Source organism: Hyphomicrobium sp. DMF-1 (genome assembly GCF_027886585.1).
Taxonomy (GTDB): domain Bacteria; phylum Pseudomonadota; class Alphaproteobacteria; order Rhizobiales; family Hyphomicrobiaceae; genus Hyphomicrobium_C; species Hyphomicrobium_C zavarzinii.
The window spans coordinates 4669525-4725775 of the sequence record NZ_CP115706.1; the positions used below are offsets into that span (position 1 = coordinate 4669525).

At 63.2% G+C, this 56251-nt stretch carries 53 protein-coding genes and 1 tRNA gene (2 of these 54 running past the window's edge); 32 read left to right on the plus strand and 22 right to left on the minus strand.

Going from position 1 to position 56251, the window contains the following annotated elements; all coding sequences use genetic code 11:
* The 4 genes from PE058_RS21665 to PE058_RS21680 all read left to right on the plus strand — a co-directional run.
* Window positions 1-138, plus strand: the 3' portion of a protein-coding gene (locus PE058_RS21665; protein WP_271029495.1) for an Rrf2 family transcriptional regulator. The gene continues 321 nt to the left of window position 1, outside the view; only the last 138 of its 459 coding nucleotides appear in the window; its start codon lies beyond the left edge, outside the window; it ends in the stop codon at window positions 136-138.
* Entirely contained in the window at window positions 131-1051 is a 921-nt protein-coding gene (locus PE058_RS21670) for an NAD(P)/FAD-dependent oxidoreductase (RefSeq protein WP_271029496.1), read from the plus strand. Before PE058_RS21665 ends, PE058_RS21670 begins: the two co-directional genes overlap by 8 nt.
* 110 nt (window positions 1052-1161) lie before the next feature.
* Complete coding sequence (locus PE058_RS21675) at window positions 1162-2112, plus strand: HAD family hydrolase (protein WP_271029497.1); 951 nt, start codon at window positions 1162-1164, stop codon at window positions 2110-2112.
* 24 nt (window positions 2113-2136) lie between these two features.
* On the plus strand, window positions 2137-3258 hold the full coding sequence (locus tag PE058_RS21680) for an FRG domain-containing protein (protein WP_271029498.1): 1122 nt from the start codon (window positions 2137-2139) through the stop codon (window positions 3256-3258).
* Window positions 3259-3297: 39 nt separating this feature from the next.
* On the opposite strand, the gene PE058_RS21685 is transcribed toward PE058_RS21680, so the two are convergent.
* Together PE058_RS21685 and PE058_RS21690 are read right to left on the minus strand one after the other, a co-directional pair.
* Window positions 3298-4188, minus strand: a complete 891-nt coding sequence (locus tag PE058_RS21685) for a hypothetical protein (protein ID WP_271029499.1) — start codon at window positions 4186-4188, stop codon at window positions 3298-3300.
* Between the two features lie 232 nt (window positions 4189-4420).
* On the minus strand, window positions 4421-4789 hold the full coding sequence (locus PE058_RS21690; RefSeq protein WP_271029500.1) for an SH3 domain-containing protein: 369 nt from the start codon (window positions 4787-4789) through the stop codon (window positions 4421-4423).
* A gap of 213 nt (window positions 4790-5002) precedes the next feature.
* Between PE058_RS21690 and PE058_RS21695 the strand changes: the two genes are divergently transcribed.
* From PE058_RS21695 to PE058_RS21720, 6 genes are all read left to right on the plus strand, one after another.
* Window positions 5003-5209 carry a hypothetical protein gene (locus PE058_RS21695; protein WP_020087991.1) on the plus strand — a complete coding sequence of 69 codons (207 nt, stop codon included), beginning with the start codon at window positions 5003-5005 and terminating at the stop codon, window positions 5207-5209.
* Window positions 5210-5355: 146 nt separating this feature from the next.
* Entirely contained in the window at window positions 5356-5652 is a 297-nt protein-coding gene (locus tag PE058_RS21700; protein WP_020087992.1) for a hypothetical protein, read from the plus strand.
* A 215-nt stretch (window positions 5653-5867) separates the two neighbouring features.
* Window positions 5868-5957 carry a pyrroloquinoline quinone precursor peptide PqqA gene (pqqA, locus tag PE058_RS21705; protein ID WP_020087993.1) on the plus strand — a complete coding sequence of 30 codons (90 nt, stop codon included), beginning with the start codon at window positions 5868-5870 and terminating at the stop codon, window positions 5955-5957.
* Between the two features lie 567 nt (window positions 5958-6524).
* On the plus strand, window positions 6525-6614 hold the full coding sequence (gene pqqA / locus PE058_RS21710; protein ID WP_020087993.1) for a pyrroloquinoline quinone precursor peptide PqqA: 90 nt from the start codon (window positions 6525-6527) through the stop codon (window positions 6612-6614).
* Between the two features lie 191 nt (window positions 6615-6805).
* Entirely contained in the window at window positions 6806-7243 is a 438-nt protein-coding gene (locus PE058_RS21715) for a GNAT family N-acetyltransferase (RefSeq protein WP_020087994.1), read from the plus strand.
* A 108-nt stretch (window positions 7244-7351) separates the two neighbouring features.
* Window positions 7352-8407: an acyltransferase family protein gene (locus PE058_RS21720; protein ID WP_271029501.1), complete on the plus strand. Its 1056-nt coding sequence runs from the start codon at window positions 7352-7354 to the stop codon at window positions 8405-8407.
* 21 nt (window positions 8408-8428) lie between these two features.
* Here PE058_RS21720 and PE058_RS21725 read toward each other — a convergent pair whose 3' ends face one another.
* Window positions 8429-8944, minus strand: coding sequence for a hypothetical protein (locus PE058_RS21725; RefSeq protein WP_271029502.1), 516 nt, complete (start codon window positions 8942-8944; stop codon window positions 8429-8431).
* A gap of 345 nt (window positions 8945-9289) precedes the next feature.
* Between PE058_RS21725 and PE058_RS21730 the strand changes: the two genes are divergently transcribed.
* From PE058_RS21730 to PE058_RS21740, 3 genes are all read left to right on the plus strand, one after another.
* A complete protein-coding gene (locus PE058_RS21730; protein WP_271029503.1) occupies window positions 9290-12034 on the plus strand; it encodes a tetratricopeptide repeat protein in 2745 nt (914 codons plus the stop codon).
* Between the two features lie 228 nt (window positions 12035-12262).
* Window positions 12263-13189, plus strand: coding sequence for a sulfite exporter TauE/SafE family protein (locus PE058_RS21735; RefSeq protein ID WP_271029504.1), 927 nt, complete (start codon window positions 12263-12265; stop codon window positions 13187-13189).
* Window positions 13189-14124, plus strand: coding sequence for a TIGR02186 family protein (locus PE058_RS21740; protein WP_271029505.1), 936 nt, complete (start codon window positions 13189-13191; stop codon window positions 14122-14124). The genes PE058_RS21735 and PE058_RS21740 overlap by 1 nt, the downstream gene beginning before the upstream one ends.
* A 158-nt stretch (window positions 14125-14282) precedes the next feature.
* Here the strand turns inward: PE058_RS21740 and pdeM are convergent, their stop codons facing one another.
* On the minus strand, window positions 14283-15050 hold the full coding sequence (pdeM, locus tag PE058_RS21745) for a ligase-associated DNA damage response endonuclease PdeM (RefSeq protein ID WP_020088000.1): 768 nt from the start codon (window positions 15048-15050) through the stop codon (window positions 14283-14285).
* Window positions 15025-17556: a ligase-associated DNA damage response DEXH box helicase gene (locus PE058_RS21750; RefSeq protein ID WP_271030638.1), complete on the minus strand. Its 2532-nt coding sequence runs from the start codon at window positions 17554-17556 to the stop codon at window positions 15025-15027. The genes pdeM and PE058_RS21750 overlap by 26 nt, the downstream gene beginning before the upstream one ends.
* Before the next feature lie 162 nt (window positions 17557-17718).
* On the opposite strand from PE058_RS21750, the gene PE058_RS21755 reads away from it, so the two are divergent.
* Entirely contained in the window at window positions 17719-17991 is a 273-nt protein-coding gene (locus PE058_RS21755) for a DUF6460 domain-containing protein (protein WP_020088002.1), read from the plus strand.
* Window positions 17992-17997: 6 nt separating this feature from the next.
* Here the strand turns inward: PE058_RS21755 and PE058_RS21760 are convergent, their stop codons facing one another.
* Both PE058_RS21760 and PE058_RS21765 read right to left on the minus strand, forming a co-directional pair.
* The gene (locus tag PE058_RS21760) at window positions 17998-19083 is read right to left on the minus strand and encodes a quinone-dependent dihydroorotate dehydrogenase (protein ID WP_271029506.1); all 1086 of its coding nucleotides are present in this window, start codon (window positions 19081-19083) and stop codon (window positions 17998-18000) included.
* The gene (locus PE058_RS21765; protein ID WP_271029507.1) at window positions 19080-19421 is read right to left on the minus strand and encodes a DUF952 domain-containing protein; all 342 of its coding nucleotides are present in this window, start codon (window positions 19419-19421) and stop codon (window positions 19080-19082) included. The genes PE058_RS21760 and PE058_RS21765 overlap by 4 nt, the downstream gene beginning before the upstream one ends.
* A 336-nt stretch (window positions 19422-19757) precedes the next feature.
* On the opposite strand from PE058_RS21765, the gene PE058_RS21770 reads away from it, so the two are divergent.
* On the plus strand, window positions 19758-21395 hold the full coding sequence (locus PE058_RS21770; RefSeq protein ID WP_020088005.1) for a DUF262 domain-containing protein: 1638 nt from the start codon (window positions 19758-19760) through the stop codon (window positions 21393-21395).
* A gap of 10 nt (window positions 21396-21405) precedes the next feature.
* On the opposite strand, the gene PE058_RS21775 is transcribed toward PE058_RS21770, so the two are convergent.
* A complete protein-coding gene (locus tag PE058_RS21775; RefSeq protein ID WP_271029508.1) occupies window positions 21406-23070 on the minus strand; it encodes a lysine--tRNA ligase in 1665 nt (554 codons plus the stop codon).
* Window positions 23071-23171: 101 nt separating this feature from the next.
* Window positions 23172-24887, minus strand: a complete 1716-nt coding sequence (locus PE058_RS21780) for a hypothetical protein (RefSeq protein ID WP_271029509.1) — start codon at window positions 24885-24887, stop codon at window positions 23172-23174.
* A 969-nt stretch (window positions 24888-25856) separates the two neighbouring features.
* Between PE058_RS21780 and PE058_RS21785 the strand changes: the two genes are divergently transcribed.
* Window positions 25857-26735, plus strand: coding sequence for an alpha/beta hydrolase (locus tag PE058_RS21785; protein WP_020088008.1), 879 nt, complete (start codon window positions 25857-25859; stop codon window positions 26733-26735).
* 156 nt (window positions 26736-26891) lie between these two features.
* On the opposite strand, the gene PE058_RS21790 is transcribed toward PE058_RS21785, so the two are convergent.
* Complete coding sequence (locus tag PE058_RS21790; protein ID WP_020088009.1) at window positions 26892-27410, minus strand: DUF2147 domain-containing protein; 519 nt, start codon at window positions 27408-27410, stop codon at window positions 26892-26894.
* A gap of 386 nt (window positions 27411-27796) precedes the next feature.
* On the opposite strand from PE058_RS21790, the gene PE058_RS21795 reads away from it, so the two are divergent.
* The 3 genes from PE058_RS21795 to PE058_RS21805 are packed head-to-tail and all read left to right on the plus strand — an operon-like array spanning window position 27797 to window position 30760.
* Complete coding sequence (locus PE058_RS21795) at window positions 27797-28927, plus strand: ABC transporter permease (protein WP_020088011.1); 1131 nt, start codon at window positions 27797-27799, stop codon at window positions 28925-28927.
* A complete protein-coding gene (locus PE058_RS21800) occupies window positions 28924-29673 on the plus strand; it encodes an ABC transporter ATP-binding protein (protein WP_020088012.1) in 750 nt (249 codons plus the stop codon). The genes PE058_RS21795 and PE058_RS21800 overlap by 4 nt, the downstream gene beginning before the upstream one ends.
* The gene (locus PE058_RS21805) at window positions 29666-30760 is read left to right on the plus strand and encodes an HlyD family secretion protein (protein ID WP_020088013.1); all 1095 of its coding nucleotides are present in this window, start codon (window positions 29666-29668) and stop codon (window positions 30758-30760) included. The genes PE058_RS21800 and PE058_RS21805 overlap by 8 nt, the downstream gene beginning before the upstream one ends.
* Before the next feature lie 94 nt (window positions 30761-30854).
* Here PE058_RS21805 and PE058_RS21810 read toward each other — a convergent pair whose 3' ends face one another.
* From PE058_RS21810 to bcsS, 4 genes are all read right to left on the minus strand, one after another.
* Window positions 30855-33959 (minus strand): efflux RND transporter permease subunit, encoded by a 3105-nt coding sequence (locus tag PE058_RS21810; RefSeq protein ID WP_271029510.1) that lies wholly within the window; start codon window positions 33957-33959, stop codon window positions 30855-30857.
* Window positions 33956-35203 carry an efflux RND transporter periplasmic adaptor subunit gene (locus PE058_RS21815; RefSeq protein ID WP_271029511.1) on the minus strand — a complete coding sequence of 416 codons (1248 nt, stop codon included), beginning with the start codon at window positions 35201-35203 and terminating at the stop codon, window positions 33956-33958. The genes PE058_RS21810 and PE058_RS21815 overlap by 4 nt, the downstream gene beginning before the upstream one ends.
* Window positions 35200-35844, minus strand: a complete 645-nt coding sequence (locus PE058_RS21820; RefSeq protein WP_271029512.1) for a TetR/AcrR family transcriptional regulator — start codon at window positions 35842-35844, stop codon at window positions 35200-35202. The genes PE058_RS21815 and PE058_RS21820 overlap by 4 nt, the downstream gene beginning before the upstream one ends.
* 248 nt (window positions 35845-36092) lie before the next feature.
* Window positions 36093-36914: a cellulose biosynthesis protein BcsS gene (gene bcsS, locus PE058_RS21825; RefSeq protein ID WP_271029513.1), complete on the minus strand. Its 822-nt coding sequence runs from the start codon at window positions 36912-36914 to the stop codon at window positions 36093-36095.
* 290 nt (window positions 36915-37204) lie between these two features.
* On the opposite strand from bcsS, the gene PE058_RS21830 reads away from it, so the two are divergent.
* Window positions 37205-37396 (plus strand): hypothetical protein, encoded by a 192-nt coding sequence (locus tag PE058_RS21830; RefSeq protein ID WP_020088018.1) that lies wholly within the window; start codon window positions 37205-37207, stop codon window positions 37394-37396.
* A gap of 178 nt (window positions 37397-37574) precedes the next feature.
* Window positions 37575-38867, plus strand: a complete 1293-nt coding sequence (gene murA, locus PE058_RS21835; protein ID WP_020088019.1) for a UDP-N-acetylglucosamine 1-carboxyvinyltransferase — start codon at window positions 37575-37577, stop codon at window positions 38865-38867.
* Window positions 38868-38876: 9 nt separating this feature from the next.
* On the opposite strand, the gene PE058_RS21840 is transcribed toward murA, so the two are convergent.
* Window positions 38877-39248, minus strand: coding sequence for a Crp/Fnr family transcriptional regulator (locus PE058_RS21840; protein WP_020088020.1), 372 nt, complete (start codon window positions 39246-39248; stop codon window positions 38877-38879).
* 303 nt (window positions 39249-39551) lie between these two features.
* Here PE058_RS21840 and PE058_RS21845 point away from each other — a divergent pair, with 303 nt between their 5' ends.
* The 5 genes from PE058_RS21845 (at window position 39552) to PE058_RS21865 (ending at window position 42987) form a co-directional block, all read left to right on the plus strand.
* Complete coding sequence (locus PE058_RS21845; protein WP_271029514.1) at window positions 39552-40022, plus strand: DUF992 domain-containing protein; 471 nt, start codon at window positions 39552-39554, stop codon at window positions 40020-40022.
* A 116-nt stretch (window positions 40023-40138) separates the two neighbouring features.
* Window positions 40139-40582, plus strand: coding sequence for a DUF2948 family protein (locus tag PE058_RS21850; RefSeq protein WP_271029515.1), 444 nt, complete (start codon window positions 40139-40141; stop codon window positions 40580-40582).
* 129 nt (window positions 40583-40711) lie between these two features.
* The gene (gene hisD / locus PE058_RS21855; RefSeq protein WP_020088023.1) at window positions 40712-42010 is read left to right on the plus strand and encodes a histidinol dehydrogenase; all 1299 of its coding nucleotides are present in this window, start codon (window positions 40712-40714) and stop codon (window positions 42008-42010) included.
* Between the two features lie 3 nt (window positions 42011-42013).
* Window positions 42014-42520: a UPF0262 family protein gene (locus PE058_RS21860; RefSeq protein WP_271029516.1), complete on the plus strand. Its 507-nt coding sequence runs from the start codon at window positions 42014-42016 to the stop codon at window positions 42518-42520.
* Window positions 42521-42525: 5 nt separating this feature from the next.
* A complete protein-coding gene (locus PE058_RS21865; protein WP_020088025.1) occupies window positions 42526-42987 on the plus strand; it encodes an arsenate-mycothiol transferase ArsC in 462 nt (153 codons plus the stop codon).
* A gap of 201 nt (window positions 42988-43188) precedes the next feature.
* Here the strand turns inward: PE058_RS21865 and PE058_RS21870 are convergent, their stop codons facing one another.
* From PE058_RS21870 to PE058_RS21890, 5 genes are all read right to left on the minus strand, one after another.
* Window positions 43189-44478, minus strand: coding sequence for an adenylate/guanylate cyclase domain-containing protein (locus tag PE058_RS21870; protein WP_271029517.1), 1290 nt, complete (start codon window positions 44476-44478; stop codon window positions 43189-43191).
* Window positions 44479-44612: 134 nt separating this feature from the next.
* Window positions 44613-45308 carry a Crp/Fnr family transcriptional regulator gene (locus tag PE058_RS21875; RefSeq protein WP_020088027.1) on the minus strand — a complete coding sequence of 232 codons (696 nt, stop codon included), beginning with the start codon at window positions 45306-45308 and terminating at the stop codon, window positions 44613-44615.
* A gap of 1731 nt (window positions 45309-47039) precedes the next feature.
* Entirely contained in the window at window positions 47040-47939 is a 900-nt protein-coding gene (locus tag PE058_RS21880) for a plasmid partitioning protein RepB C-terminal domain-containing protein (protein ID WP_271029518.1), read from the minus strand.
* Window positions 47936-48829 carry a plasmid partitioning protein RepB C-terminal domain-containing protein gene (locus PE058_RS21885; RefSeq protein ID WP_271029519.1) on the minus strand — a complete coding sequence of 298 codons (894 nt, stop codon included), beginning with the start codon at window positions 48827-48829 and terminating at the stop codon, window positions 47936-47938. The genes PE058_RS21880 and PE058_RS21885 overlap by 4 nt, the downstream gene beginning before the upstream one ends.
* A complete protein-coding gene (locus PE058_RS21890) occupies window positions 48826-50370 on the minus strand; it encodes a recombinase family protein (RefSeq protein WP_271029520.1) in 1545 nt (514 codons plus the stop codon). Before PE058_RS21890 ends, PE058_RS21885 begins: the two co-directional genes overlap by 4 nt.
* Before the next feature lie 101 nt (window positions 50371-50471).
* On the opposite strand from PE058_RS21890, the gene PE058_RS21895 reads away from it, so the two are divergent.
* Entirely contained in the window at window positions 50472-50864 is a 393-nt protein-coding gene (locus PE058_RS21895) for a hypothetical protein (RefSeq protein ID WP_271029521.1), read from the plus strand.
* A gap of 827 nt (window positions 50865-51691) precedes the next feature.
* On the opposite strand, the gene PE058_RS21900 is transcribed toward PE058_RS21895, so the two are convergent.
* Window positions 51692-51949 carry a helix-turn-helix domain-containing protein gene (locus PE058_RS21900; protein ID WP_271029522.1) on the minus strand — a complete coding sequence of 86 codons (258 nt, stop codon included), beginning with the start codon at window positions 51947-51949 and terminating at the stop codon, window positions 51692-51694.
* A 285-nt stretch (window positions 51950-52234) separates the two neighbouring features.
* Here PE058_RS21900 and PE058_RS21905 point away from each other — a divergent pair, with 285 nt between their 5' ends.
* The 5 genes from PE058_RS21905 (at window position 52235) to PE058_RS21925 (ending at window position 56239) form a co-directional block, all read left to right on the plus strand.
* Entirely contained in the window at window positions 52235-53344 is a 1110-nt protein-coding gene (locus PE058_RS21905) for a hypothetical protein (RefSeq protein ID WP_271029523.1), read from the plus strand.
* Window positions 53345-53794: 450 nt separating this feature from the next.
* Window positions 53795-54307, plus strand: a complete 513-nt coding sequence (locus PE058_RS21910; protein WP_271029524.1) for a hypothetical protein — start codon at window positions 53795-53797, stop codon at window positions 54305-54307.
* 697 nt (window positions 54308-55004) lie between these two features.
* Entirely contained in the window at window positions 55005-55751 is a 747-nt protein-coding gene (locus PE058_RS21915) for a Maf family nucleotide pyrophosphatase (protein ID WP_020085447.1), read from the plus strand.
* Window positions 55748-55993 (plus strand): DNA gyrase inhibitor YacG, encoded by a 246-nt coding sequence (yacG, locus tag PE058_RS21920; protein WP_271029525.1) that lies wholly within the window; start codon window positions 55748-55750, stop codon window positions 55991-55993. The genes PE058_RS21915 and yacG overlap by 4 nt, the downstream gene beginning before the upstream one ends.
* Before the next feature lie 170 nt (window positions 55994-56163).
* Window positions 56164-56239 (plus strand) — tRNA-Phe (locus PE058_RS21925).
* Here the strand turns inward: PE058_RS21925 and modC are convergent.
* On the minus strand, window positions 56223-56251 hold the 3' end of the coding sequence (modC, locus tag PE058_RS21930) for a molybdenum ABC transporter ATP-binding protein (protein WP_271029526.1). 1126 nt of this gene lie beyond the right edge of the window; 29 of the gene's 1155 nt are visible here — the last part of the coding sequence; its start codon lies beyond the right edge, outside the window; the stop codon is at window positions 56223-56225. The genes PE058_RS21925 and modC overlap by 17 nt on opposite strands.

A 56251-nucleotide genomic window follows, 5' to 3' on the forward strand; every position in this document is an offset into this window, starting at 1 on the left:
CTCGACACCACGTTCCGCGAGGTGGAGGCGCTGTTCCAGGCCAAGCTTGCCTCGGTGACGCTGGCCGATCTTTCCAAGGACTTCAACCGCCGCCTCCGCAAACACGGCCGGACTCACAAGGAGCATGCTCATGGATAAGAACCGCTGCGACGCGATCATCGTCGGCGGCAGCTTCGCGGGGCTTTCCGCCGCGATGCAGCTTGCGCGCGCGAACCGGGCTGTGTGCGTGATCGACACCGGCACGCCGCGCAACCGCTTCGCCGCTGCCTCGCACGGCTTCTTCGGGCAGGACGGAATGGCACCCGCCGAGATGCTGGCGACAGCGCGGGCCAAGGTCGCTGCCTATCCGAGCGTGCGCTTCGTCGACGGCGCAGCGGTGACTGCCGCAGCCGAAGAGACCGGCTTCGCGGTGACGCTGGCCGACGGGCGGCGGCTGCATTCGCGCAGGCTCGTGCTCGCGTTCGGGCTCGCCGACACGTTGCCGGACATACCGGGTGTCCAGGACCGCTGGGGTAAGACGGTGATCCATTGCCCCTACTGTCATGGCTTCGAATTCCTGGGCCAGCCGCTCGGCGTGCTGAGCGTGATGCCGCTTTCGACGCATCAGGCCCAACTCATTCCCGAATGGGGGCCGACGACGTTCTTTCTCAATGGCGGGGCGATGCCGGACAGCGAGACGCTCGCGAGCCTCGCTCAACGACGCGTCACCATCGAGCCTGCGCCCGTCACCGCGCTCGAAGGGGAGGCGCCACGTCTCGACGGCGTCCGGCTCGCGGATGGGCGGCTGGTGCCGGTTTCCGCGCTCTACGTGGCGCCTCGCACCAGCTTCCAGAGCGACATCGCGCATCGACTGGGATGCGCCATCGAGGACGGCCCGTTCGGCCCGATCCTCACCACCGATGCCACCAAACGCACGAGCGTTCCGGGCGTCTTCGCGGCCGGAGACATCACGCGCGCCATGCACAATGCGACGCTGGCCTCGGCGGACGGCGTGATGGCCGGTGCCAGCGTACATCAGTCGCTCGTGTTCCCGACGGCCACCGCAGCCTGAGCGGCTGCTTCAAGTTGTGCATCAACCCCGTTCTCGGGAGCTTGCCGCCTTCAGCCCGCCACCCGAATCGGCGGAAAGTCTCCGTCACTAGATTGGGATAGGAGCCGGCGATGACCGAGCGCGCGACGGGGCGGCAGAGAGAGCGAGACGAGGATGTTCCCGCGCGCGAGAGCGCACCCTCCGGCAAGGCCAAGAAAAAGCCGAAAGCTGCGGGCTTCGACAAGAAGACCATCGCCCTCGTCTATGATTTCGACGGCACGCTCTCTCCGCGCCCGATGCAGGAGTATTCGTTCCTGCCGCAGCTCGGCGTCGATCCCGCCGAGTTCTGGGCAGAGTGCGGACGTGTGGCGCGCGAGCAGGGCGCCGATCCGCTCATCACCTACATGCACCTGATGTACAAAAAGGCGAAGGAGAAGGGCATCCGCATCGATCGCTCCGATCTCGTCAAGCAGGGGCGCGACGTGGAGCTCTTTCCCGGGGTGGAGGCGTGGTTCGATGCCATCGCCGAGTACATCAAGATCCGCGCGGAGAGCCACGGCGTGAAGCTGCGCCACTATCTCGTCTCCTCCGGCCTCACCGAGATCGTCGAGGGCACGAAGATCCGCAAGCACTTCCACAACGTGTTCGCGTCCGAATACTGGTTCGACGCCTATGAGCTGCCGTATCCGAAGCGCGTGATCACGGACACCGGCAAGACGCAGTATCTCTTCCGCATCAACAAGGGTATCGAGGACCTGGGCGAGAGCATCAATTCGCACATGCCCGAGGACCAGCGGCCGATCCCGTTCCGCAACATGATCTATTTCGGCGACGGCGACACGGACGTTCCCTCCATGGCGCTCATGAGGAAGAGCGGCGGACACGCGATCGCGGTGCATCCGGATGGCAAGGCGCCCGAGAAGTGCGTGGAGCTGTTCCGCGCGGGCCGCGTGGACTTCTATGCCGCCGCCGACTACCGCCGCGGGTCCGATCTCTTCAAGCGCACGTGCCTGCTCCTCGACCGCATCCTCGCCGACATCCGCGTGCAGGAGGAGGTTTGGGAAGTGGGCCGGAGTGCATAAGACAGTGGAAAGCCCAATTGCATTATGAAGGGTCAATGGCGAGGACAATACGAAAGTAATGGCCAGGGAGACATCATTGTCGAACTGGACGAGTTCGATGACTGCTACCGTGGATGTGCATACTTGTACGGGCCGGACCGCAATTTTCCAGGCACGTTAGCAGAAATTGCTACACCGACCAAAGAGACAAGGGGAACTTTTCGGTCGCCGTTACATCCGCTCCATCCCGATACTCTGCAACCGGTCCCGTGGCAGGCTATTTCCGACCGTTTCCCAGGCGCCGTTTTTCCTGGTCGTGCTAATGTAGACTTCGATGCAACGGACACGCGTTTGGAACTGGCGTGGCTGACCGAGCATGGGGTTGAGGGAAGGGCGATAATCGAGCGCCAGGACCCATCAAGGGCATCAGAATTGGTGCCGCGGGCAGATGTGACCACTTGGGAAGCCTTCAAGGAATTCTCTGTCAGGCTGGACCCTCGGCGCTTTATTTTCCGTGGCCAAGCGAAACCGTGGAGATTGCGAACATCTTTCCACCGCACAGGGCGTTCCGACCTTCATAGATACAGCGCGAAGGATGACATCCCGCATCTGCATAGGAATCTAAGCGCTCGAACTCGCCACTTCTTTGATCTGAACAATTCTCTTCAGACTGGGGCGTTCTACAATCTGATACAGCATCACGGATATCCCACACCTTTGATGGATTGGTCGCTCTCACCATTTGTTGCCGCGTTCTTCGCTTACAAAAACATAACCAACGCCGAGGCAACTCGGGCCGCTGATGAAATGAAAGTGCGCGTCTTCGTCTTTGATGAGCAGAAGTGGTGTATCGACTACGGTCAGGTCCAGAACCTTGTGACGCGCCACCCTCATTTTTCGATACTGAAGGCGTTGGCGATTGGCAATGAGCGCATGGTACCGCAACAAGCCCTCTCGACATTGACCAACGTGGACGATGTTGAAGCGTATATCCGCACGCGGGAGATGGAGCGAGGGGTGACCTATCTCGAAGCTATTGACTTACCGATATCTGTCCGCAGCCGCGTCATGCAAGAGTTGAGTCTTATGGGGATTACTGCGGGCTCAATGTTCCCTGGCCTTGATGGAGCTTGCGAGGAACTGCGGGAACGCCTTTTCACCCTGTGATTGGACCGCTATTGCTGGTGTTGTTTGTGGCAAGCCCACTCAAAACAGCTTGTTGAGGCTGCGTTGAATTTGGCGGAAGCCTTTGGACACGGAGCGCGCGAGCGAGGGTTGCTTCTTGTATCGGCGGGACGTGCGGCGGCGCTCGGGCGGTGAGGCTTTGTAATGCGTCGCTGCGGCGGCCGTTCCTGCAGCGGCCAGTGCTGCCGCCTCGCCTGTGCCGAGCGTGTCGCTCCCAGGCTCGGGCTCAACGGCCGCGGTCTCGACGGAGGTTGCGTCGGACGGCTGCCTCTCCTCCACCGAATAGCGACGATCCTCGCTCCGGAACTTCGGAATGGAGGCTTCGGTCTCGACCGGAGCGCGCGTCACATCGCGCTGCTCGTCAGAACGGCGTTGCTCGATGCTCGCGGTTTCCGTTCTGCGCTCGCGTCCGCGTCTTTTTTCCTCCGCTCCGGCGGACGCACCGTCCGAGCATGATGTGGTGTTGTGCGTTTCGAGAAGAACGAGGAGCACGCTGTCCGGGCGGTCGACCGGGAGGCGCGCGTTCACCAGGGTCGTGAACTCGGCCATCGCCTTGCGCGTCGGCACGCTCCAGACGCCGTTGACAGGCCCCTGATAGCATCCGGCGCGCTTCAACTCGGTCTGCACGGCGCGCGTCACCGATACGGCATCATCGAAGCGCATGGCGGACGCGCTGCCCGGCGACGACGGGCGCATGGCGGGCTCGGGAGCAGGCGGTGTCAGCGCGACGGGTGTAAAGACGGGGCCGTTCACGACAACCGCATCGGCGGGGACATCATCGGCTCCGCGCATCACGCCATAGAGCACCGCGAGCATGGCCAGCGCCACGCCTCCGGCTGCCACCAATGCGGGCACGCTCAACGCGGCTTTTGCCGCAACGTGCTGCCGAAGAGCCTCGAAATCAAAACGCATCACCACCCCACCACGCGATCAGCCTGCCGCTCAGGCATCGCCTATGCTCTCACTCCATCCCCGTTCGTCCCGCACGGCGAAGAGGATAGCACACGTGGAGGACAACGCGGGACTGCGCGTATCGTTTCTCCTCCGCGCAGTTGCAGGCGTGCGGCGCTTGTTTCGCGCATTCGTGGGCTTGTGCTCAGAAGGGCGCAAGCTCGCGAGCCGAGATGACGCGCGCAGCGTGGGGTTATTTGTCTGGACGCAGGAAGCGCGAAGCGACCCAGCCCTGCCGGCCCTTGTAGTCAACGCGGCACCATTCGAGCTTGGCGTTGGCGCGCTCGTCGGCCGTCATCGTCATCCAGCGGTCGAGGCTCGGCTCGGGCTTCAGGCATCCGAGCCCTTTCAATCCGCGCGCCTTCGGCGGGATATCGGCCAGGATCCGGCTGTCGCCGTGCGGCACGTCGCGCATGTGCAGCGTGTCGTTGTCGGCAACGCCCGTCACCGCCCAGTACTGAGGCGGATCATCGGCGGATGCCGGCAGCGGGTGGCAGAGCGCGATCAGAAGAGCGGACGCGGTGAGAATGCCGGCTCCGCGGCGGATGTTTGGAGTGTCCATTGTTCCCCCAATGGTTCCTTTGTTCCGCACGCGGGCAGATGGGCCGAAAAATTGGACCTCGCTGTGGCGGCGGACGGCGCGGGAAGGCCCCTCGCCTCTTGCGGCGGCATGGGGGACATCCCTATCTCCGGATAAGCACTTGGAGACGCTCTGGTTCCACGTGAGCGCGCCTGGTGCGGTTCGGGATGTCGCGCTTCTTCTCGGGAGACCCCCATGGCCTTTGAAGACGTCAAAGCGGAGATCGGGCTTCTGCTCACACAGATGCAAAACGAGCCGGAGGACAGCCACGAGCTTTACCTTCAGCTCAAGGAGCGGCTCAACGAGCTCAAGGCCTACGGTCTGCCGATCCCGGAAGACCTGAAGGATCTCGCGGCCTCGCTGGAATCGGATTTCGAGGAGGACCGCGGCAGCGCCGCCTGAGACGCCGCGCCGTCTTTCGCAGGGCCCGCCAAGCGGCCAATCTGGTGATCCTCGACTTCGCGCCGTGTGCGCTGGAGCCCCAAGGGCTTCAGCTCTGCGAAGGCGTGCCCGCCAATTGACCCCGCCCACCGAACGGACAGCCAGTAATGACCGACGATATCGATCGTGAGGACGTATTGCGGGGCGGAGAGGTGCTTCGCCTGGCGACGCTGGCCGTCGGCAGCATCCAGATCATTGGCTTTCTGCTGTTCGCGCACTTGAAGCTGCAATCGCTCGATCCGCTCGGCTCGTCAGCTGACGAGAGCATGGGCATCGCAATCGCGCTTCCGCTGCTCCTCTTCACGATTCCGGGCCTGCTGCTGGCCTGGCTCGGCCGTGCACCGAGGATCGCCCATGCCCTCGTATGGCTGGCGCTTCCCGTGGCAGGCGTGCTGTGGGCTTGAAGGCTCCGCTTTTCTGATCAACATTCAGTCAGTTGATATCACTTCTATTTTTTGCCTATTTTCGCGATAAGAATATCTTTTCTATCCGATAAAATTACCTGATGTACAGATCACGAACTTGCGATTTGTCGTTATCAGGGGGTGCGACTATATACGCCCTAGATCTAGACGGGCTGGCGGCCCGCTGGTCATTGGATCCCTAAGGAGGAATTGCCATGAAGACCTGGATGAAGCCCTCGGTTCGCGAGCAGGAAGTCGGCCTCGAGGTTACCTCGTATCTGCCGGCTGAGATCGACATCATCTAAGTCGATCGGCTTTTTGTCGAATTAGACGGCGGTCGCCAAAGCGGCCGCCGTTTTTATTTTGTGTCATTACTTTGTGTCATTGCGTTCATACGCTGACGGGTTTTTTAATCGGATCTTCATATCCGCCCGCTCCGGTTTTCGGCGAACCTCCCGCTTCTGTTTTTCGGACTGCTTTGCGCGGAAATTAGATCGCGCCTTCTCTTCTCGCATGAGGGGCATCACACGGGCACCGCTTCCCTTCACATGTGCGTGTTCCCGCGCGTGGCGGCTGCCGACAACCCCGCGATTTTAGGCGCTTCGCACGCCCTCTTTCCTCTGCCGCGCTCCCCCCGTATCGCGGACTTCACTCGCTCCCAGACAGCCTTTTTCCGCGTTTTTCTCGCCTGCTGCGGAGGTTTCACGCGTGTTTCGTGACACGCATTCGAGGCCGAAACTGGTACACAGTAGCATCAGCCTGCCTGATAGAACGCGAATGAAAATACGATTGGAAATCAGGCGGTCACCTGCCTATTTAATACCCGTGCGCAGACGCATCTCGTCTCGCATGTTTTTAAGGAGGAACTACCCATGAAGACTTGGATGAAGCCGTCGGTTCGCGAGCAGGAAGTTGGCCTCGAGGTCACTTCGTACCTGCCGGCCGAGATCGATATCATCTAATATCGATCGTCTTTCGGTCTTTAGCGCGGCGGCCGCTGTTCAGCGGCCGTCGCGCTTCTTTTTTGGGCACGCGATCGCATAAGCCTGCACACTGACCTTTAGAGGTGTAGACCATAATTCATCTCTTCGGCTGGTCAGGAGGGGAGCAGACCGGTAACTATGTGGCGTTCACAAAAAGGACCCCTCCGCCCGTGCTAATCCGAGACGCTGTTCCGAGCGACGAACCCTCTTGGCGCCAGCTTTGGGCCGGCTACCTGGCCTTCTACGAGTCCGAGCTGCCAGACGAGGTGACAGCCAAGACCTGGGAGCGGCTGATCCGCCGCCAGGACGGGCTGTTCTGCCGGGTTGCCGAGACATCGGGCGAGGTGTGCGGCTTCAGCCTTTCGGTGCTCCATGCGGGCACCTGGACGACCGACCCCGTCTGCTATCTCGAAGATCTCTTCGTCGCGCCCGAGCGGCGGGGGCGCGGTATCGGCGAAGCGCTGATCCGCGATCTCGTCACAACGGCCAAGGCCAAGGGCTGGTCGCGCCTCTACTGGCACACGCGGACTTCGAACGCGGCGGCGCGCAGCGTTTACGATCGCTTTACGCTCGCGGACGATTTCGTCCGCTACAGGCTCATTTTCTAACTCTCCCGGCGCTAGGGTCCGGCGACCCGGAACGCGTCTTGCTTTGCTCCTCAGCATCAGCCGTCGTGTGCCGCACTGGTACGGGCCGCTCCCCAATCGAGGCGCAAAATGACACGTTCAGAGAAGAGTTCCGAAGCCCGTCTGGCTTGGGTCGATGTGGCGAAAGGCCTTTGCATCATCCTCGTCGTGATGATGCACGCCACGCTCGGCGTCGAAAAAGCCATCGGCTCGGAAACGAGCCTTCATGCCTTCATCGACTGGGCGCGGCCGTTCCGGATGCCGGACTTCTTTCTGATCTCGGGCCTGTTCCTCGCTGCCCGCATCGATCGTCCGTGGCGCAGCTACCTCGACACCAAGGTCGTGCATTTCGCCTATTTCTACGTGCTGTGGCTCACCATCCAGTTCGCGCTCAAGGCGCCGGGCATGGTGCAGGAGAGCGGCGCGACGGCGACGCTTCAGGACTACCTCGCGAGCTACCTCATCCCCTTCGGCACGCTTTGGTTCATCTATCTCCTGATGGTCTACTTCGTGGTCGCAAAGCTCCTGCGCCCCGTGCCCAAGTGGATCGTGCTGGCGGTCGCGGCGCTGTTGCACGTGGCAGCGCCCGAGAGCGGCGTGTTCATCGTCGACGAGTTCTCGAACCGCTTCGTGTTCTTCTATTCGGGCTACGCGCTCGCGCCCTTTATCCTGTCGTTCGCAGACAGGCTGCGCGCAGTTCCGGCGGCCACAATGGCGCTTGGCCTCGTCGTGTGGGCCGCGTTCAACGCTGTGGGCGTCACCTCAGGCGTCGCGCTCGTGCACGGTCCGGATCTCGTGTTCTCCTACATCGGCATCGGTGCGGTGATCGCGTTCAGCGTGCTCGTCACGCAGCGTACGGCCGGCGACGTTCTGGCCTACTGCGGGCGCAATTCGATTGCCGTCTACCTCGCCTTCACCGTGTTCATGGGACCGGTGCGGATCGTGCTTCTGAAGCTCACCGGCGGCGAAGCGGCTGCGGCCATCGCACTTCTCTCGGCGCTTGCCGGAATCGTGGGGGCGCTGGCGCTGCAGTGGGCCGTCAAGGGCACGTGGGCGGGCTTCCTGTTCACGCGGCCGGACGCGTTCCGCCTCACGCCGCGCCGCGAGCCACTGCGTGAGCCGCAGGCCCAGCCGACCGCAGCCTAAGGATCGGACCGGGGTGCCGCTTCAGAGCGGCATCTCCGGCTCCTTCTTGGCCTCGCGCTCCAGGCGGTCGATGCGCTCCTTGAACTTCTTGACCATGCCTTCGACGTAGTCGAACAGCTTGTCCACGTCGCGCTCGTTCGGGACAGGCAAATCGCCCGGAGGGGCCGGCACCGCTTCCGCGTGAGGCTCGCCCGCCTCCGGCTCTTTTACGGAAGGGCCGCCGAGGGCGCCGTCGCGCAGGCGTTTTTCCGCTTCGAGCGCCCGCTTCTCACCCTCCAATTCCTCCACGCGCTTCTTCAAGGCGCTCTCGGTCTCGGGCATCTCCTTGCAGGACCACTCGCCCTCCTTGCCGGCGCAGAACGACATGGCGCCGGTCTCGCGATCGAGGCGAATGACGCCGCCTTCGGTGGGAGACATCGTGTAGCGGCCGGACTCGTTTCCGGCCGCCCAGGCGGGCGCGGCAAGGACGACGGCGAGCGAGCCCAGAAGCCACGGGCGGCGGCCATGGTTCCAGCCGCGACGAGACATATTGCTCACGGAAATTCTCCATTCGTTACATGGCAGGCTTTGGCTCAAGCATAGCAGCCGTTTGTGACCGCGTCCGCGCCGTCGCCCCCTAAGGCCAACGAATCACTTCGCACGCCACGGGGGCGCTCGCCCTGCCAACACCCTCATTTAATGGCCGATTTCCTGGCTCCAAGAGGGACTTAACTGAACATTTACTGACGGCTGAGACCTTCACACTGTTCGGGTTTCTGCTTGTGCCTCGTCTGACCCTTCTCGCACGCTTCAGCCCGGCAAGACGGGGCGGTTTTTGATCCGCCTTCGACTCCCTCAAGGGAACGGCCGGCCGTGGGCGCCGCATTCACCGTGGGGATCGTGATGTTGCATACAGAACAACAGAAATGGCCAGCCTCTCAGGGGGCCTACGGCTATTCTGGAATGCCAGGCGGCCCCAACCGGCTCGTGCATGAGCTTGCGCGCGAGATCGAGGAGACACAGCGGCGCCAGGGCGAGACCATCGCCAGCATCGTCGAGCGGCTTCGCGCGCTGGATCTGCGCCGCCCCGACCAGACGCATCCGGCCGGCGAAGAGCCCTGGGATGCGGCCAGCGCCGAAGCGCTGATGCGGACCTACGAGACCGACGCAGCATCTCAGCACGCTGCCGCGACAGAGGCCCAGGACCGCCAGGATTGGCTCGGCCACCGCTTCTACGACATCGCCGATCGCATCAAGCGCACGCTGGCCGACCTCAAGCCCGGCAGCACCATGATGCTGCTGGAAGAGCGCCTCGATCAGTTCCAGAAGCACATCAGCTCGGCGCTGGAAGACGTGGTGCGCCGCTCGGATCTCGACGGACTGCGGCTCATCGAGACCCATATCAGCTTTCTCGGCGACAAGCTCGATGAGCTGGATCGCCACGTGGCACGCATCGACGGCATCGAAGCCGATGTGCGCAGCGTGATGGAGCAGGTGTCGGACGAGCGCATCGCGAAGCTGCTCGACTACGACACGCGCTTTGCCGCCGACATCGAAGCGGTGGCCGTGCGCGCCGCCGAGGAAGTGCACGCGCGTCTTGGCCAGGATGGCGAGCGCGCAAGCGCGGAGGCCGCGCGCCATCAGGAGCTGCGCGACCTGATCGAGGCTTCGATCCAGGACCGGCGCCAGGCGGAAGCCGCGGCGACGTCTCTGGTGACCGGCCTTTCGGGACGCGTCAACGCGCAGGCGGACCGCTACGACGAGCTCAAGGTGCTTCTGGAACAGGCGATCCAGGAGCAGCGCCAGAACGAGCAGACCGCGTTCGGTATGCTCGACACGCTGCAGCAGGCGATGGTGCGCATCCTCGACCGGATGGATTCGCTCGAGCAGCAGGGCCATCCCGCGACCACCGCGCCGTGGCCCGTGGCCGAGCCTGCCGCCGAGACGCAGATGTTCGCCTCGTTCAACGACGAGCCCGCCCGGCGGTATGCGGCGGCTCCGGCCCCTGCCGACATTGCGCCTGCCGACTTTTCCGCCAGCCGCTTCCAGGATCGCTTCCACGATCAAGGTGAGGCGGCCGATCCCATGCTGGTCGCGCCCGTCGAAGTGCCTTCGGTCTTCGCCGCTCCTGCCGACGCCGACGTGTCCGCATCCACCGACGAGGCCGCATCGCCCGTCGATCGCCTACGCCGCGACTTCATCGCGGACGCACGCCGCGCCAAGCTCAAGGCGGCGGCCAACCGGGCCGAGGCGATCGCCGAGAAGACTGAGGTTTCGCGCCGCCCGGCCGCCGAGCCCGCCCGCGCAGCTCTCGCCCAGGCCGCCCGCCTGCCGTTCGCCGCAGGCGCGGGCCGCTTGTTCGGCGCTTCTCCCAAGCTCCTCGCGGCCGCGCTGGCCTTCGTCGTCGCCATCAACGGCGGCATCCTTCTGCTCAACCGGAAGAGCAGCCCGCCGCCTGCGCCGCAGATCACGATCCAGCCCGAGGGTATCGGCGCCGAGCCGGAGGCCCCGGCGGCCAGCGGCTCCGAGGCAGCGCCTCAGCAGACGCCGGAGCCCGCTCCGAATACGGCCCCGCGCTCCGATCTCACGGACGACGAGACCGGCTTTGCGCAGTTCGTGCCGCCGGCCGCGACGGCTGAACCACAGCAGGCCGACCCCACCGGCAGCTCGGCGCTTACGCCCTACGGCTTCATGGACGACGTGCTCGATCCGCCCGCGCTCGAAACCAGCGGCGCGCCGGCCTCGCCTCCGCGCGGCATGACGATTGCCGGTGCCAACGGCGCCGTGCCGGATGCCATGGTGGCGGACGTCTATCAGCAGCAGGTGCTGGCGAGCCTTTCCGGCAAGCTCGGCACGATCGCTGCGGCACAGTCGCCGGACGCGCTGCTTCCGGAGCAGAGCGGCCGCGTCGAGACGGCCTACACCGAGCCCGCAAGCACGCCGGATACGGTGGATGGCGCACAGCGCTCGAGCGCGCTCGACCTGCCGCCTGCAACGGTTGGGCCGCTTTCGCTTCGTCTCGCGGCTGCAAACGGCGATGCTTCGGCGGAATTCGAAGTTGCCGCACGCCTTGCCGAGGGCAAGGGAACCTCGCAGGACTTTGCAGAAGCGCTGCGCTGGTATCAGCGCTCGGCCACGAAAGGCTTCGCGCAGGCTCAGTATCGCCTGGGAACGCTCTATGAGCGCGGCCTCGGCGTGACGAAGGACATCGGACGCGCGCGCATCTGGTACAGCCGCGCCGCCGAGCAGGGCAACGTCAAGTCGATGCACAATCTCGCTGTGCTTGCTGCAGGCGGCGAGCAGGGCGAGCCCGACTACGCCACTGCCACGCAGTGGTTCACAAAGGCTGCCTCACACGGCCTCTCCGACAGCCAGTACAATCTCGGCGTTCTGCTCGAGAACGGTCTCGGCGTGAAGGCCGACCGGGTCGAAGCCTACAAGTGGTATGCGCTCGCGGCGAAGAACGGCGATACGGATGCGAAAGCCCGCCGTGACGAGCTCAAGGGCACGCTGAGCGCGAGCGACCTCGCCATCGCCGAGAGCCTCGTCTCGTCGTTCAAGGCACAGACACCCGTTCCGCTGGCCAACGATGCCCGCGCGGCCGGTGAAGACTGGAAGAAGCGCGTGAACAACGACGCGAACGGTTAAGATTTCCGGCGGGGCGCGTTGCCCCGCCCGAAATCCGTCAATCGCCGGCGCATCTTGCGGGCCACTGCGCACTGGCACTCGCGGCAAAGGTTCAATACGATGATGCGGCGGGGCCGCACATGTCCTCGCGCCGTTCCAGGGCGGGCGGACGGTGCCATGCCGTTCTCCATCCCTCCGGGATGGCTGTGAAGCCTCATCGCGCGATACCGGCGTAACAGCTCCCCACGCATGCACATCTATCTGCCGATCGCCGAGATGTCCGCCAACGTGCTGCTATTCGTTGGCATGGGCGCAGCGGTGGGCTTTCTCTCCGGCCTGTTCGGCGTTGGCGGCGGGTTTCTGATGACGCCGCTTCTGATCTTCTCCGGCATTCCTTCCGCGGTGGCGGTCGGCACCGGTGCCGCGCAGGTGGTGGCTTCCTCCGTCTCGGGCGCGATGGCGCAATATCAGCGCAACAACGTCGACATCAAGCTCGGCGTGGTGCTGCTCGCGGGCGGCGTCGCGGGCTCGGTCATCGGCGTCAAGATGGTGCGCATCCTGAGCCTTGCGGGCCAGTTCGATCTCTTCGTCGCGCTCGCCTACGTGACGTTCCTCGGCGTGATCGGCATCCTGATGCTGATCGAGAGCATAAATGCCTTGCAGAGCGCGCGCCGCGGTCGGCCTTACTCCATGCGCCGGCCCGGGCAGCACAACTGGATCCATGGTCTGCCGCTCAAGATGCGGTTCCATCGCTCCAAGCTCTACATCAGCGCCATTCCGCCGCTGATGATCGGCGCGTTTGTCGGGTTTCTCGGCGCAATCATGGGCGCAGGCGGCGGCTTCATCATGGTTCCCGCCATGATCTACCTGCTGCGCGTGCCGACCAACGTGGTGGTGGGAACGTCGCTGTTCCAGACGGTGTTCGTCTCGGCCGTGACGACCATCATGCAGGCGAGCGAGAATTACAGCGTGGACGTGGTCCTCGCGCTGTTGCTGATCGTGAGCGGCGTGATCGGTGCGCAATATGGCGCGGCTGCCGGAGCCCGGCTCAGAGGCGAGCAATTGCGGTTGCTGCTCGCGGCTCTGGTGCTGCTCGTCTGCTTCCGCATCGGCTGGGATCTCGTGGTGACGCCGCGGGAATTGTTCAGCATCACCGCAACGCTCGGGGGGATGTGATGACGCCCGTCCGCCCCATCCCACGAGGCTGGCTACGGCTTATTCCGCTGATGGGCGTGATGGTGGCCGGGCTCGGGCTCGCGTCTGTGCCCGCGAGTGACGCTATCGCGCAGGAGCCGGGGGCGACGGACAAACGGGTGCCTCCGGTCAAGACGCCACGCAACCGCAAGACGGAGCGCACCGCAGCGAAGACCGATCAGGCGCCTCCCCGGGAGGCTGTCGAAGCCGATGTTTCGACGCGGACGATTGCCGTCACCTCGGCCTTCACGGGCACCGAGATCGTCGTGTTCGGCTCGGTGGTCAACAGCCGCCAGCCGAGCGCGGAAGCCGGATACTACGACGTGATCGTCGTCCTCGAAGGGATGCCGACCCCGCTGCTCGCACGCCGCAAATCCAACGTGGCGGGGCTATGGGTCAATACTGAGTCGGTGGCTTACGAGAGCGCGCCGAGCTACTACGCCATCGTCTCGACACGGCCCATTGAGGAAATCGCCGACGAGCCGCTGCTCGAGCGGAATGCGATCGGGCTCGATTTCGTGCGCCTCGCGCCGGCCGCGAAGTCGGCCATCGAGACCGACCCAGAAGAGCTCAAGGCCTTCAAGGATGCCGTCATCCGGCTGAAGCAGAAGGAAGGGCTCTATCTCAAGGAAGACTATGCGGTGATCTTCATGGGCAAGAGCCTGTTCCGCAGTTCCATCTCGCTGCCGGCGAACGTTCCCGTGGGGCCGCTCACGGCGCGCGTGTATCTGTTCCGGGAAGGGGAATTGCTCAGTGCGTTCCAGTCTCGTGTGCGGCTCGAACGGTCTGGCATCGAGCTGTGGCTCTACCGCTTTGCCATGCGCCAGCCTGCGCTCTACGGCCTGTTTGCGGTGGCGGTGGCGGTGGGTGCGGGGCTTCTTGCCTCGGCCGCATTCCGGCGGCGGGACGCAGCTTAGAGCGCGATCAATTTTTATTGGATCAGAATCGCGCTCCCGGCGCTTTAACGGGAGCGATGATTCACGCTTCGGACTGATAGGGTCCGAAGCGATCATGGTCTCTTTTGTTAGACCGATGATTCACGCTTCGGACTGATAGGGTCCGAAGCGATCATGGTCTAGTCTTCCTTCAGAAGACGTGCGGCGATCGGGTAGAGGCCTTCCTGGCCCATGACGAGCACGGACAAGCCGTCGTTGCCGAAGAGGGGCGCGAACGCGTCGTCGAGCACGTTCAATCCGCCCGCGTAGGTGCCGAAGGCCGGCAGCACGAGGCGATTGCCGTTTCCGACGAAGCAGGGACGGCGGATGACGTGGCCGTGGAAGGAGACGCGCGCTGCGGGATGAAGGTGGCCCGCGATCTCATGGGTGACGGGGCTTGCCGCCGGCTCATGACGGAAGGTGATGCCGGACACCGTGATCTCAGGCAGCACTTGGCCCCCGAAGCACTCCGCGATCACCGGGTCATGATTGCCGTTCAGCCAAAGCCACTCGCGATCCTCCTGGAGGATGGCCAGCGTCTCGCGATCCTTGTCGCACATGCGCTCGCCGGCATTGCGGTCGTGGAAGCTGTCGCCCAGGCAGATGACGGTCGCGGCCTGATAGGCATCTAGCGTGGCAGCCAAGCGCTCCAAGGTAGCGGCAGTGTCGTAGGGCGGGAGCAGAACGCCACGAGCGGCGAAGGAGGAGCCCTTTTCGAGATGGAGGTCGGCGACGATCAGCACGTCCTCGGCCGGCCAGTAGAGAGCGCCCGATACATCCGCCAGGAACGAGCGGCCCGAGATGGAGATCGGCTGCTGGCTGAACTCGCCGACGTCGAGACGCTCCGGCTTGAGCTCGAGCAGTTGTGTCGTGTTTCTCACGTCACGTCCTCTTCTTGCCGCTGCCATCGAGCCGCATCGCTTCGGCGATCAGCTCCTGGGCTGCTTCCCTCAGGAGATCCTCCCGCGCGATGCGCGCGACGGGCTCGACACCAATCTCGATCAGGATCGGAACCGATAGCGGCGAGACCCGATCTAGAGCTTGATGCCTGACTCGCCCGCGCGTGCGGGCCAGGAATTGCCCCAACCGAGCAATATCCAACAACCCCGTGGCCGCATCCTCCCAGGCGGCTTCCAGCAGAATATGGCCGGGATCATGGCGCCTCAGCACGTTGTAGACGAGATCGGTCGACATCGTGACCTGGCGGCCACTCTTCTCGCGCCCCGGATGGCGGCGCTCGATGAGCCCGGCGATGACCGCCACGGTGCGGAAGGTGCGGCGCATGAGGCTCGATTCCGCAAGCCAGGCTTCGAGATCGTCGCCGAGCATATCCTCGGCGAACAGCCTATCGAGTTCTAACGTGCCGTCGGCGATGCGTTGGGAGAGATCGCCCAGCCCCCAGATGGCAAGGCCATAGTCGTTGGCGACGAAGCCCATGGGGCGCGCGCCATCCCGTTCGAGCCGCCGCGTCAGCAGCATGCCGAGCGTCTGGTGGGCGAGACGCCCTTCGAACGGATAGGCGACCATGAAGTGGCGATTGCCGCGCGGAAACGTCTCCACCAGAACGTCGTCGATGCCGGGGAGCTGCGAATAGCCATCCTGAAGGCGCAGCCATTCCGCAACCGGAAGCGGAAGGCCTTTCCATTGCTTCCTATCGGCCAGCATGGCGCGCACGCGTTTCGCGAGATGCGTGGAGAGCGGGAACTTGCCGCCGGCATAGCTCGGGATCATGGCATCCGCGCCCGGCGCACGGGTGACGTAAGCCTCCGTCTCCTCCATGCCCTCGAAGCGCAGGATCTCTCCGGCGAACACGAAGGTCATGCCCGGCGAAAGCTGCTCGACGAAGTATTCCTCCACCTCGCCCAGAACGCGGCCACCCATGAGGGGACGCGCGCCGGGCTGGCCGGTCGTCTTCCGGCGGCGCTGCCCGACCAGGCGGATCTTGATCATCGGCGCTTCGACGATGGTGCCCGCGTTCATGCGGTATTGGCGTATGAGCGAGGGATGGGCGAGGCGCAGGTGGCCGTCACCGGTGGGGCGCAGGCGCGCGAAACGCTCGTAGGCCTTGAGCGCGTAGCCGCCGGTCGCCACGAAGTCCACCACGCGGTCGAAGCGGTCGCGCGTAAGGGCGGAATAGGGCGCGGCGGCGCGCACCTCCTCGTACAGATCTTCAGGCCGGAACGGACCGCTGCAGGCCATTCCGAGCACATGCTGAGCCAGGACATCGAGGGCGCCGCTGCGGGCGATGTAGGTGTCCTGCTCCCCGGCCTTCGCGGCTTCGAGAGCGGCGCGGCATTCGAGAACCTCGAAGCGGTTTGCGGGCACGAGGAGCGCTTCGGACGGCTCGTCGAGACGATGGTTGGCGCGGCCGATGCGCTGCGCGAGGCGGGACGCGCCCTTCGGCGCGCCGACGTTCACCACGAGATCCACATCGCCCCAGTCGATGCCGAGATCGAGCGTGGACGTTGCGACGACGGCGCGCAACTGCCCCTCCGCCATCGCCTTCTCCACCTTGATGCGGCGCGCCTTGTCGAGCGAGCCATGATGCAGCGCGATCGGCAGGTTGGATTCGTTGATGCGCCACAGCTCCTGAAACACCATCTCCGCCTGCATGCGCGTGTTGACGAAGACGAGCGTCGTCCGGTGCGCTTCGATGGCGCGGTAAATGTCGGCCATGGCGTAGCGCGCCGAGTGACCGCCCCACGGCACGGGCTCCTCGATTTCCAGGATCGCGATTTCTGGCGCTGCGCCTCCCTTCGCGACGACGACATCGGCCATCGTGCGCATGAGATCCGGCGCAGCCTGAGGCACGAGATAGCTTCTCAGCTCCGACGGCCGGGCGACGGTCGCCGAGAGGCCGAGCGTCATGAGGCCGGGGGCGAGCGTGTGAAGGCGGGAGAGGCCGAGTGAGAGCAGGTCTCCGCGCTTCGAGGGGGCGAGGGCGTGCAGCTCGTCCAGGATAATGGTGTCGAGGTCGCCGAACACGTAGCCCGCGTCCGAGCTGGACAACATCAGCGCAACCTGCTCGGGCGTGGTGAGCAGGATGTGCGGCGGCTTCACCCGCTGGCGGGCGCGGCGCGCGACGGAGGTATCCCCCGTGCGTGTCTCGATCGCGACCTTGAGACCCATCTCCGAGACGGGCGCGACGAGGTTACGGGATATGTCCTCGGCGAGCGCCTTCAGCGGAGAAATGTAGAGCGTGCGGAGGCCCGCCCCCTGCTTCGGCCGCTTTGGCGCCTCGGAAAGCGCGATCAAGCTCGGAAGGAAGCCAGCAAGCGTCTTTCCGGCGCCGGTGGGAGCGATCAGCAGGGTCGAGCGGCGGGCCTTGGATTGGGCGATCAGGGCGAGCTGATGCTCACGGGGGCTCCACCCGCGGCGGGCAAACCAGGCCGCGAACGGATCGGGAAGGACCATCCCGGCCGCTTTGGCCTCCTCAGCCTTTACGCCCTTCGCGGCCCGCCGCCTGCCCGCCTTCTCGGATACGCCCGTCACGCGTTGAGACTTCCTTCGCTCCCGCCGATGGTTATGCTACATGGGAGCCGGTTTTCCGGCCCGCTCGCAAAGGGATTTCGCCTCATGGACCGTAACACGATTTTTGGCGGAAACCCGCTCGGGGTGCTGATCCGCCTCGCCCTGATCTCGCTCGCCGTCGGCATCGTGATGAAGGCGCTCGGGATCGACCTCGGCAATTTCTTCCAGCGCATCAACGAGCTTTTGCGCAACATCTATGATCTTGGCTTTGGCGCCGTGGAATGGGTGCTCGAGTACATGCTGCTCGGCGCGCTGGTGGTGATCCCGATCTGGCTGATTGCCCGCGTGGTCGGGGCTTCGCGCTCCAAGACGGAATAACGCACCTCAGATTTGCTTGGCGGCCCATTCGGCGGAGCGCGTGCCGGTCAGCTCCGAGAGCGTCCGCACGCCGCGCTCGGCGCACGCCTTCGCAAGATAGCTCGTGATGCGGCCGATGAGGCCGGGGCCTTCGTAGATCAGGCCCGTGTAGAGCTGCAGCAGCGTGGCGCCGGCCTCGATCTTGGCGAGCGCCGTCTCTCCGCTATCGATGCCGCCGATGCCGATCAGCGGCACCTTTCCGGCCGTCGCCTCGTAGACGCGCGCAAGCACGACCGTGGAACGATGGAACAAAGGGCGGCCGGAGAGCCCGCCCGCCTCACGGGCGGCCGGATCGGTCAGCCCGGGCCGGGCAAGCGTGGTGTTGGAGAGGGCGATGCCGTCGGCGCCGTGCCGCAGCAAGGCCGCCACGACCGGCTCCACCGCGTCCTCCGCGAGATCCGGGGCGAGCTTGACGACGATGGGGCGGCTTGGTGCGCCCGATGCCACCTTCGCCGCGCGGGCGGCCATGATGCGGCCCAGCAGCTCGTCGAGCGCATCGGGGGCCTGAAGGTCTCGGAGGCCGGGCGTGTTGGGCGAGGAAATGTTCACCGTGAAATAGCTGGCGACGCCGTAGAAGGCCTCGATGCCGGCCACGTAGTCGGCGGCACGGTCGGTGCTGTCCTTGTTGGCGCCGATGTTGACGCCGATCACGCCACGGCGGGCGCGCGCGGTGAGGCGCTTCAGGGCGGCGGCGTGTCCGGCATTGTTGAAGCCGAGCCGATTTATGACAGCCCGCTCGGGGATAAGACGGAAGACGCGCGGGGCCGGATTTCCGCTCTGCGGGCGAGGCGTCGTGGTACCGACCTCCGCGAAGCCGCATCCGAGGCCGAGCACGGCATCCGCCACGCGCGCATCCTTATCGAACCCCGCGGCAATGCCGATGGGATTGGGAAGGTCGAGCCCCCATAGGCTGCATCTGAGAGCGGGGGCTTCAGTACCCGGGCAGCGCGGGTAGACTCCCAGCTCGAGCGCTCGCAGGGTCACCTCGTGCGCAACCTCGGGCTCGAGTGCGAACAAAACGGGACGAGCGAGGCCCGCGAGCGCGCCGATCATGATACGAGCTCCTGAGGTATCTGCGGCACGCCTTCGCCGTTCAGAGGCAAGGGGCGCTGCCACAGCGCGAGCGCTGTCGCCAGCTCTCCATAGAGATGCGGAAACAGCGCGCCCCCGCGGGACGGCTCCCAGACGAGCGCCGCACCCAGAGCTTTCTCATCGAATGCAACGATCAGAAGATCAGCGACGCCTCTGAAATGCTTGGCGGCCGTGCCTTGAAGCTGCTCTGGCGCAGAAAAATGGATGAAGCCGTCGCGCATGTCGTCGGGGGAGCCACGGTACACGCCTTCGCGGCAGGCCTGCGCCCACGCTTCCTGCCCGACAATCTTGAAAATCATGATCCCGTCCGGTGTTGATGACGCGCGCCGCACCGGTCGCGGATGCGAAGGGGCGCGGTAATGTTCCTATCCTTCACGTGGCAATACGCTACATTTATCCGCTCGTCTCCGGCCATCGATCTCGTGTACAATTCACCGGCAGAAACGTGGTAGCGGTCCCGGCTTGGCGGAGGGTTGCGGAGCGGGGTCATAGCACGTGCTGCGGGGGTTCTGCGCAACCTCAAAATTCATTGCGAACGGCGATCCGAGGGACATTTTCCAGTCCTGCCCGTGGTGCGCGCGTCACGGGATGGAGAGGTTTGTTTTTCACGATACGGGAAGGCGAGGACGTTCTGCGTGCACGAGGTTATTTCTGTCGGCGTCGTATCGCTCCAGGATCTTTTTTCCGACGCCTACCACTTCAGGCTCCCGTACTTCCAGCGTGCCTACGCGTGGCAGACCGCCGAGATCGGCCGTCTTCTGTCCGACATCACGGGCGCCATGCGCGCCAACCAGGGCCAGCGCGGCTACTTCCTCGGCAAGCTGATGGTGGCGAAAAAACAGGGGCAGCCTGAGACGGCGCTCGTCGACGGGCACCAACGCGTGATGTCGCTCACCCTGCTGTTTGCCGTGCTGCGCGATCTCGAAAGCGATCCGGTTCTGCAGAGCAAGCTCAACGGTTTCATCCGCGGCAAAGACGTGCGCCTCAGTCCGCAGGACGCCATGGCGCTCTCCTGCGAGCGCTTCGTGCAGACGCCTGGCTCCACGACGGTGGACCCCGAGGACGACTTCGACGCGCTGTCGGAGACCGAGCGGAACGTCATCGAGAACCGCAACTATCTTCGCGCCGAGCTTTCGAGCTTGGAGTACACGCCGGAAGTCAGGCGCGCGCTCGTCACCTACCTGGCGGAGAGATGCTGTGTCATCGTCGCCTCGGTCGAGGACGAGGAGGAAGCCTGGTCGTTCCTTCGCACGGAGGAGGAGACGCGCGTCGATTTCAGCAAGTCCGATCGCGCGAAGTTCAGCCTGCTTTCCATCGTGCCGCCGCCCGAGCGCGCAGACTGTCAGAAAATCTGGGAAAGCTGCGAATCCATCCTCAGCGCGAACGACATGCACGCGCTGCTCGGCCATCTGCGCACGCTCAAAAGGAGAAAGAGCAGCGGCAAGCCGATCGAGATCGACATCGCGGAGGCTTATACGTTCAACGTCGCAGGCGCCGGCCGCACGTTCCTCGAAGGTACGCTGAAGCCCGCCGCGGAACGGCTCGCGGTGCTGCGACGGACCAGCGACCGCAAGGATGCACGAAAGCTGCCGGCGCTTTCAGAGCGGCTCGGCTGGATCGATCCGCAGCTCTGGGTTCCGGCGGCGCTGCTCTGGCTCGAACGGCCGCGCGATCAGGAAGAGACGCTGCTCTTCTTCAAACGGCTCGAGCGGCTGGTCTGGATGATGAAGATCGCGGGCTTCGATCCCACGAAACAGCACAACCGCATCCTGCAGCTCCTCGGCGAAATCGAGCGTGTGCCGACGGTCTCGCAGATGCGCGAGCTTGACATGACGTCGACCCTGCGCGACATGGCGATCTCCAACCTGCGCAGCACGTCGTTCGATGCCAAGCACTACAGCGGGCGCGTGCTGCGGCGCATCAGCATCGCGCTCGGACAGGACCCGGGGCCCATCGATCGCAGCGCGCTCACCATCGAGCACGTCCTGCCACGCGGCTTCGCCGTAAAGAGCGGCTGGCGGAAGCACTTCCCATCCGCACGCTCGGTCAAGGACTATTCCCACCGGCTCGGCAATCTCACGCTGCTCTCGCCCGAGGACAATCAGAAGGCAGATACGCTCGAGTGGGAGACCAAGCGCTCGATCCTGTCGCGGTCGCCCTATGTGCTCTCCAAGCGGCTCGCGGAGGCGGCGGACTGGACGCCCGCGCAGATCCTCGGGCGCACCGAGGAGCTGATCGGCATCCTGTTCAAGGACTGGGACATCAAGTTCTAGAGCCGGCCGCTCACACCTTCTCGCTCGCGACCAGTTCGCCGTTCAGCGCCGAGGCGATGAGCGCGCGCGTCTCGGGGATGCCGTAGAGCGCGATGAACGAGCCGAAGCGCGGACCCCGGCTTTCGCCAAGCAGGATTTCGTAGATGGTGTTGAACCAGGCATTCGACACGCCGGGCCTTTCGGGCGTCGCGCCCTTGGCGGCGAAATCCTGATAGCGGGGTACTGCGCGGCCCACGTCGTAGAGAAGGGTCTGGAGATCCTCGGCGCTCGCGTCCGCGGGCGCCTTGGCGAGTGCGTCCGACAGGGCCTGGAGCGCCACGCGCTCCTCCTCGTCGGCGGCGCGGTAGCGCTTCCGGGGCTTCACGAAGTCCGCGTAGTAGCTCACGGCATAGCCGACGAGCTTGTCTAGCAAGGGATAGGCTTCCGGCGTCGCATCGGGGAAATGGCGCTTGATGAAGCCCCACAGAACCGATTTTTCGGAGGTATTCGACACCGCGACCAGGTTGAGCAGCAGCGCGAACGTGACGGGGGTGTCTCCCTTCGGCGGCTGGCCGCCGTGAATGTGCCAGACGGCGTTGTCGAGGCGCGCCTTGGCGTCCTGCCGCGGATAGGCGGCGAGCAGTTGAAGGTATTCGTCCACGGCGCGCGGGATGACGTCGAAGTAGAGCTTCTTGGCGCTGCGCGGCTTCTGGAACATGAAGAGCGCGAGGCTCTCGGGCGAGGCGTAGGTGAGCCACTGATCGATCGTGATCCCGTTGCCCTTGGACTTCGAGATCTTCTCGCCGTTCTCGTCTAGGAACAGCTCGTAGACGTAGTGCTCGGGCGCGACGCCGCCCAGAATCTCGCAGATGCGATCGTAGATCGGCGCGTTGGTCTGGTGGTCCTTGCCGAACATCTCGAAATCGACGTCGAGGGCCGCCCAGCGCATGCCGAAATCCGGCTTCCACTGAAGCTTCACGTGCCCGCCCGTCACGGGCACGGTGACGTCGCGGCCGTCCTCGTCGGCGAAGGTGACGGTGCCCGCCTTCGCATTCACCTCCTTCATCGGCACATAGAGCACGCGGCCGCTGGTGGGCGAAATCGGCAGGAAGGGGCTGTAGGTCTCGCGCCGCTCCGCCCCGAGCGTCGGCAGCATCACGGCCATGATGTCGTCGTAGCGCTCGACAGCTCTGAGCAGGACCTCATCGAAGCGGCCGGACTTGTAGTAGTCGGTCGCGCTCGCGAACTCGTAGTCGAAGCCGAAGGTGTCGAGGAAGCGGCGGAGCATGGCGTTGTTGTGGTCGCCGAAGCTCGCGTAGTCGCCGCCGAATGGATTGGGCACCGAGGTCAGCGGCATCTGCAGATAGGGCTCGAGGAACGCGCGATCCGGAACGTTGTCCGGAATCTTGCGCATGCCGTCCATGTCGTCGGAGAAGCAGAGAAGCCGCGTCTTGATCTTACCGCCAGTCAGCGCCTCGAATGCGCGGCGCACCATGGTGGTGCGCGCCACCTCGCCAAAGGTACCGATATGCGGCAGGCCGGAGGGGCCGTAGCCGGTCTCGAAAAGCACCGCCTTGTCCGCGCCAGCCTTGCGCTTCTCGATCCGCTTGATCAGCCGGCGCGCCTCCTCGAACGGCCAGGCCTTCGCGTCGCCCAGGGCGGCGGCAAGGGTGGGATCGAGAAGAGCTTCTGACATGAACGGGAGCTTTCGGAATTGGACGACAGGTGCGGCAAATCAAAACGGCGAGGCCGCAACCTATGGGGCGCGGGAAACCGCGTCAATTGCCGGGCGGCGGATCAGGCCGGCGTCTGGGCGGGGCCTGCCGGGCGGCGCGGCCGGAACAGGCGCCTTATCATCAGCAGCACGAACAGAAACGCGACACCCAGCGCGCCGACCAGGAGGGGGTGCTTCTCCCAGATGAGCACGGGAGAGATGCGCCCGTCCCAGGCGGCCTTGGCGTCGTCCAGGATGAGCTCCGGATTGCCCCCGCCATCCCGCAACATCATATCCACGGCGCGTGCCTGATCCTTGCTCGCCAGTACGGCTTCTCGCACGCGCGGCGAGGCGAGGCTCTGCATCTTGGCGGGCGTTGCCGCGACGGCGGACAGCACGCGTGCGCGCGGCTCCGGCTCGAGGCCGTCCAGGTAGCGCGCGAGCGTCTCCAGCTCCGATTCCGAAAAGCTGCGGGCGAGACGCTTCAAATCCTCGGTGCCAAGACCGAACAGGCGATCCCTGGCTTCCGGCTGGAGGCCAGCGAGGCGGGTGATCGCGACGTGATCGTCGAGCTTCAAGAGCGTGGATAGAGTGGTGCGGGTGAAGCCCGAGGGCGCGGCGCGGCGGTAGATCTCATGCTCCAGAACCTTGGGAAGCTGGTCTCCGGCGAGGGCCGACCATCCGAGCGCCGCATCGATGGATCGCGTGTCGCGCGCAATGGCCATGGCGGGCTCGGGCAGGAAACGGACCGCCTCGTTCAGGGTGCCATCGGAGAGGCGCTTCAGGACGCCCTGCTCGCCGTCCGAAGCGAGCACCAACGCGACGACCTCGTCCAGACGCGCCAATTGCTCGGGCTTCACGGTATCGAGGAACGTGCGGAACCCCTCGTTCTTCTCCGCGATCTCGAGGGCTTTCTGGTGCGCCCTGCGGAAACCCTGCCAGATCTCGACGACGCGGTCGGCGGACTTGGCGGCGATCTCGTGCAGGTGCGTGTTGATCTGCTCGCCGATGGTCTTCGCGAGCTCTGCTTTCACCATGTCCTTCGTGGCGTCGGACTTCATCTCGTCGGAAATGATGGGAAGCACGCCATTGCGCAGCTCCCAGATGTCCTTGGCGACGAGAACGAGGCCGACGCCGCCTGCCGCGACGGAGACGAGGCGGGCGAGGATGCTGCCGGCGAGCCGCTGGCCGACACGCGCGGCGATATTCGCGAGCTGACGGCGGACGAGAAGAATTGCGGCGCCGGCGATGCCCTGGCTCGACTGCTGAATGACAGAGCCGGACGATATGGTCGCGCGGCCGGCGACGCTCTCGAGGCCGAAATCCCGCTCCACGTCGGTCGTGACCACTCCCGCAACGGTCGCGCCGTAGCGCTTACCCAGGAACGCGCGCAGGCATTCGAGCGACGGGCCGACGGCATCCTGGCTCGCCAGCTCCAGCGTGCGGCCCACCTCGTTGCCGACACCGGTCGCAAGACTTTCGATGGCGGATTTCATGGCGTCCGAGCGATAGACGCGCTCAGCGACGGCGGTCGAGATCTCTTGCGCCTTCTCGGAATTGATCAACGACTGAGCGAGCCCCGCCCAGCTCGTTTCGCTGCGCACTTCCTCAATCGCGAGATCGACGCGCTTGGCGAGCAGCTCATCCATGCCGAGACGGCGCCACTGGCCATCGACGGACGCGCGATAGTCGAACGATTTCACGCCGGCTTCGAGCGCCTTCAGCGACAGAGTTTCGATTGAGCTGCGAAAGCCGGCCTCGTCGGCCGCCTGACACGCCTCATAATCGGCGCGCGTCATCGGAGGAGCGGCTAAAACCGGGGACGCGGCGTGCGCTGTCATCGCCACCACAAGCAGCGCAGAGACAGCAGGACGCAAAAAAGCAGACAACGGCAAACTCCACGAAGTGCCGGGGCGGCCCGTGCTCCCCGAGCGGCGTTCAGCCCGCCTCCTGGAGGCGTTTCACGCTCCGCGTGCCGACCCGCGTTCACTATACGCGGCGAACCCTCACCCGCTAGTGACATTTCGGCAATGCTGGGTGAGGCCGATGCGCCATTCACGCGCGTCTGGAACGCCACACCGGGCGGCCAAAACACCCCAATACGCGCACTATAACTTTGGTCGATAACGCTGGTGCGACAATCTGGCAGGCTCCATCTTTCTCCTTTGATATCCCCGGCCATTTCCGGCTGAAAGACAATCCCATGCTCCGTAATATGAAAACAATTGCGATGGGAGGCGAGCCGATCATCCGTTAACGACACACGCCGCGTCACATTTCTGCCGTACCCAGCGCAGAGTAGGGCAGCGGCCACGCCTCACAGGCGGCCTTGCCGATCCGGCCTCGCGTGATATTTCACTCGAAGTCTGATCAGCAAGCTCCGATTGTGACGGCTCTTATTTACCTTGCGACCGATAGCCCCATAGGCAAGCTAGGTCTGAGAGTTGCAGGTAAGGGCCATGAACGGCCAGCCTGTGCGGGAACGCGGACCGACCGTCATATTTCGATGTGTCCCACCGGGCTCCGCGCCGCGGCTGGATTAGCGGAATATTTCCGATTGGAGAGGCTATAGAAGTTCTTTAGGCCCGAGCTCAGGAAACATGGCCGTTTAATTAGCGTGCATCACGCCATTAAATGCGGCACGGCGAGGAAACCGGAGGATCTCTATCTCGTCTGTATTAATTCGGGAGGCCGACTCTGTGCTTGGCAATTTCGAATTAATCGGCTTTATTTCCTTTTGGAGTGCAACAGCGAGTTAACCTAACTGCATGATCAAGAAAGAAAAAATCAATGCCTACCGCGACAGCCTGGTGATCCCGGGCGGTAAGGTGGGCGTGCTTTTGGTGCATAGCCTCGGTGGCAATCCAATCGAATTGCGGTTTGTTGCTCAAGGACTTGCGCGCCAGGGTTACACTGTTTATTGCCCTCTCATCCCCGGTCTCGGCGGTGGCACTGATACGTCCGGTCTTTCGTCCTGGCAGGATTGGTATGCGGCGCTCGAAGCTGCGCACGACGAGCTCAAGGCGCATTGCGACGTGATCATCGTCGGCGGCATTTCTGCCGGCTCCATGCTTTCGCTGAGGCTTGCCCGCGAGCGCAAGGACGAGGTGCACGGTCTTCTGCTGTTCGCTCCGACCATCTGGCCCAACGGCTGGGCCATTCCGCTTCATTTCAACCTGTTCGGCCTCGTCTATCACAAGTGGGTAGCATCGCTGATGCGTCTGCAGCAGCGCGCGCCTTACGGCATCAAGGACGAGCGGATCCGGAATTTCGTCATCGAGTCCTTCAAGAGCGAGGGACGCCCGATGGAAGATCTTTTCGGACGCGGCGGCGGCCTCGTCTGGGAATTCAAGGCGCTTGCCCGCGACGTGCGGCGCCGGCTCAGCGAGATCCCGCATCACGCGGCGATCTTCCATCCGCGCGAGGACGACCAGAGCGACATCTCGAACGCCTTCAAGCTGCAGCGCAAGCTCGGCGGCGTGGTGGAGATGACCGTTCTCGACGACAGCTATCACATGGTCACGCTCGACCGTCAGCGCTCGATCGTGGTCGATCGCACGGTGGAGTTCGTGCAGCGCCTGACGCAGAAGATCGAAGAAAAGGCCGCCGTTGCGCGCCTGGTCCAGAACAAGGGCGTCGCTGAATAAGCCGACGCACGTTCGAATAAAAAGACCTTCAAACGAAAAAGGCCGGGTGCATCACGCATCCGGCCTTTTCTGTTTCTTTTGCCAAAACATCCCGCGTTCTTTTGGGGCCTTCACCGGGACGTTGCGGCGGACATGCCGCCGTCATCCCGGGCCGGCTCAAGCGGGAGGAGGAGGCGCACCTTCACAACGCTGAAGATCGTCCGGGGCTTTGGTCCAGGTGAACGACTTCCCGAGCATCTTCACGCCGAGATAGCCGGTCACGACCAGTTTGTCGGCCTGCGCCAGCTTGAGAGCGGAGCTGTAGGTTTTGCCGGTCTTCGGATCGTAGATCTGGCCGCCGTCGAAAGTGCCATCCGACATCAATCCGAGCCCCCACAGGATCGGAAGGCCGCAGATCGGACGGCCTTGCATCTGGGCGTTGGGGTTGTAGCGATCGTGCTTCGGTACGCCCTCGGCATTCAAGGGCTCCTTAAGCCAGACGATACGGCCGCAGAGGCGATTGGGGTTGTCCGTGCAGATGTAGATCTCGACGGCGCCCTGGCCGCTGTCATCGATCCAGACTCCAAGCTCGGGGCGGGCTGCAGCGCTTTCGGAGGCGAGTGCAACCAGACCCACGACGAACGCCGGGACGAGCCGCGCAGTAAGACCCGCAAGGGCCAGAATTCTCTCTTTCATGAGGGACCTAATAGCTTGTTTATGCTGCTTGCCAAAAAGCACCCGCGCCGAACGGTGTCGGTTCGTCGCAGGACGTCGACTCTGCAATCAAAAACGGCAAAAACACGGAGTAAACCGTTATTGATCAAGTGCCGAGGCTCATCAAGAGGGCAGAGAAAAGACTTACCATCTTTCTGCCCTAACGCTTTGATTTGAAACCTTTGACGCTACAAGGGTAGTGTGTGCCACGTCCAAAACCTATATACCGTCTCATTAGACGGCCTACGTCAGAATGATAAGCGGCGGGCGGGCATTATTAGACTTCGGCGCTTGCAGCACGCCCAATCCAAGTCCGACGTACTTCAAGGCGCGCTCCAACCCTGGCAACCCGATCGGCTCTCGAGACGATGATCCTCACTCTTGCGTTCCGCAATCTCTTCCATGACCGGATCCGACTGGCGGTGACGCTGGTCGGCATTCTGTTCTCGATCGTGCTCGTCGCCATTCAGCTCGGAATGTACCTCGGCTCCAGCCAGATGATCACGTCCATGATCGAGCGCTCGAAGAGCGATCTCTGGATTACGGCCTTCGGCGCGAAGAGCTTCGAGGAAGGCGGCATCCTGCTCACGTCGCGCGAGCGGCACCAGGCGCTCGCCACCCCGGGCGTCAAGGCCGTGGTTCCCCTTGTCGTCGCGTTCGCCGAATGGCGCAAGCCGGAAGGCGGCTCGACGCGGGTGGTTCTCGTCGGGACCGATGCGGAGGATGGCGCGCTCGAACCGTGGTCGCTGGTCGCGGGAACCTGGCAGGACATCAAGTCGCCGGACGCGATCTCGGCGGACGACACCTATTTCCGCGAGCTCGGCATCAACGGCATCGGAGATACGGCCCAGATCGCCATGGGCCGCGTGAAGGTGAAGGCGCTGACGCATCGCATCCGCTCCTTCACGCAATCGCCCTACGTTTTCACGACGCTCTCGCGTGCCCGCAGCCTGCTCGGCGCGGATAGCGACAAGGCGACGTTCTATCTCGTGCAGCTCGAGCCCGGCGCCAACGTGGAAGCCGTGCGCCATGAGCTGCGCACGCGCCTCGAAGGCGCTGAGGTGCTGACCAAGGACGAGTTCCGCGACCGCAGCCTGCGGCAGTGGCTGTTCCGCACGGGCGCGGGACTTGCCCTCATCGGCGGCGCGCTGCTCGGCATCCTGGTCGGCACGGTGATCGTGGCTCAGACGCTCTATTCGAGCACCAAGGACCACTTGAACGAGTTCGCGACGCTGCGCGCGCTCGGCTCGTCGTCCGGCTACATCTATAAGGTCATTCTCGCGCAGGCGGGGCTGTCGGCCGTCATCGGCTACATCCTCGGCATTCTGATCTCCCTCGGGATCCTCTACATAAGCCGCAACACGCCGCTGCCGCTTGTGATGACCCCGGGTCTTGCGGGCGCGCTGTTCGGACTGACCCTCTTCATGTCGGCGGTTTCCGCGATCTCGGCGATCATCAAGGTCACCCGGATCGATCCAGCCATGGTGTTCAACAGATGACGACACCCGTGCTCGAAGCAGTCAACGTGGTCAAGGAGCTGGGCAAAGGCGCCGGCAAGGTTCAGGCGCTCAAGGGCGTGAACCTGGCTCTCGTCAAAGGCGAGCTGACGCTGCTCATGGGGCCTTCCGGCAGCGGAAAGACGACTCTGCTCTCCATCCTCGGCTGCATCCTGACGCCAACCTCCGGCATCGTGCGGGTGGAGGGCGAGGAGGTCGCGGGCAAGAACGCGGAAGAGCTTGCCGAGCTGCGTCGCAAGCACATCGGTTTCATCTTCCAGTCCTACAATCTCTTCCCCACGCTTTCGGCGCTCGAGAACGTGCGCATCGCGCTCGACGTGATCGGGCGCAAGGGCTACCAGGCTGCACTGCGCGCCGAGGAGGTTCTGCGCGAGGTGGGCCTCGGCAACCGGCTGAAAAACTATCCGTCCAATCTCTCGGGCGGCGAGCAGCAGCGCGTGGCGGTCGCCCGCGCAATCGCCGCTTCGCCTTCTGTCGTGCTTGCTGACGAGCCGACGGCAGCGCTCGACAGCGAGAACGGGCACGCAGTGATGGCGCTGCTCGCACGGATCGCCAAGGAGCAGAACCGCAGCGTGCTTGCGGTTACCCACGATCCCAGAACCCTCGGTTACGCCGACCGCGTCGTGCGGATCGAGGACGGACTTATCGTCGGCGAGGAGCGCAGACCGCAGGGTCTCGACGCTCCCGAGATCACCGACCTGACAAAGAGGCGTAAGGCAAATGCTTAAGCTCGATCCCACCTTCTCGGCCGTGGCGGCCGCTGCCGTCGCGGCGATTGCGACGAGCGTGATGCTGAACCAGCTCACGCCGCAGCTCAGCCAGAACGCCCAGCAGATCACCAGCGGCGATGCGCATGCGGCCGACTCGCTCCTCACACGGCCCGTCTGGGCTGCTTCCGCCACCGGCCGCGTGGAACCCAAGGAGGGCGAGATCCGCATCTCCTCGGAGGTCCCCGCGCGCATCGTCGAGGTGATTGCAAAGACAAACGATCGCGTGGCGGCGGGCGATGTGCTCGTCAAACTCGACAGTGACGACCTGATCCCGAAGCTGATCGCAGCCGAATCCGAAGCCGAGGTCCGCATCCGCGAGCGCGACGAGGAGGAAGCCACGGGCGTCGCACTCGAACGGCGCAAGGCCGAGGATGCGCTCAACGACTCCGAGCGTGCCCGCTTCCGTGCGCAGGGCGACCTCGACGAGGCCGTGCGCCAGAGCAAGAACGGCGGCGACGCCAATGCCGTGACGGCCGCACGCGAGAAGCTCGCGGAAGCCGACAAGAAAGTTGCTGAGGATCGCGCGGCGCTCGACACCATCCTTGCCAAGCCCGATTTGCCGCTGCCGACGCGCCTCGAATCCGCACTCATCGCCGCGCGCACCGACGTGGCCCAGGTGGAGAACGCTATCGAGCGCACGCGCGTTCGCGCGCCGAGCGACGGCACGGTGCTGAACGTCTGGGCGCGTGCCGGCGAGATGGCGGCGCCCTCTCCCGACGCAGCGCTGGTTCTGTTCGGCGATATCTCCAGCCTGCGCGTGCGGGCGGAAGTGGAAGAACGGGACGTGACCCGCATCCGCGTGGGGCAGCGCGTCGTCGTTCGGGCCGATGCCTTCCCCGACAAGGATTTCGAGGGTGTCGTGACACAGCTCGCGCCCGCACTCGGCTCGCCCCGTATCACCACGCGCGGGCCGCGCCGTCCCAACGACGTGGAAGTACTCGAGGTTCTGATCGGGCTGGACGGCACGCCGCCACTGCTTACCGGCATGCGGGTGGACGCCTTCTTCCGCCATGAGGCGTCCGCTTCGGCCGCGCCGGCACGCTAGAGCGCGATCAATCTGCGATTCACGGGAAACACGACGAAGCCAGGCCCTCCATCGAGGACTTGGCTTCTTTGCTTTCTAAGACCGAAGGGCTCGCCTATTCGGCAGGGTGCTGGGAGGGCGGGGCCAGAAGAGGTGGCTTCGGCTCGGCGGGCTCGTCCACCGCGCCCACGTGGCGGCTGAACAGGCGCCAGATCGCACTCCCCACGTCGTCCATCACGGCGAAGACGGCAGGCACGAACAGCAAGCTCAGGACCGTCGACGAGATCAGGCCGCCGATCACTGCGATCGCCATGGGCGCGCGGAACTCGCCGCCCGAGTCGAGGGCTAGGGCGGAGGGCAGCATGCCGCCCACCATGGCGATCGTGGTCATGATGATGGGGCGGGCGCGCTTGCGGCCCGCATCGATGATCGCCTCGTCGCGCGGCACGCCGCGGCGGATCTCCTCCACCGCAAAATCCACGAGCATGATCGCGTTCTTGGTGACGATGCCCATGAGCATCAGAACACCGATGACAACCGGAAGGCTGATGGCGTTGCCGGTCATGGCGAGCGCGGTGATGGCGCCGCCGATGGAAAGCGGCAGCGAGAACAGAATGGTGATCGGCTGCAGGAAGCTCGCAAACAAGAGGACGAGCACCGCGTAGACCATCATCAGGCCCGCGCCCATGGCCTGCTCGAAGCTTTCGAACACCTCGCCCATGACCTCGGCGGCGCCGAACTGCTTGATCTCGACGCCTGCGGGCAGATTCTTGGCTGCGGGCAGCGCCATGACCGCGTTCACCGCATCACCCAGCGGCGTTCCCGTCACGAGATCCGCGCCGAGCACGATGCGCCGCGTGCGGTCGTAGCGATCGATCGCAGTGGGGCCCTGGCCGTAGTCGAACGTCGCGACGGCCGAGAGCGGCACGGAGGCTCCGCTCGTCGTCGTGACGCGCAAGCCTTCGAGAAGCTGGCGGCTCTCTCGCGCGCTCTGCCTCAACTGGACGCGAATGGGGACCTGGCGGTCGCCGACGTCGAACTTGGCGAGATTGGCGCCGATGTCGCCGATGGTCGCGATGCGAACGGCCTCGGAGATGACCTCCGTCGTGATACCGAGCTCGGCTGCGACCTCGGACCTCGGATAGACCCGCAGCTCCGGACGGTCCAGCTCAGCGGTCGAGACGACGTTGACCAGGGTCGGGATGCGCTTGGCCTGGCTGGTCAGCTCGGCGGCAACCCTGTTCACGGCTTCGCCGTCGCGGCCGGTCACGACCAGCTGAAGCTCGCGCTGACCGTCGTCCTGCAAGAAGAAGTAGCGAATGTCCGGGATGTCGGCCAGATCGCGGCCGATCTCCTCCTGGATACGGCTTTGCGGCAGCTTGCGCTTATCCTTCGGAACGAGCGTCACGATGAGGGTAGCCTTGCGCACCTCCTCGCCGCTGCCGAGCAGCGTTCCGCCGATGACGAACACGCTCTCGATGTCGGAGCGTGCCTTGATGTGGCGGGTGACGAGGTCGGTCGTGGCTTCCGTGTCGGCGAGCTTCGTTCCAGGGGGAAGCTCCACGCCGAGCAGCATACGGCCGGTATCCTCCTGCGGAAGGAAGCCGGAGGGCAGCAGATAGAAGCTGCCGATGGAGCCCATGAAGATGAGGACGCCGAGGCCGACCGCCGCGAAGTGATGGCGCACGGACCAGCCGACGATGCGCGTGTAGAGGCGCATCAAGCGGCCTTCCTCGGCCGAATGATGGTGGCCGCGCATGAAGTAGGCCGCGAGCAGGGGCGTGATGAGGCGTGCCACCAGCAGCGAGAAGAATACGGCGGCGGCCACGACCAGGCCGAACTGCTTGAAATACTGTCCGGCGATCCCGCCCATAAACGATACGGGCGTGAAGACGGCAATGATCGTCGTGGTGATGGCGATGACCGCGAGACCGATCTCGTCGGCTGCTTCGAGCGCGGCCCTGTAGGGCGATTTCCCCATCTGGATGTGGCGCACAATGTTCTCGATCTCGACGATGGCGTCGTCCACGAGAATGCCGGTCACGATGGTAATGGCGAGCAGACTTACGAGATTGAGCGAGAACCCCATCGCGGACATGGCCCAGAAGGCCGGGATGATGGAGAGCGGAAGCGCGATAGCGGCGATGATGGTCGCGCGCATGTCGCGTAGAAAGATGAACACGACCACGATGGCCAGAACGGCGCCTTCGAGCAGCGTCTTCATCGTCGACTGATAGACGCCGTAGGTGTAGTCGACCGTGTTGTCGATGCGCTGGAGAATGACGTCGGGATAGAGCTTCTGGATCTCCTCGATCTTCTTCGAGGCCGCGTCGGCGACCTCGGTGTCGCTCGCGCCCTTGGCGCGCGAGATCGAGAAGGCGACGATGCTCTCGCCATTGAGCTTGGCGAATGTGCGGGGTTCCTCCACCTCGTCGGTAACTGTTCCCAGTTGATCCAGGCGAACCTTGCGGCCGCCGGGCAGCGCGATCATCGTCTCAGCCAGCTCGGCCACGGTCTGCTTGCTGGCAAGGGTGCGGATGGCCTGCTCGCGCCCCGCGATCTCGCCGCGGCCGCCCGCCAGGTTGACGTTCGAGGCACGCACCTGGCGATTGACGTCGCCCGCCGTCGCACCGAAGGCGAGCAGGCGATCGGGATCCAGATTGACGCGGATCTCGCGCACGACACCGCCCGTGCGGCGAACCTCCGAGACGCCCTTCACGCCTTGCAGCAGGCGCACCAGCGTATCGTCGACGAACCAGGACAACTGTTCCGGCGTCATCGCGGGCGCGCGCGCGGCGTAGGTGACGATCGGCAAACCTTCGATCTCGATGCGCGTGACGACAGGTTCCTCGATGGTGCGCGGCAGATCGGTGCGAATGCGCTGGACCGCGTCCTTCACGTCATTGAGGGCGCGGTCGGGATCGGTCTCGAGACGGAACTCGACGGTCGAGACAGACGCACCTTCGTTGACGGCGGAGGTGACGTGCTTCACACCGTTGATGCCGGCAATCGCGTCCTCGACGCGCTTGGTGACCTGCATCTCGAGCTCGGAAGGCGCGGCACCCGACTGATAGATGCGCACCTGGATGATCGGCACGTCGATGTTCGGAAAGCGCGTGACCGGCAGCGTCTGGAAGCTGGTGAGCCCCAGGACGAGCAGCACCATGAACAGCACCAGCGACGGGACCGGATGGCGGATCGACCATGCCGATATGTTCATTGGCCGGCCTCGCTGATCTTCGCAGCGGGCTGGACCGCACGCACGGCGTCGCCATCGCGGAGGAAGGTTCCGGCCTTGGCGACGACGACATCGCCTTCCGAAAGGCCGCTTTCGATCGCGATCATGCCCGCCGTTTCGAGACCGGTCTTGACCTTGCGGGTCACGACCTTGCCCTCCACCACGGCCTGAACGCTTGCGCCGTCTTCGGAATAGAGAACGGCGGAGAGCGGAACGGCGATGGTGCGCCCGCGCGAGGTCTCGATGGTGCCGCGGCCGAAGGAGCCGATCTTGAGATCAGGATTGGCTCCGAGGAAAATGCGGACGTGGCCGAGGCGCGTAGTCTTGTCCACCTCGGGCGAAACAAGGCGAACGGTGCCCGAAACCTCGGTGCCGCCGGAGGAGACGACGCGGGCAGGCTGGCCCACCTTCACCTTGTGCAGATGCGTTTCGGCGACTTCCGCGTCGAGCTCGACCTCGCCGTTTTCGATGATGCGGAACATGGTGTCGCCGCCTGCCAGGGCGTTGGCGAGAGCGAGACCGCCAATGCGCGCGCTGCGGCGGCTGATGAGGCCGTCCGCGGGGGCGCGGACCTCTGCGCGGCCGCGCCGCCAGAGCAGCTCCCGGCGCTGAGCTTCCACCTGGACCTTCTCCGCCTCGGCCTGGGCGAAGCTACCCTTTGCGAAAGCAAGCTGGGAGTGAGCCGCGCGCGCCGCAGCCTGGCGCTGATCGAACACGCTTTCGGACAGGAACTTGTCCTTGACGAGGGGACGCGCGCGCTCGAGCTGCGCGTCCGCTTCGGCGACGCGGGCTTCCATCTCGGCGATCTGGCTTTTCGCACGCTCGATCGCCGCAGTGGCGCTGACGAGGGCGCCTTCATTGGCGGCGAGCTGGGCTTCGATCTGCTCGGTGACGAGAATGGCGAGGACGTCGCCCTTCTTCACGCGGTCGCCCTCCTCGGCCTTGAGCTCCAGCACGCGCAGGCCATCGACCTCGGGCGCAACGAGAATCTCCTCGCGCGCGACGAAGGAGCCGGTGACGAGAACGGTTTCCACGAAATTGGACTTGGTGGCCTGCACGACGGAGACGGCCGGAACAGGGGCCTCAGACTTCGCGGCGGCCCGCTCCTCCGCCTCGGCGTGTTTCGCCGCGAAGGTCGCGAGATAAGGCTCGACGAAGCCCGAGTGATAGGCGGCAACGGCCAAGCCGCCAAGCCCCGCGAGAATGACCAGAAGACGCGTTCTCATACGGCAGCCTCGGTTTTGGCGGCTTTCGATGCCGGTTGAACACTCGGCTCGACGGGATTCAAAAGCGTGCTGACAAGCCGCACGATGATCGGAAGGATCGCCTGCACGTCTAAATCGGGATTGACGGCGCGGCGCCAGAACAGGCCGTCGCCGATCAGGGAGACCACCTCTGCGAGCGTGCGGGAGTCATCTTGAGGCTCGATCTTTCCGTCCTCGCGCGCGCGCTCGAACACCTGCTCGAAATTCTGGCGGCAGAAGGTGTCGACCGAGCGGTAGATCTCGCCGACGGCGGGGTTGCGCGTCGCCTCGCAGCCGATCTCGATGCAGAGCACGCGCTTATAGAGCGGCTCCTCGATGGTGTAGTGCTCGCCGAGCTTGGCGAGTGCAGAGAGAAGATCCGGCGCGTTCTTCAGCTCCGCCAGCTCGGAGGCCAGCTTGTTTCGATCGCGCTCCACGATGCCGGCGATCAGCTCCTCCTTCGAGGAAAAATAGACATAGAGCGCGCCGGGGCTGATGCCCGCCTCTCTGCAGATCTCCTGCATGGTGCAGCGGTGAAAGCCCGCCCGCGCAAAACTGCGCTCGGCGGCATCGAGGATGCGCTCGCGGCGGGCGTGCTGCGTTTCGGGTGTGAGCTTTGGCATGACGGGTGGCTTTCCGCACTGCGCCACCCTCGCCTGGTTGGCGACGACAGGCTGTTCCCCTTGAAACAAAACGAATGTCCGTTTTGTTTGTGAGAGAGAATTGTGACCCTGTCAAGGCGTCCGAAGGTGTGAGGTTAAACACCTCATATGTTTGAATTCCTAAAGTTTTTTGTCTGTCCGATGCGGCAGGATCCCGCACACCCGGCTGACGGCAGCGGCACAGTTTTGGGGGCGCTTCGGAGGGGAAATCAGAACTGAGTGAGCCAGTTCACGGTAACGTAGGGCGCGATTTCGGCGGGGCCTTCGTGCCCGAAGCTGTCACCGAGAACGCCAGCGGAAACCGAGACCTCACCGGTGCCCCATTCGTAGCGCGCGAAGGCGCCGCCCCGTGCGTAGTCGAGCAACTCGGCGGCCTCCACGGTCTGGTCGGCCAAAGTCCGGCAACCCTTGGTGCCGCTGCCGTCCATGCGGCACTCACCTTGCGCATCCACGTTGATACCGGCTTCGAGGCCGAGCGACAGTTTCGGCCAGAAACGGTAGCCTACCCGCCCCCGCGCGGCACGTGAATTGTGGGCCGACGACCAGGACAGATCGAGCGAGCCCCAGCCGCGCTCGCCCATGTTCAGCCACAACTCCAGCACGCCTTTGATGCCGACCTCCTCGCCGATGGCGACAGTCTCCTCGTCGAGCGGCGCAATGTCATGGCTGATGATCGAGGCGCCCACGAACGCCTTGGCCGTCAGCTCGCCAAAGCGCTGAAGATAACCCACGAGAATATCGGCAAAGTAGGTTTCGGCGTGAAACGAGATCGGCCGCAATGTGCTGGGATCGATGCTCGGAATGCGATCGGCATAGCTGTATTCGCCGTATCCGCCCGCTGCGCGGAAGCGAACGCCGTTGTCGTGGATGCCGCTCCAGGGAGCGAAGGTCACGCCGGAATAGACGAGCCAGACGTTGCTCGAAACGTCGGCGCCCGCCCAAACCTCGCGCCCGCTCGAGGGCCTCGACGGATCAGCTGAAACCGAAGTGGTGAGAAAAGGAGCGAGGATCGCGAGGGACGCAAAAGCCAAGTGCCTGGCGCCGTAAGGGCGCGGGGCTCGGTGAACACGATGAACTGAACGCCACCGCACCGGCATCTGAACGCAACACACATAAAATGACTTACATCAGACAACGTTTTAACCATGATCGTGTCAACCAAGATTGTCTGCATACTGCTCAATATCTATCTTTGGTTGCAGATCCTCTCTCGGCACCGCAATCCAAAGATGCAAACAGGGAAGGTTTGCCCGCACTTGGCACGGGCGCACGGGCGCGCTAGCTAGCTCGTTCAGACGCTTCCGTCGCGAGATCCTCATCCATGAGCTCCAAAGATCATCCCAGGCCCCCTTCGCCGCCTTCCAGAGAGGAACGGCTGGCCAAGGCGCTCAGGGAAAACCTGGCGCGCCGCAAAGCGCTGGCGCGGAGCAAACAGGGGCGCGAGAGCGCTGACGCGGGCGCCCCCGCCGCGGATGACGGCCAGACCGCCGATCACGGGGATGCTGGCGACTGAGGCACTCCCGAAACACGCAGCCGGTCCAAAATCATGTGGGAAGCACGGCGGTTAGTGGGATTCCATTGCTCTCGGGGCCTCTCAACGCTTAATCATTTCTGAGATCGTGTCGGCGGCCTCGCGTCTCCAGTCCTCGAAGGCTCGCGACCCCATTTCGGCGAAAGGCTCTGGTCACTCCATGGATCGCATCAAGATCATCGGCGGCGAACGGCTTCAGGGATCCATCCCGATTTCCGGCGCGAAGAACGCGGCTCTCCCCCTGATGATCGCGTCGCTGCTCACCGACGACCGGCTGACGCTGAAGAACGTTCCGAACCTGGCCGACGTCAATCTGCTGGCGCGCATCCTGCGCAATCACGGCGTCGATCTTGCCGTCGATGGAAAGCGCTCCGGCGGCACGCCGCATCTCGGCGAGACCTTCCATCTCACGGCACGCGACATCTCGGATACCACCGCGCCTTACGAGCTGGTGTCGCGCATGCGGGCGAGCTTCTGGGTGCTCGGGCCGCTCGTCGCACGCATGCGCAAGGCGAAGGTGTCGCTGCCGGGCGGCTGCGCCATCGGCACGCGGCCCGTCGACCTCCACCTGATGGGCCTCAAGGCGCTCGGCGCCGACATCCAGATCGACGGCGGATATGTGATCGCCAATGCGCCGAACGGGCTCGTGGGCGGGCATGTGCTGTTTCCGACGGTCTCCGTGGGCGCGACGCACAACGTTCTCCTGGCAGCGACGCTGGCTAAGGGCGAGACGCTGATCGAGAACGCGGCGCGGGAGCCCGAGGTGGGCGACGTGGCTGCCTGCCTCGTGAAGATGGGCGCGCAGATCGAGGGCATCGGCACCTCCACGCTGCGCATCCAGGGCAAACCTCGCCTCGAAGGCGCGGTGCATACGGTCCTTCCGGACCGTATCGAGACCGGCACGTTCGCGTTCGCGGTGGCGGCGACGGGAGGCGATGTGGTGCTGGAAGGCACGCGGCGCGATCTCCTGAAGAACGCCCTCGATACACTTGCGCAAACGGGCGCGACCGTGACGGACACGGACACCGGCGTGCGCATCGCCCGCAACGGCAACGGCCTCCAGCCGGTGGATGTGGAGACGCAGCCGTTCCCAGGGTTCCCGACCGATCTTCAGGCCCAACTTATGGCGCTTATGACTCGCGCGCATGGAACCAGCGTGATCCGCGAGACAATTTTCGAGAACCGCTTCATGCACGTGCAGGAGCTTGCCCGCCTCGGCGCCGACATCAAACTGCACGGCGATACCGCGACCATCAAAGGCGTGAAGAGCCTGACGGGGGCGCCGGTGATGGCCACTGACCTGCGCGCCTCGGTCTCCCTCGTCATCGCCGGGCTGATGGCCGAAGGCGAGACCATGATCAACCGCGTCTATCACCTCGACCGCGGCTTCGAGCGCCTCGAGGAGAAGCTCTCGCGTTGCGGAGCCAAGATCGAGCGCCTGACGGCGGGCTGATGCCCGTTCTCAGAGGTTCTTGTTCATGCGGCGGATGCGGGCTGCGAGCTGGCGCATGACGTAGAGGGAGAACGCGGGGTTGTGGCGCACGAGCTCGAGGAAAGTCTCGCGATTGATGAGGGCGACCTCGGACGGCTCTGCGGCGATGGCGGCGGCGGAGCGGGGCGAATTGTCGATCAGCGCCAGCTCGCCGAAGATGCCGTGCAGGCCGACGTTCTCAAGAACGGTGCCGAAGGTCACGATGCTGACCTTGCCTTCGATCACCAGATACATGTAGTCGCCCGGATCCTCCTCCAGGAAGATCTTCTCTCCGGCGCCAAACCGCTTGAGAGGAATCCGGAAGCGCTCGAGAAAATCGAAGTCAAAAGGGGCGCTCATCATGATGAAGCCTCGCTGGTGTCAGGCCCGCCGTGAAAAAGGCCAGTATAACGTGGGCGCCGGGGCCTGTCCGCGAGATCGCACGCAACCGTTAAGCGCCTTCTGCGCGGAGTTGCCGGAGGGGGCGGGGTGTTGTCCGCCTGCCCGCCTACCGTCATACTTTTCCGGCATTGACGAGCGTCAAGGACCCGTTTGGGGGATCGGGCTCAGCTTCTCCCCTGTCGGGGCAACGATCCCATCGCCGCGCATTCGATCGGATAGCGGGCTCCCGCACCCCGCATGCGCTCAACCACCTGGAGACCACGCGTGAAAAAAACCGGCCTCACCCTCATCGCCGCCGCTGCCGTGTCGCTGCTGGCGGCCGCTCCTGCGCTCGCGCAGGCGAAGATCAACGCCGGCACTCTGACCTGCACGGGCGGAGCAGGCATCGGTCTCGTGCTCGGCTCCAAGAAGACCTACGCCTGCACCTACAAATCCGCTTCCGGCAGGCACAGCGAGGACTACTCGGCCTCGATCACCAAGATCGGCCTCGACATCGGCGTGACCAGCGAGAGCGTGATGGTGTGGACGGTGCTCGCCTCCACCGACGCCATCGTGGAGCGCGGGCTCACCGGAAATTATGCCGGTGCGACGGCAGACGTGGCGCTCGGCATCGGCGGTGGCGCGAAGGTGCTGGTCGGCGGCTCCAACAACTCCATCGTGCTTCAGCCGCTCAGCGTTCAGGGCCAGACGGGCCTTAACCTTGCCGTCGGCGTCGCGGAGTTGTCCATTCGGTAACGACGCCGAAAAGTTACCGGAGCGGTGCGTTTGCCGGACGGCGGGCCTCGGTTGCGTGGCCCGGCCGCTCCCGCTATCACTCGCGGAGACCGCCACCTCGAACGGGACGTCACTCCATGCCAGACCTCAAGCTCATCGCCTTCGATGCTGAGGATCTTGCCGTTATCGCGGCACACCTCCAGGACGCCGTGTTGCGTGTGGAAGACATGGCCTACATCAAGGCCGACCGGCGTTTCGCCATCGTTGCCAATCGCTTCGATTGGGCGCAATCCGCCAAGCCGCCGGCCAACGGAGAGCGCTTCGTGCGCCGGCGGGCGGGCGCGCGGATCGAGCACGTGACCGGCGCGAAGGTGTCGGGCATCGACCTCACCAACAAGGATCAGGTGCTCTCGCTCTTAACGCTCACGTTCGAGCCGCGCGAGGCACCCTATGGAACGATCACGCTGACCTTTGCGGGCGGCGGGGCGGTGCGGCTCGAGGTCGAGTGCATCGAGGCGGCTTTGAGCGACCTCGGCGCAGCCTGGGAAACCCGCAGCAAGCCCGAGCATGCGGGCGACTGATGCTCGCCGTTCCCGGGGCAAATGGGAACCTCCTGTGACGCCTGCGCGCTTTCGCCTTCGCCCCCCCTCGCCTATAACGGCCAGGATCATCGGAGCCCCAGAGAAGGGCTTGCAATACCGGAGCTTTCCATGCCTGTGCGGCTGACCTCATCCGACCCGGGGTTCGCATCCCGCTTCGAAGCCTTTCTCGCCACCAAGCGGGAAGCGTCGGAGGATGTCGATCAGGCCGTGCGCGCGATCATCTCGGACGTGCGGGCACACGGCGACAAGGCGCTCATCGCGCTGTCGCAGAAGTTCGACAACGTGGATCTCGGCGCCATCGGGATTCGCGTCACGCCGGACGAGGTGGAGGCGGCCGTGCGCGCCTGCAGCCCCGAGACGCTGGAGGCGCTGGCGTTCGCGCGCGACCGCATCTCGGACCACCATCTTCGCCATCTGCCGGCGAGCGAGACCTATCGCGATCAGCTCGGCGTGACGCTCGGCCACCGCTGGACGGCGGTGGAGTCGGCCGGCCTCTACGTGCCCGGCGGGCTCGCGTCCTATCCGAGCTCTGTGCTGATGAATGCCGTGCCGGCCAAGGTGGCGGGCGTCGAGCGCCTCGTCATCGTGGTGCCCGCGCCGCGCGGCGCGTTGAACCCGCTGGTGCTGGCGGCTGCCAAGCTCGCGGGCGTCGAGGAGATCTACCGCGTGGGCGGCGCGCAGAGCATCGCCGCCCTCGCCTACGGCACCGAAACCATCCGGCCGGTTGCCAAGATCGTGGGGCCTGGCAATGCCTATGTGGCGGCCGCCAAGCGGCAGGTGTTCGGCACCGTCGGCATCGACAGCATCGCGGGTCCCTCCGAGGTGCTGGTGATCGCGGACAAGTACAACGATCCGGATTGGATCGCGGCGGATCTTCTGGCGCAGGCCGAGCATGACACGGCCGCGCAGTCGATCCTGCTCACCGACGACGAAGCGTTCGCCGAAGCGGTGGAGGCCGCCGTTCTGCGCCAGGTGCAGCAACTGCCGAAGGCCGACATCGCGGGCGCGAGCTGGCGCGATTTCGGCGCCGTCATTCTGGTGCGTTCGCTCGACGAAGCGCCGGCCATCGCGGACCGCATCGCGGCCGAGCATCTCGAGATCGCCACCCGCGATCCCGACGATCTCGGGTCGCGCATCCGCAATGCGGGTGCTCTGTTCCTCGGCGCCTACACGCCGGAGGTGATCGGGGACTACGTCGCGGGCTCCAACCACGTGCTGCCAACCGCACGCAGCGCGCGTTTCTCCTCGGGCCTCGGGGTGCTGGACTTTCTCAAGCGCACCTCGATCCTGAAGCTGGACGACGAGGCGCTCTCCAAGCTCGCGCCGGCGGCCATGACGCTCGCGCGCGCCGAGGGCCTCGAAGCGCACAGGCGTTCGGTCGAGATCCGACTTTCCGGGAAAGGCTAGGTTATGGACCAGGTTTCGACAGAGACGGTACAGACCAACGACCGCTTGAGCGAGGTCGTGCTCGACCCCGCATCGATCGGCCGGGGCAACGCCAACATCGAGCACGAGCGGGAAGTCGCGATCTACGATCTGCTCGACAGAAATTCGTTCAAGCTCGAAGGCCGCGACGATGGCCCCTATAAGCTCACCATCGGGCTCGTCGACGATCGACTGGCGCTGACGGTCTACAGCGCCTCAAAGCCCTCCGAGGAGCCGATTGTCGCCCACCATCTTTCTCTTACACCCTTCAAGCGCATCATGAAGGACTACTTCCTGGTGCTCGACAGCTACTATCAGGCCATCCGCACGGCGCAGCCCTCCCGCATCCAGGCCATCGACATGGGGCGGCGCGGCCTGCACGACGAAGGCAGCCGCGTGCTCGTCGAACGTCTCGAAGGGAAGATCTCCATCGACTTCGATACCGCGCGGCGCTTGTTCACTCTCATCTCCGCCCTCCACTGGAAGGGGTAAATCTCGTGTCAGGCGAGGGGGACGGGCATCAGACCGTGCTGTTCGCATGCGCCATGAACGCCGTGCGCAGCCCCATGGCCGCCGCGATCCTTCAGCATTTGATGGGGCCCCACGTGCAGGTTGCCTCGGCCGGGGTGCGGCCGGGCCTGCAAGATCCCTACGCCGTGGCGGTGATGGACGAGATCGGCATCGACATCTCGGACCACGAGCCCACGGCTTTCAAGGACGCGGAGGTCGAGAAATACGATCTCATCGTCACCCTATCTCCGGAGGCCCACCACCACGGCCTGGAACTCACCCGCGTGGTGCCAGCGGAGATCGAGTACTGGCCGACGCCCGACGCGACGGTGGTTCTCGAATGCGGGAACCGGGACGAGATCCTGGCCGCCTATCGCTCCGTGCGCGACACGCTGTTCCGGAAGATCAAGCAGCGTTTCCTTCCCACGGCAGGCGGCCCGACCGTGTGATCAGTCTGCGGCGGCGAGGGGAAGCCGGCGGCGCCTTTGCGAGACCGATGCGTCACGCTTCGGACTGATGGGGTCCGAAGCGATCATGGAGCTTTTAGCGAGACCGATGAGTCACGCTTCGGACTGGTAGGGTCCGAAGCGATCATGGAGCTTTTAGCGAGACCGATGAGTCACGCTTCGGACTGGTAGGGTCCGAAGCGATCATGGTCTGGCGGCAACGAGGAACCAAGTGCTCTTCTGGCCAACGCCCTTGATGTCGATGGGGCCGCGTGGCTCCACCTCGAACGCCGTGCCGAGCCTGTCGCGCGTCATCGGACAGATGTGGATGCGCCCCGGAACGGACGTGCTTTCCAGACGCGCCGCCAAATTCACCGCGTCGCCCCAGATATCGTAGCTGAATTTTTGCCGGCCGATGACGCCCGCCATGACCGGTCCCGTCGCCAGCCCCATCCGCATGTCGATCTCGTAGCCGGTCTCGGCCCGCAGCCTGCGCACGGCTTGCTGCATGGCAAGCGCCATGTGCGCGAGGCGAGCTGCGAAATCTGCCGTAGGCTCCGGCACGCCCGAGGCCACCATGTAGGCGTCGCCGATCGTCTTGATCTTCTCGACGCCGTGTTGCTCGGCCAGCGCATCGAACATGGAGACGAGCCTGTTCAGGAGAGCGACGGTCTCGCTGGCCCCCAGGCGGCGCGCGAGCGGAACGAAGCCCGAGATGTCGGCAAACAGGATCGAGGCGTCCGCGAAGGTATCGGCGACAGGCTCGGCGGGCTTCGCCTTCAGGCGCTCGACCACATTGTCCGGCAGGATGTTGCGCAGGAGTGCGTCGGTCTCTGCCTTGGCGTTTTCCGCCAGCCGGAAGGCGTAATACACGGACGCCGCGATCAGGCCGAAGGTGGTGATGGTGGCCTGAATGTACATGGAATCGAGCACCTCCTGCTCAGCCTGGAGCAGGGACTCGGAGCCCGGATACCAGAACCAGCACACGAGGTGAAGGATGACCGCGGCGGTGATCGACGGAATGATGAGCGACATCCGCTGGAGCCCGTAGACGACGAACGCCGCAGCCGCGATGACGAAGTACTGGAGATGTACACCCGAGTTGCGTCCGAGAAACGCCGTGAAGGCGAGCAGGGCCGCGCACTCCGTCACCAGCATCAGCAGCGCCGCCGCGACGGCGCCAAACCGGTGCACGGACGGCACGGCCAGCATCACGATCACGATCGCCAGGTTGATATAGACGATCGGCCAATAGCGGTCGTAGTCGAGAAAAGTCTGCTGAACGAAGTAGACGAGTGTCGAGACCGCGATGAGGTAGGCGATCATGTTGAGGATCATGAGCCTACGCTTGGTTTCCGGCGGATAGCCGTCGGTTCCGGCCTCGGCAAGGCGCGTAAGCCACCCTCCCAGCGCCGCGAGCCGGTGCGACGCACCGAGGCCAGCGAGCATGCGCCTGAAGGCGGGATCAGTCCCAGGCTCTTTCGGCCCCGACACGGTCAGCAGTCTCCCCAATGAGGACGAGGTCCTGGATTCCGAAGATAGCAGGAAGCCGGGACCGCATCCTGCCGCTCTAACAGGGACGCCTTATCCGGGGAAGTGCCGCAGGAAACAGGACGGGATACCGCCGCTCAGGCGCCGGCGATGCCCTCGAGCTCGTCGATGTCGCACGTGAAACGGCTCTCCTTGCGCTCGATCGCGCCCCCGTCCTCGAGCATCGCCAGGGCCGCGTTTACCTTAGGGCGGCTCGCGCCGATCAGCAGGGCCAGCTCGCTCTGAGAGATCGGAAGGTCGAGGATGACCTTGGCGCCGGGCTTGAACTCGCTTTTCTGGCGGGCGGCGGCCAGGAAGAACCGGGCAAGCCGGACCTCGATCGGATAAAGGGCGATGCCTTCGAGCTGATGGTCGGCCTCGCGGACGCGGTTGCAAAGAAACTTGATGACGGCCTCGCGTACCACGGCGCGCTGCTCGATCAGGCGGGCGAGCGCGCCCTTGGACAACGTCAGAGCGCCCACCTTTGTGACAGCCGTTGCATCGGCGGTGCGGACGCCTCCATCGAGGACAGCGATCTCCCCGAAAATCTGGCCCGGCTCGGCGTGGGCGAAAGACAGCTCGCGGCCTTCGGAGGTGAGCACCGAAAGCCTCACGCGGCCGCCCGTGACCAGATAGATCTCCCGCCCCGCATCGCCACGCGCAAAAATGGCCTGACCGCCGTCGAAGGAGGCTTCCCGCATCTCCTGAGCCACCGCTTTCCGGTCGGCCTCCTCAAGGGCGCCGAACAGAGCGGTTCGCGCGAGCATTTCGAGCAGCGAATCTTTGGCTACCATCTCGTTCTCCAGCCATCGAGAGACCGGACCCGATTTTCGCGGGAACGGCCGGGAATGGCAACGTGGTTCATAGATTCCGGGACAGAGTCTGCCGCCATCATCCCAGATATTTAACTAGCTGCTGCGAAGCCATCACTCTTGCAGGAGAGATTGCAAAATTCTCTTCCTTGTTCGTGTCAGTTCCTTCGGATGTGCCGCCATGCTTCACATGGGGCGCATCCGAGACAGATTTGGGGACGAATCAGACCCAAACCGAGGGACAAAATCGAGTTTTGGACAGCAAAAGGGACAAACGAGACATCTGCCTAGAATTATCTAATCGACTGACTTCTCATCATATTCTCCAATTCTTCTTGACCGCCGCGTTTGGAAAAGCGCCCGCCCCCGATTTAATTGGTTAACTGATGTCTCTGCGTCCCTGGCTGCTGCTTTTGGCCACATCGAATGGCGGGCTCCGCGTTCTGCTCAAGCGAGCTCGTCCCTCAATTTCTCCGGCAATTCGCGACGAATTCGCGAACTTTCCGTCGAGGCGCCTGATGCCCGCGAACTTTGAGACGAACTTCTCAAAGCCTTTAGCAGGACTGCGATCGCTTTCAGGTCTTGGCGGAAGATTCGCAGTCGCCCTCAAGGTTTCCAAAATCGCTCCAACCGATGTCGCTCCGCTGTCTCCATAGTCGTTAGGGACCGGGGAGTGAGTCGTGACCACAGAGATAGAATTGGAGAATGTTGCCGCCCCTGTCGCCATGACGACCTGTACTCCTCACTAGTCGCGTGTGAGTCCGTTGGACAGCTCGGGATTCGAGTGGGGACCGATTTACCAACTTGCCGCATATATACCGCCGTCGCCTCTGGAGAGACCGACTGAATCAATCGACGATTCAAAGAGCTCCGTATGGGTAGTGCCCCTCCCTATAAGGTTGGTTGGGGTAAACTTCAAGCAATCAGCACTCGCATCAACGCAGAGAACCGCGTGCCGTTTCTTTTGCTGGCCGAGACACGCACGACAATGAACTGCGGGCCAGACTGCGCGCTCGAACAGTTAGAGCTGAGGGTTCTCCCTTGCGGTCGCGCTTCCTATTGAAAGCCCTTACTGACCTTGTCGAGGTTGAGAGGAATGCCGTCGTGAGTGTCGGCTTAAGTGTTATTTCCTATGCAGACGATTTCACTCGGACCTAGACTGACTGCCGCCTAAAGACAGCATCCGCCCTATCCGTCGAGACCGCCACCGGATTGGCTGCAAATTGAGCACGATAAAGTAGAGTTCAGGGCGACGACACTGGCTTGCAGCTGCTTCTTGTTGGTTTCGCATGTGGTTCGGCCGGTGAAGTATCATGACACCAAAAACTTGGTTGGAGTTTGAGTTCCCAATAGCGATCTCAGTTTCCATGCCCTGGAGCGAAAGGGATCAGCCTAGGAGACGGTCTCTGTCCCGGTTGTTCGTGAGTGACGCCCGATGCGGTGGCTCACTGGATGGACATTTGGAGCTGCGACGGGCGTTGTCTTGGACATGCCGTACAGCAGCATCACGTCACTCATGCCACCCGCTGCAAGGGACGTGCGCGCTCGATACGCTCGCGTGATGCTGACGGTGCCGAGGAAACGTAGAGAAGGCGCAGCCCGACCGCAGACCTGCGATTGCTTTCGCACCTTCGATGGCGGCGTCGGCCGGTACGATACGCTCGTTATCAAATGATCGAAAAAAACGCGCCTCATCGCTCACGACAACTTCTATCAAGCCGCGTGGTCAAGTGACAAGGCATCAGTGATGACCTGGAATTCCTCAAGGTACTCTGGCCGGTGCTGCAACAGATAACGAACGATCTTGGAATTGCCCAATAGCTTCGTGAGGTAGCCTCTCACAACCGTCAGCTGTAAGTGCTCCTTCCCGTATGTATCCTGGATGTCGGCAATTGATTCCTGGAGGCGTGCGAGTTCCTTCTCCATCCGGGCCATGGCCTCGGGAGAAACGCCCTTAAGCTTCTTCGGCTTTACCTCACCGACGAGTTCGTTCGCAGGCGTACCGGCGAGAAGAGCCGTGGCATAGCCGACGGAGTAGTTATTGGCCACGATCATGAGCTCTGCGGCTTCGATCTGGCGCAACGGTTTCATGCGCTTCAGGATCTCGAATACGGCCATCGGGCAGATCCGGTCTTTCATGAGCCCCACAACTTCCTGACATATCCCGTCGAGTAGCCGGGCCTTGCGCTGAATGCTGGTGACTTGAAGGCTTAACGCGCGCGCGATCTTCTCTTCGGGCACACCGCGCGCGATAGCCTTAAGAATCATCGCGTGCTCCTGGACCGCGGACAGTCGGCTGATTCGCTTGTTGAAAGTGAAGGCCTCGTCATCCGTCGAGATCAGGCACTCGACCTCGGTTCTTCCCAGATCTTTGAAGATCTCGACGCGAAGGTGCCCATCCAGCAGCAGGAAGTGATCCGAATCGCCGGGTATCCTCGCGATAGCGGGCGGCTCGACGAGACCGATCTCGATCACCGACGCGCGAATCTGCAGGTATTTGTGACTGGCCTTGACCGTCGCTCTCGGCGGCCGAACAGGGAGCAGCGCCGATATTGGCACGGTGACACACCCGCTCTCGAAGGCAACGCGCGCGAGGGATTCGTTCTTACTCATGTGGCTGCTCCCTTGATCCGCAGTTCCAGGTCCTTAGGCAAGCCATCGAGCTTCTCCGCCCGCAAAAGGGTGACGAAGTGCTCGTCCGCACGCAGGGTCTTGAGCGCTTCCACTACGAAAAGGAGCCGGGTCTGCGTCACCTCGGCCTTTTTCACGAGAAGGCGCTGCCGGTCGGCTTCCTGCTGAAAGATGCGGACAAGACCCGCGGACGTCTTGGTCCGCTTGAGCTTCCTGCCGAACAGGTTTTCTGAAACGCGCTTTCCTCGCCGCGTCCGCTGCGCGATCAGGCGCCGCATCTTGATGAGCTTCGGGCCGGTTAGTTTGCCCTGGGTATAGGCTTCGGCAAGCAATTGCTGGATCGCCTCGTCGTCGGCGCGTGCGATTTCGATCGCAATGGAAATCGGGATAGTTCCGGCATCAACCGCTTCGACGAGACGCTGCTCGCCACGCTCGAGTAACTGGACCATCATGTTGACCCACTCGGGCGAGGCGCCAATCTTCTCGGCGATCTCCCGATCCATGTAGCCGCGTTTGCGAAGCGTCGCGACATCCTGGAGGAGATCGATGGAACGATGCTGGCGTCGGGCACAGTTCTCCACCAGGCTCATGACCAGGCATTCCACCTCGGTTGCGTCGGTGACGATGGCAGGTATCTCTGTGCGTCCGAGTTCGCGGAAGGCTTCGATGCGGCCTTGGCCGCAAGCAAGACCATAGGAAGGCTGCCCGTCGGGCCCTACCATCCTGTTGACCCGGATAGGACGCTTCAAACCGACGGTTCGGATGCTGTCGAGCACTTCGAGAAACTTGCGCCGGTTACGGGCGCGCGGGTTCAGGATGATAATTCGGTCAAGGGGAATAGTCTGAATCCGGAGATTGTCCGCCTGGGTCATGCTACCTCCTCGAACTGCGCGCGAGCCGCAAGAGAGAAAAGGAAGTCGAGAGTTGCAAAGCGATAGCCGTCGAGCGAGAGGCCATTGTCCTCCGCGAGGCGCAAGCTCTGCTCTGTCATGTCGAGGCGCGGAAGGAGGTAGTAGTCGAGCGGTGCGACGTTGCCGTGAGCCATCCGCACCGCCACCGTGATGTCCGGCGCCAACCCCGTGTCGAGCCGGATGCACCAGCGCAGGGAGCCACCAGGCGTCTCGCCACAACGGGCTATGATGACGGAAGCGGTAAACTCTCCGTTGACGTCAAGCAGGCCGGTGTCAGGGGCTACACTGATTTCACCCCCTTCGCGGCGCAGGCCCTCGACTACCAAGTCAATAACATCTGGATGGAGCCTGCGCAGTCGCCGGTTGATCTCGATGTAGCGGTAGTCGCGCCTTGGACTGTAGCCAACCAAGTGGTAGGCACGCAGCAGGCTGCCAAACCTGTTCCGATAGACGCTGCTCGACGGCATGTCATTGCGTTCGTCAATCACAAGACTTGACAACGCGCCCCTTGCCTGCAGGAGCGACCGCAACAGGTCGAGGAGATCGGCGTCCGTCAACTTCCGGCTGCGCTCGGCGACGATTTGGCCAGCGCGCTCGAATATTCCCGTCTCGACAAGGGCGACGAACGCACCCCGGGCTTGCACCCAATGCTCCGGCGCATTCACCACACGCTTCATCTTCAGCTTGAACGACACCCTATTGAATACGTTGTCGCCCTTGTATTTGGGGTTGGTCAGCACCTGGTGAATGGTGGCACGCGTCCACGGACGCCCCAGATCCGTGCGAATACCATCTCGGTTCAGACGTACGGCAATCTCGGCTTCCTGCACGCCCTTCTCGACGAAGAGCTGATATATGCGTCTGACCGTCTCCACCTCCTCAGGCGGCCCGGGAACCAGAATCACGCGGTCGGTCTGTAGGCTCTTCCGTTCACCCGACGCGAGTTCGCCTTTCGGCTCACCATTCTCGTTGATGAGGACCCGACGTAGGCCGTAGCCGGCCATGCCACCTTGCCGAAACCCTTTCTCGACGAGGCGACACTGGCCAGCGAACACCTTGACCGATAGCTCACGACTGTATTCACCTGCCATGACTCGCTTGACTGTCTTCAGCAGGTTTGAGCCGATACTGCCATCGTTCTCGAACTGCTCGGCGCAGTAGTGGACGACGATATCCGCCCGGGAGCACAGGAATTCCAAGTGAGCGCCGTGGTCGGCGTTCTGGAAGCGACCCCACCGGCTCACATCGTAGACAAGTATCGTGCAGAAATCGGCGGTGCCCCGTTCGACGTCAGAGAGGAGGCGCCGAAATGCGTCGCGTCCCTCCAGTTTGAGCCCGCTCTTACCGGCGTCCTCGTAGACGCGGACAATTTCGATGTCCCTCGCCGCCGCAAACCGGCGGATCGCCTCCAACTGATTCTCAGTGGAGTAGCGCTGGTGGTCGGTCGACATCCGCACATAGGCGGCCGCGCGGTTCGGCCGGTTACTACCAGCCTTCACCATCCGAAAAGCCCCTTCACCACTAAGCACACACGGACGCTCCACCCTGCATCGCGTCGATAGCCGGCGCACTTGCCCCGGCACTTAAGCGCGGAGATTGTGGAATGTCCTTTCCGAATTCGGGCAATGTCTTTCCGGGGCGTCGGCAGGAGCCACCCCCCTTGTCGTTTGCCAAACTGGTTTCAACGGCGTTACGGGCCACGCTTCGAGGGCAGTCATCATCGGTCAAGACGGTGGCGCGCTGGACGGGCGCCAATGAGCGAACTGTGAAAAACTGGTTCGCGGGCGACAGGGCGCCGACCGGAGATCACTTCCTGCGGTTGGCGGCGAACTCGCCGGCCGTGCTCGCGGCCTTTTTGGCGGCGATCCACCGGAACGATTGCCTCGTTATGGCCGACATCGAAGAAGCGCGTGCTAAAGTTGCGGCTGCCTTGGTCGCTCTGGATGCGGTGCGCGCGGTCCAAATAGAGACCGCGGCGTCACCAGGCGCGGGCTAGATCGCAGTATCAGGGGGACAATAAGCCCGGCTTCGTCTCGACTCGCCCAACGAAGTTCTTCAATATTTTCTGCGTTCGCAAATTTTACTAAGATCTTCCTTGAAATTGGTATCGATCAAATCCGTTCATGGAGCTAATGCAGCCGAATACCCTCAAGCGTATTCAATATTCTCCATGCCGGCCGCGCGATACCGCGCCTGCCACCAACTGCACAAATGACAGGCAGCTTGCCGGCCGCCTAGCTCTCGCAGATTTTCATCTGAGCCTCTTCACATAACCTATTGCCATTACTTCACTGCTCCGCATGATTCTCGGCAATTTAGCGCAACCGAAGTCGAGAATGGAATGCAAACTAAAAAAGAGCAGCTCACACGGAAAATAGCTCCCCTCGGAGTTGAGGCATGAGCCGCGGCCTCGGCATTGTCCAGATGCAGATCCTCACTGCGCTCCAAGCGGAGCTCGGTAAGCAGTTCACCGTTGAGCAACTCTGTTCGCTGGTCTTCCCCGGGGAAGTAATTCAAACCAAGCACCGGCAAAGTGTGCGTCGGGCCATTCGGTGCTTGAGGAAGACAAACGGATTGCAGGTCATCCGAGCAGGACATCTCAAAAGCTCGGGTTGGCATTTAACAATCCGATGCGATGTTTAAGTGGGATTTCTTGTGAAGTTCATTGCAATTCCGCAGGATCCGACGGTTTGTGATCCACGGCCAGTCGATTGCTTCCTGTTGGGCGACAGAAGCTCACGTCACAGCCGGGTGATGGTCTGTGGTCCTCCAAGCTAGCGCTTAACAGAGAGCATTCGGTTCAATTATTAAGACGCCGATTATCTATTTCTTCTTGAAGCGGGTTGGAGCTCGTTTGAGTTCGTCGATCAGTTGGTGCAAGTCCAAATCGAGGACCTCGGCTAAGGCTATGAGCTCGACAAGGTCGAGCCGGCGCTGACCTGCTTCGATGTTCGCAATGAAAGGCTGATGTTTGCCGAAATGAGCGGCGATCTCTCCCTGGGTCAGCCCGGCCCGCTTGCGGGCCTCGACAATCCGCTTGATGAGGAGCTCTTGACGAGGACTGCGGATCGTTTCGGGCATCGGCTGCCGGAAGTTGCTGGGCCGACGTCCTGCTAATCCGATTATCGTATTATCCAATTTTTAGATATTTTTGTTCGATTGTCCCGAGCGGCGCAGTCGGCCCAATGGGCATCGCGGATGTCGCACTCAGATTGAGAGGCCGGTCCGCAGGTGGAGGTTTCAAGCTGGCGGTCGCCTTCAACTCCGCGAAGGACCTAAATGCAACGCGCTTCAACCCCTCTCCTTGTTACGTCGTCTCCTTTAACGGCGCAGCCTCTGCAGCGTCGGAGCCTCACCAAGCGCACGATGGGCGATTATGATGAGAGGTGGGTGCAGGAGCTTATCCATAACGCACCATCGGTATTGCCGATCACCGAAACTGAGCCAGCATTTTCACCGCTCGTTCCTGTATGCGTGGAGCTGCCGCTGAGCACCGGCTATCTCGATAACCTCTTGGTGACACCTAACGGCGACCTCATCATTGCGGAATGCAAACTCTGGCGAAATGTCGAAGCCCGCAGAGCAGTCGTGGCGCAGGTGATCGACTACGCAAAGGCAATGCAGCGCCTATCTTACGATTCCTTAGAAGCCGCTATCCGCAGCGCAAGACGGGAAGCAGGTTTCAGGCTCTATGACCATGTCATCGCGACATTGCCAGAACATACCTCCACTCTGGATGAAGCGGTTTTCGTCGATGCCGTCAGTCGCAATCTTCGGCGAGGACGATGCCTGCTGGCCATTGTTGGCGACGGGATTACGGAAGGTGTCGAGGGATTGGCGGAATTTCTGCAGCAGCATGCTGGCCTGCATTTCGCTCTTGTGTTGATCCGGCTCGCTGTGCACGATTTGCCTGGTCATGGCACCATTGTGGTGCCTTCCGTGCCATTAAGGACGACCAATATTGTAAGAGGAATTGTTCAGATGCAGGACGGTCAGCCGACGATCGTAGCATCGGTGAGCGCTCAACGCTCGCAAGCCACCGTCACTCCACCAGTTACACTTTCGGAGGAAGAGTTCTTCGCGTCTCTCGACGGAATCCGGCCCGGTACATCCGTACGACTAATAAATTTCCTGAAATCGGTTGAAGACCTCCAAGTGGATTGGACAATCAGGAAGATGATGTCAATTCGCATGACAGTCGGTGGCCGGCGGCTCCCGTTTTTCGTGCTCGATTCCAATGGCGATACCCATACTGACTACGCTACGGATGCCAAAGCTCTTATGCGATCCTTCATCGAAGCGATGATAGCTGCAGTTACAGGCACAAAACTCCACGAGACTCCCAAACTCACTATTTTAAAGCGACTGGATGATTCCTGGCCGACGATTTGGGACGTTCTGGATCACGAGGAAGGCGTCAGAAACGCTCTGATTGAACTCAACAGATCAATGATTGCGGCCGAGGTCGATGGCTAGGCATAACGCATAGGATTTGGGTTCTGCTCGCTCATACCGACAGCACCTTCGCCGTGCACCGCGCGCTTACGCTGCCCGCTAACATGCGCAATAGAAGATTCCTGAGGGTTGATGCTGCTGCTCGGCTGTTCCGCCTTTTCAAGACACTTGTCATAGTCAGAGACGGTGTTCCGATACCATCATCCGTATTCACCATAGAGTACGAGTTTGCTCTCCCGCGTCAGGGATTGCCTGCCTGACTGCGAGTTCCGCGTCTCCTTACCTACATCCACCTTATTGGCATTTCATATTTTCCATAGCTCATGCTGGAACAAAATTTCGGCCAGCCTTAAAGCAGACGCCAATTGAGGTGCCGCAACATAATTCTCCAAGCCCATAGGGATAACCCATTGTTTCTTGTTGCCATTTCCGCACGCTACTCTCATCGACTAATTCAATACGAGGTAGCAAATGAAAGACACGTCTTTAAAGAACCAACTGTCCCTGGAAATCGCCGCGCTAGAGATTGGGGATAACTTCATGAGTGCAGCAAATTACTTTCGCCAAATTCAGGACACCATGCCTGAAAAGTTTTCCTATCTCGCGAAACTCACGGGTATAGGTCTTCGCAAGGCATATTATTTAGCTGCAATTGATCGTCGTTTTCAGAATCTGGGGGTCGATCGCGCTCGCTTGAGCAATATTGGCTGGACCAAGGCGCGACTTATTTCTGACTACGTTACGAAAGAGAATTGCGAAGATCTTCTGGCGCTTGCCGAAACAAGCACAGCAAGAGAACTTACGCTGAAGTTGCGGAAAGAAGAACCACTCAGCGGAACTCGATGCGTCATACTTTACTTGAAGCCGAAGGAGTATGAAATCTTTTCCGACGTGCTATTGGCGCACGGTGCATCCCGGAGCGGCCGAGGACTCATGGATAAAGAGGAAGCGTTGATTTCGGCACTCGCTCAGCTGAAGAGCTAATCGACCTAGAATTCCAATCTGGCTGCTGAGCACTGCGGCGGTGGGCTGAGAACCGTGAATCGCCGCGAGCTGGATGATCGACCACAGGGACTACTCACAGCGCAGTGCGTAGAGCAAATCTATCGCCATCTGCGCCAATGTGAGAACGCAGTGCCCGATTCGCTGCGCACATTTTATATCAGTCCATCGCATCGCTCGCGAGCTGCGCGGGCTGGTTCGTCACAGCGGCCGACCGCCGTTGTGGCTAAGTGACAACTTCTCACCTCGACAGTGGAGGATGTGGAGGTATCGACTGGCACTGCATTGCGCCGGGGAAGCGAATGCAGAACGGCTAAATCTTCAAGGGATACCTGCGGGGCGAGCCGCTGAACGAGGCGATGTTCTGCAGTGTGGCGCACGCGCGCGTCGACCGGCTCAGACCGAAAGATTCTGCAAAGAGGTTCATAGTACACAATTCTTATCAGTGTCTTGATACGGCATCAGCCGGCACGCTCGCTCTGGAGGTCTCAAAGAGCTGGAGATCGGAGTTCAATCACATGCACCTTGCATTTCAGGGAGGCTCTCTGCATTCTCCCGCCAAGTTTTCGACGGTGTTTACAAACCCCTGGGCGGGAGCCCTCTTGCCGTCATAGTTGCCGCACTTGATCGGCCAAACGCGTTCGTCTCCTCATCTGTCTCGAACCATCGGCTAACAGACATGAGCTCCGTGAAGGCCGCCTTCCTCACCCACTTCAAACGCACCGACAGTCCCCGCCGCGAAACGCTGCGCCGCGAGCTCGCACGCGAGCGCGCCCGGGAGGGCGGGCCGCCCGAGGCTCCCAAGCTCGTTTTGGCGAGCGCTAGCCCGCGCCGCCTGATGCTTCTGGCGCAGGCCGGCATCGTGCCTGATGCGCTTCGTCCCTCCAGCATCGACGAGACGGCGCGACTTGCCGAGATGCCGCGCGCGCTCGCCTCGCGTCTGGCTCGGTCGAAGGCGGAAACGGCGCGCGACCAGATCGCCAACGATACGGACATCGCAGGCGCCTATGTGCTGGCGGCCGATACGGTCGTCTCCGTGGGGCGGCGGGTCTTCGGCAAGCCCGAGCACATCGAGGAGGCAGTGGCGACGCTGGAGAGGCTTTCGGGCCGCTCGCACCGCGTGCTGACCGGCGTTTGCCTGATTACTCCGGATGACCGCGTTCGCACTAAAATCGTGGACACGCGGGTGCGCTTCAAGCACCTCTCGAAATCGGAAATCGAAGCCTACATCGCCTCGCGCGAATGGCGAGGCAAGGCTGGCGGGTATGCCATCCAAGGGCTCGCCGGGTGTTTCGTGCGCACGATCACGGGCTCCTACACCAACGTCGTCGGACTACCTCTGACCGAGGTCGTCAGCCTCCTGATCGGCGAAGGGTTTCCGGTGCACTTCAATTGGCTGCGGGCCGCAGAGGTGGACGCCGAATGAGCGCGCCCGAACGTCCATCGGATGCGGCCAGCGGCCGTTGCCCCATCTGCGGTAAGCCGACAGCCCATGCGGTGCGCCCGTTCTGCTCGGCGCGCTGCGCGGACATCGATCTCGGCCGGTGGGTTTCGGGGGCCTATGTGATCGCCGGGGGCCAATCCGACGCGGATGAGGACGGAGACGAGGGGTTCGCCAAGGAGGCGAGCACTCTGGATCGTGGAAAAGGAGCTAACGATTCCGACTAGGCCGCCCGCGCTCCTCGGTCCGCAACCCCACGGCGGGAAAGCCAGGACCGACTGACCTCAACAAACCGGGGTGACGCTTTCTTGAAGGCTAGACAGCCCCCTTTCGACCCCCTATAAAGCGCGAGCTTCGACGGCAGGCCTTCCCAAGGCGAGCGCCTCGAACGGAAAAAGCCCAGGTAGCTCAGTTGGTAGAGCATGCGACTGAAAATCGTAGTGTCGGGTGTTCAATTCACCCCCTGGGCACCATTTTCCCGTTTT

What these genes read in the sequence shown, in the direction of transcription:
- PE058_RS21670 (WP_271029496.1), top strand. Translation starts at nt 131, where the DNA reads ATGGATAAGAACCGCTGCGACGCGATCATCGTCGGCGGCAGCTTCGCG.
- PE058_RS21675 (WP_271029497.1), top strand. Translation starts at nt 1,162, where the DNA reads ATGACCGAGCGCGCGACGGGGCGGCAGAGAGAGCGAGACGAGGATGTT.
- PE058_RS21680 (WP_271029498.1), top strand. Translation starts at nt 2,137, where the DNA reads ATGAAGGGTCAATGGCGAGGACAATACGAAAGTAATGGCCAGGGAGAC.
- PE058_RS21685 (WP_271029499.1), bottom strand. Translation starts at nt 4,188, where the DNA reads ATGCGTTTTGATTTCGAGGCTCTTCGGCAGCACGTTGCGGCAAAAGCC.
- PE058_RS21690 (WP_271029500.1), bottom strand. Translation starts at nt 4,789, where the DNA reads ATGGACACTCCAAACATCCGCCGCGGAGCCGGCATTCTCACCGCGTCC.
- PE058_RS21695 (WP_020087991.1), top strand. Translation starts at nt 5,003, where the DNA reads ATGGCCTTTGAAGACGTCAAAGCGGAGATCGGGCTTCTGCTCACACAG.
- PE058_RS21700 (WP_020087992.1), top strand. Translation starts at nt 5,356, where the DNA reads ATGACCGACGATATCGATCGTGAGGACGTATTGCGGGGCGGAGAGGTG.
- pqqA (WP_020087993.1), top strand. Translation starts at nt 5,868, where the DNA reads ATGAAGACCTGGATGAAGCCCTCGGTTCGCGAGCAGGAAGTCGGCCTC.
- pqqA (WP_020087993.1), top strand. Translation starts at nt 6,525, where the DNA reads ATGAAGACTTGGATGAAGCCGTCGGTTCGCGAGCAGGAAGTTGGCCTC.
- PE058_RS21720 (WP_271029501.1), top strand. Translation starts at nt 7,352, where the DNA reads ATGACACGTTCAGAGAAGAGTTCCGAAGCCCGTCTGGCTTGGGTCGAT.
- PE058_RS21730 (WP_271029503.1), top strand. Translation starts at nt 9,290, where the DNA reads ATGTTGCATACAGAACAACAGAAATGGCCAGCCTCTCAGGGGGCCTAC.
- PE058_RS21735 (WP_271029504.1), top strand. Translation starts at nt 12,263, where the DNA reads ATGCACATCTATCTGCCGATCGCCGAGATGTCCGCCAACGTGCTGCTA.
- PE058_RS21740 (WP_271029505.1), top strand. Translation starts at nt 13,189, where the DNA reads ATGACGCCCGTCCGCCCCATCCCACGAGGCTGGCTACGGCTTATTCCG.
- pdeM (WP_020088000.1), bottom strand. Translation starts at nt 15,050, where the DNA reads ATGGCAGCGGCAAGAAGAGGACGTGACGTGAGAAACACGACACAACTG.
- PE058_RS21750 (WP_271030638.1), bottom strand. Translation starts at nt 17,556, where the DNA reads ATGGTCCTTCCCGATCCGTTCGCGGCCTGGTTTGCCCGCCGCGGGTGG.
- PE058_RS21755 (WP_020088002.1), top strand. Translation starts at nt 17,719, where the DNA reads ATGGACCGTAACACGATTTTTGGCGGAAACCCGCTCGGGGTGCTGATC.
- PE058_RS21760 (WP_271029506.1), bottom strand. Translation starts at nt 19,083, where the DNA reads ATGATCGGCGCGCTCGCGGGCCTCGCTCGTCCCGTTTTGTTCGCACTC.
- PE058_RS21765 (WP_271029507.1), bottom strand. Translation starts at nt 19,421, where the DNA reads ATGATTTTCAAGATTGTCGGGCAGGAAGCGTGGGCGCAGGCCTGCCGC.
- PE058_RS21775 (WP_271029508.1), bottom strand. Translation starts at nt 23,070, where the DNA reads ATGTCAGAAGCTCTTCTCGATCCCACCCTTGCCGCCGCCCTGGGCGAC.
- PE058_RS21780 (WP_271029509.1), bottom strand. Translation starts at nt 24,887, where the DNA reads ATGACGCGCGCCGATTATGAGGCGTGTCAGGCGGCCGACGAGGCCGGC.
- PE058_RS21785 (WP_020088008.1), top strand. Translation starts at nt 25,857, where the DNA reads ATGATCAAGAAAGAAAAAATCAATGCCTACCGCGACAGCCTGGTGATC.
- PE058_RS21790 (WP_020088009.1), bottom strand. Translation starts at nt 27,410, where the DNA reads ATGAAAGAGAGAATTCTGGCCCTTGCGGGTCTTACTGCGCGGCTCGTC.
- PE058_RS21795 (WP_020088011.1), top strand. Translation starts at nt 27,797, where the DNA reads ATGATCCTCACTCTTGCGTTCCGCAATCTCTTCCATGACCGGATCCGA.
- PE058_RS21800 (WP_020088012.1), top strand. Translation starts at nt 28,924, where the DNA reads ATGACGACACCCGTGCTCGAAGCAGTCAACGTGGTCAAGGAGCTGGGC.
- PE058_RS21805 (WP_020088013.1), top strand. Translation starts at nt 29,666, where the DNA reads ATGCTTAAGCTCGATCCCACCTTCTCGGCCGTGGCGGCCGCTGCCGTC.
- PE058_RS21810 (WP_271029510.1), bottom strand. Translation starts at nt 33,959, where the DNA reads ATGAACATATCGGCATGGTCGATCCGCCATCCGGTCCCGTCGCTGGTG.
- PE058_RS21815 (WP_271029511.1), bottom strand. Translation starts at nt 35,203, where the DNA reads ATGAGAACGCGTCTTCTGGTCATTCTCGCGGGGCTTGGCGGCTTGGCC.
- PE058_RS21820 (WP_271029512.1), bottom strand. Translation starts at nt 35,844, where the DNA reads ATGCCAAAGCTCACACCCGAAACGCAGCACGCCCGCCGCGAGCGCATC.
- PE058_RS21830 (WP_020088018.1), top strand. Translation starts at nt 37,205, where the DNA reads ATGAGCTCCAAAGATCATCCCAGGCCCCCTTCGCCGCCTTCCAGAGAG.
- murA (WP_020088019.1), top strand. Translation starts at nt 37,575, where the DNA reads ATGGATCGCATCAAGATCATCGGCGGCGAACGGCTTCAGGGATCCATC.
- PE058_RS21840 (WP_020088020.1), bottom strand. Translation starts at nt 39,248, where the DNA reads ATGATGAGCGCCCCTTTTGACTTCGATTTTCTCGAGCGCTTCCGGATT.
- PE058_RS21850 (WP_271029515.1), top strand. Translation starts at nt 40,139, where the DNA reads ATGCCAGACCTCAAGCTCATCGCCTTCGATGCTGAGGATCTTGCCGTT.
- hisD (WP_020088023.1), top strand. Translation starts at nt 40,712, where the DNA reads ATGCCTGTGCGGCTGACCTCATCCGACCCGGGGTTCGCATCCCGCTTC.
- PE058_RS21860 (WP_271029516.1), top strand. Translation starts at nt 42,014, where the DNA reads ATGGACCAGGTTTCGACAGAGACGGTACAGACCAACGACCGCTTGAGC.
- PE058_RS21875 (WP_020088027.1), bottom strand. Translation starts at nt 45,308, where the DNA reads ATGGTAGCCAAAGATTCGCTGCTCGAAATGCTCGCGCGAACCGCTCTG.
- PE058_RS21880 (WP_271029518.1), bottom strand. Translation starts at nt 47,939, where the DNA reads ATGAGTAAGAACGAATCCCTCGCGCGCGTTGCCTTCGAGAGCGGGTGT.
- PE058_RS21885 (WP_271029519.1), bottom strand. Translation starts at nt 48,829, where the DNA reads ATGACCCAGGCGGACAATCTCCGGATTCAGACTATTCCCCTTGACCGA.
- PE058_RS21890 (WP_271029520.1), bottom strand. Translation starts at nt 50,370, where the DNA reads ATGGTGAAGGCTGGTAGTAACCGGCCGAACCGCGCGGCCGCCTATGTG.
- PE058_RS21895 (WP_271029521.1), top strand. Translation starts at nt 50,472, where the DNA reads ATGTCCTTTCCGAATTCGGGCAATGTCTTTCCGGGGCGTCGGCAGGAG.
- PE058_RS21900 (WP_271029522.1), bottom strand. Translation starts at nt 51,949, where the DNA reads ATGCCCGAAACGATCCGCAGTCCTCGTCAAGAGCTCCTCATCAAGCGG.
- PE058_RS21905 (WP_271029523.1), top strand. Translation starts at nt 52,235, where the DNA reads ATGGGCGATTATGATGAGAGGTGGGTGCAGGAGCTTATCCATAACGCA.
- PE058_RS21910 (WP_271029524.1), top strand. Translation starts at nt 53,795, where the DNA reads ATGAAAGACACGTCTTTAAAGAACCAACTGTCCCTGGAAATCGCCGCG.
- PE058_RS21915 (WP_020085447.1), top strand. Translation starts at nt 55,005, where the DNA reads ATGAGCTCCGTGAAGGCCGCCTTCCTCACCCACTTCAAACGCACCGAC.
- yacG (WP_271029525.1), top strand. Translation starts at nt 55,748, where the DNA reads ATGAGCGCGCCCGAACGTCCATCGGATGCGGCCAGCGGCCGTTGCCCC.